This is a genomic window from Cupriavidus sp. 94F1, assembly GCF_057798875.1.
This window is the reverse complement of sequence record NZ_JBYOJT010000003.1, coordinates 454,340-509,826: the sequence shown is the minus strand read 5'-3', so window position 1 is coordinate 509,826 and position 55,487 is coordinate 454,340. Positions and strand designations below refer to the sequence as shown.

Annotated in this window: 55 protein-coding genes (2 of these 55 running past the window's edge); 44 read left to right on the top strand and 11 right to left on the bottom strand. The window is 64.6% G+C overall.

All coding sequences use genetic code 11. From position 1 onward, the window contains the following. Window positions 1-5,776 carry the 5' portion of an alpha-2-macroglobulin family protein gene (locus AC3FJ6_RS10075; protein ID WP_488771729.1) on the bottom strand. 200 nt of this gene lie to the left of the window's left edge, so only the first 5,776 of its 5,976 coding nucleotides appear in the window; it begins with the start codon at window positions 5,774-5,776; the stop codon falls past the left edge of the window. Window positions 5,777-5,868: 92 nt separating this feature from the next. Further along, on the bottom strand, window positions 5,869-6,348 hold the full coding sequence (locus AC3FJ6_RS10070) for an Lrp/AsnC family transcriptional regulator (protein WP_488771728.1): 480 nt from the start codon (window positions 6,346-6,348) through the stop codon (window positions 5,869-5,871). Between the two features lie 164 nt (window positions 6,349-6,512). Between AC3FJ6_RS10070 and phhA the strand changes: the two genes are divergently transcribed. From phhA to AC3FJ6_RS10050, 4 genes are all read left to right on the top strand, one after another. Then, window positions 6,513-7,442, top strand: a complete 930-nt coding sequence (gene phhA / locus AC3FJ6_RS10065; protein WP_488771727.1) for a phenylalanine 4-monooxygenase — start codon at window positions 6,513-6,515, stop codon at window positions 7,440-7,442. Between the two features lie 158 nt (window positions 7,443-7,600). Continuing rightward, window positions 7,601-7,912 carry a 4a-hydroxytetrahydrobiopterin dehydratase gene (locus tag AC3FJ6_RS10060; protein ID WP_283780726.1) on the top strand — a complete coding sequence of 104 codons (312 nt, stop codon included), beginning with the start codon at window positions 7,601-7,603 and terminating at the stop codon, window positions 7,910-7,912. Window positions 7,913-8,012: 100 nt separating this feature from the next. Next, window positions 8,013-8,717 (top strand): response regulator transcription factor, encoded by a 705-nt coding sequence (locus AC3FJ6_RS10055; protein WP_153946304.1) that lies wholly within the window; start codon window positions 8,013-8,015, stop codon window positions 8,715-8,717. Between the two features lie 59 nt (window positions 8,718-8,776). Beyond that, complete coding sequence (locus tag AC3FJ6_RS10050; protein WP_488771726.1) at window positions 8,777-10,525, top strand: sensor histidine kinase; 1,749 nt, start codon at window positions 8,777-8,779, stop codon at window positions 10,523-10,525. 15 nt (window positions 10,526-10,540) lie between these two features. On the opposite strand, the gene AC3FJ6_RS10045 is transcribed toward AC3FJ6_RS10050, so the two are convergent. After that, window positions 10,541-11,059 (bottom strand): SET domain-containing protein, encoded by a 519-nt coding sequence (locus tag AC3FJ6_RS10045; RefSeq protein WP_488771725.1) that lies wholly within the window; start codon window positions 11,057-11,059, stop codon window positions 10,541-10,543. Between the two features lie 962 nt (window positions 11,060-12,021). Here AC3FJ6_RS10045 and AC3FJ6_RS10040 point away from each other — a divergent pair. The 3 genes from AC3FJ6_RS10040 (at window position 12,022) to AC3FJ6_RS10030 (ending at window position 14,434) form a co-directional block, all read left to right on the top strand. Continuing rightward, window positions 12,022-12,300: an HU family DNA-binding protein gene (locus AC3FJ6_RS10040; protein ID WP_066737795.1), complete on the top strand. Its 279-nt coding sequence runs from the start codon at window positions 12,022-12,024 to the stop codon at window positions 12,298-12,300. Window positions 12,301-12,629: 329 nt separating this feature from the next. Next, the gene (locus AC3FJ6_RS10035; protein ID WP_488771723.1) at window positions 12,630-13,526 is read left to right on the top strand and encodes a DUF2272 domain-containing protein; all 897 of its coding nucleotides are present in this window, start codon (window positions 12,630-12,632) and stop codon (window positions 13,524-13,526) included. A 128-nt stretch (window positions 13,527-13,654) separates the two neighbouring features. Next, window positions 13,655-14,434 (top strand): aquaporin, encoded by a 780-nt coding sequence (locus AC3FJ6_RS10030; protein ID WP_488771722.1) that lies wholly within the window; start codon window positions 13,655-13,657, stop codon window positions 14,432-14,434. Here the strand turns inward: AC3FJ6_RS10030 and AC3FJ6_RS10025 are convergent. After that, window positions 14,418-16,187: a carbohydrate porin gene (locus AC3FJ6_RS10025; protein WP_488771721.1), complete on the bottom strand. Its 1,770-nt coding sequence runs from the start codon at window positions 16,185-16,187 to the stop codon at window positions 14,418-14,420. The two genes, AC3FJ6_RS10030 and AC3FJ6_RS10025, sit on opposite strands and share 17 nt — an antisense overlap. 346 nt (window positions 16,188-16,533) lie before the next feature. Here AC3FJ6_RS10025 and AC3FJ6_RS10020 point away from each other — a divergent pair, with 346 nt between their 5' ends. The 4 genes from AC3FJ6_RS10020 to AC3FJ6_RS10005 all read left to right on the top strand — a co-directional run bounded on the left by AC3FJ6_RS10020 (window position 16,534) and on the right by AC3FJ6_RS10005 (window position 21,344). Further along, window positions 16,534-17,673: a TRAP transporter substrate-binding protein gene (locus AC3FJ6_RS10020; protein WP_153946298.1), complete on the top strand. Its 1,140-nt coding sequence runs from the start codon at window positions 16,534-16,536 to the stop codon at window positions 17,671-17,673. Between the two features lie 137 nt (window positions 17,674-17,810). Beyond that, the gene (gene rarD / locus AC3FJ6_RS10015; RefSeq protein WP_488771720.1) at window positions 17,811-18,716 is read left to right on the top strand and encodes an EamA family transporter RarD; all 906 of its coding nucleotides are present in this window, start codon (window positions 17,811-17,813) and stop codon (window positions 18,714-18,716) included. Between the two features lie 116 nt (window positions 18,717-18,832). Further along, window positions 18,833-20,005 carry a DNA polymerase IV gene (gene dinB, locus AC3FJ6_RS10010; protein ID WP_488771719.1) on the top strand — a complete coding sequence of 391 codons (1,173 nt, stop codon included), beginning with the start codon at window positions 18,833-18,835 and terminating at the stop codon, window positions 20,003-20,005. Window positions 20,006-20,150: 145 nt separating this feature from the next. Then, window positions 20,151-21,344: an MFS transporter gene (locus tag AC3FJ6_RS10005; RefSeq protein ID WP_488771718.1), complete on the top strand. Its 1,194-nt coding sequence runs from the start codon at window positions 20,151-20,153 to the stop codon at window positions 21,342-21,344. Window positions 21,345-21,361: 17 nt separating this feature from the next. Here AC3FJ6_RS10005 and AC3FJ6_RS10000 read toward each other — a convergent pair whose 3' ends face one another. After that, complete coding sequence (locus AC3FJ6_RS10000; protein WP_488771717.1) at window positions 21,362-22,054, bottom strand: aspartate/glutamate racemase family protein; 693 nt, start codon at window positions 22,052-22,054, stop codon at window positions 21,362-21,364. 168 nt (window positions 22,055-22,222) lie between these two features. Here AC3FJ6_RS10000 and AC3FJ6_RS09995 point away from each other — a divergent pair, with 168 nt between their 5' ends. Continuing rightward, a complete protein-coding gene (locus AC3FJ6_RS09995; RefSeq protein WP_488771715.1) occupies window positions 22,223-24,049 on the top strand; it encodes a diguanylate cyclase in 1,827 nt (608 codons plus the stop codon). Window positions 24,050-24,082: 33 nt separating this feature from the next. On the opposite strand, the gene AC3FJ6_RS09990 is transcribed toward AC3FJ6_RS09995, so the two are convergent. After that, window positions 24,083-24,577, bottom strand: coding sequence for a hypothetical protein (locus tag AC3FJ6_RS09990; protein WP_153946292.1), 495 nt, complete (start codon window positions 24,575-24,577; stop codon window positions 24,083-24,085). A gap of 473 nt (window positions 24,578-25,050) precedes the next feature. Between AC3FJ6_RS09990 and AC3FJ6_RS09985 the strand changes: the two genes are divergently transcribed. The 6 genes from AC3FJ6_RS09985 to AC3FJ6_RS09960 all read left to right on the top strand — a co-directional run bounded on the left by AC3FJ6_RS09985 (window position 25,051) and on the right by AC3FJ6_RS09960 (window position 31,353). Further along, window positions 25,051-26,019 (top strand): Bug family tripartite tricarboxylate transporter substrate binding protein, encoded by a 969-nt coding sequence (locus AC3FJ6_RS09985; RefSeq protein WP_488771714.1) that lies wholly within the window; start codon window positions 25,051-25,053, stop codon window positions 26,017-26,019. 353 nt (window positions 26,020-26,372) lie between these two features. Further along, window positions 26,373-26,846, top strand: a complete 474-nt coding sequence (locus tag AC3FJ6_RS09980; protein WP_153946290.1) for a tripartite tricarboxylate transporter TctB family protein — start codon at window positions 26,373-26,375, stop codon at window positions 26,844-26,846. 24 nt (window positions 26,847-26,870) lie between these two features. Continuing rightward, on the top strand, window positions 26,871-28,385 hold the full coding sequence (locus tag AC3FJ6_RS09975; RefSeq protein ID WP_400395150.1) for a tripartite tricarboxylate transporter permease: 1,515 nt from the start codon (window positions 26,871-26,873) through the stop codon (window positions 28,383-28,385). Window positions 28,386-28,481: 96 nt separating this feature from the next. After that, window positions 28,482-28,895, top strand: coding sequence for a PaaI family thioesterase (locus tag AC3FJ6_RS09970; protein ID WP_488771713.1), 414 nt, complete (start codon window positions 28,482-28,484; stop codon window positions 28,893-28,895). An 8-nt stretch (window positions 28,896-28,903) separates the two neighbouring features. After that, on the top strand, window positions 28,904-29,800 hold the full coding sequence (locus AC3FJ6_RS09965) for a patatin-like phospholipase family protein (RefSeq protein WP_488771712.1): 897 nt from the start codon (window positions 28,904-28,906) through the stop codon (window positions 29,798-29,800). A gap of 71 nt (window positions 29,801-29,871) precedes the next feature. Beyond that, on the top strand, window positions 29,872-31,353 hold the full coding sequence (locus tag AC3FJ6_RS09960; RefSeq protein WP_488771710.1) for a dihydrolipoyl dehydrogenase family protein: 1,482 nt from the start codon (window positions 29,872-29,874) through the stop codon (window positions 31,351-31,353). Here AC3FJ6_RS09960 and AC3FJ6_RS09955 read toward each other — a convergent pair whose 3' ends face one another. Beyond that, complete coding sequence (locus AC3FJ6_RS09955; RefSeq protein ID WP_488771708.1) at window positions 31,354-31,776, bottom strand: YkvA family protein; 423 nt, start codon at window positions 31,774-31,776, stop codon at window positions 31,354-31,356. Between the two features lie 18 nt (window positions 31,777-31,794). Continuing rightward, window positions 31,795-32,121, bottom strand: a complete 327-nt coding sequence (locus AC3FJ6_RS09950) for a helix-turn-helix domain-containing protein (RefSeq protein ID WP_488771707.1) — start codon at window positions 32,119-32,121, stop codon at window positions 31,795-31,797. 722 nt (window positions 32,122-32,843) lie between these two features. On the opposite strand from AC3FJ6_RS09950, the gene AC3FJ6_RS09945 reads away from it, so the two are divergent. Further along, window positions 32,844-33,134: a hypothetical protein gene (locus AC3FJ6_RS09945; RefSeq protein WP_488771705.1), complete on the top strand. Its 291-nt coding sequence runs from the start codon at window positions 32,844-32,846 to the stop codon at window positions 33,132-33,134. Between the two features lie 563 nt (window positions 33,135-33,697). Here AC3FJ6_RS09945 and AC3FJ6_RS09940 read toward each other — a convergent pair. Then, window positions 33,698-34,042: a hypothetical protein gene (locus tag AC3FJ6_RS09940; protein ID WP_488771703.1), complete on the bottom strand. Its 345-nt coding sequence runs from the start codon at window positions 34,040-34,042 to the stop codon at window positions 33,698-33,700. A 124-nt stretch (window positions 34,043-34,166) separates the two neighbouring features. On the opposite strand from AC3FJ6_RS09940, the gene AC3FJ6_RS09935 reads away from it, so the two are divergent. From AC3FJ6_RS09935 to AC3FJ6_RS09925, 3 genes are all read left to right on the top strand, one after another. Beyond that, entirely contained in the window at window positions 34,167-34,451 is a 285-nt protein-coding gene (locus AC3FJ6_RS09935) for a hypothetical protein (RefSeq protein WP_488771702.1), read from the top strand. 1,188 nt (window positions 34,452-35,639) lie between these two features. After that, window positions 35,640-36,719: a nucleoid-associated protein gene (locus AC3FJ6_RS09930; RefSeq protein ID WP_488771701.1), complete on the top strand. Its 1,080-nt coding sequence runs from the start codon at window positions 35,640-35,642 to the stop codon at window positions 36,717-36,719. Then, window positions 36,716-37,711, top strand: coding sequence for a GTP pyrophosphokinase (locus AC3FJ6_RS09925; RefSeq protein ID WP_488771700.1), 996 nt, complete (start codon window positions 36,716-36,718; stop codon window positions 37,709-37,711). The genes AC3FJ6_RS09930 and AC3FJ6_RS09925 overlap by 4 nt, the downstream gene beginning before the upstream one ends. On the opposite strand, the gene AC3FJ6_RS09920 is transcribed toward AC3FJ6_RS09925, so the two are convergent. Together AC3FJ6_RS09920 and AC3FJ6_RS09915 are read right to left on the bottom strand one after the other, a co-directional pair. Continuing rightward, the gene (locus tag AC3FJ6_RS09920; protein WP_488771699.1) at window positions 37,708-38,766 is read right to left on the bottom strand and encodes a phage portal protein; all 1,059 of its coding nucleotides are present in this window, start codon (window positions 38,764-38,766) and stop codon (window positions 37,708-37,710) included. The genes AC3FJ6_RS09925 and AC3FJ6_RS09920 overlap by 4 nt on opposite strands. Further along, window positions 38,763-40,544 (bottom strand): terminase ATPase subunit family protein, encoded by a 1,782-nt coding sequence (locus AC3FJ6_RS09915; protein ID WP_488771697.1) that lies wholly within the window; start codon window positions 40,542-40,544, stop codon window positions 38,763-38,765. Before AC3FJ6_RS09915 ends, AC3FJ6_RS09920 begins: the two co-directional genes overlap by 4 nt. 150 nt (window positions 40,545-40,694) lie before the next feature. Between AC3FJ6_RS09915 and AC3FJ6_RS09910 the strand changes: the two genes are divergently transcribed. From AC3FJ6_RS09910 to AC3FJ6_RS09805, 22 genes are all read left to right on the top strand, one after another. Beyond that, entirely contained in the window at window positions 40,695-41,564 is an 870-nt protein-coding gene (locus AC3FJ6_RS09910; RefSeq protein WP_488771864.1) for a GPO family capsid scaffolding protein, read from the top strand. Between the two features lie 48 nt (window positions 41,565-41,612). Next, a complete protein-coding gene (locus tag AC3FJ6_RS09905) occupies window positions 41,613-42,638 on the top strand; it encodes a phage major capsid protein, P2 family (RefSeq protein ID WP_488771696.1) in 1,026 nt (341 codons plus the stop codon). Beyond that, complete coding sequence (locus AC3FJ6_RS09900; RefSeq protein ID WP_488771695.1) at window positions 42,635-43,357, top strand: phage terminase small subunit; 723 nt, start codon at window positions 42,635-42,637, stop codon at window positions 43,355-43,357. Before AC3FJ6_RS09905 ends, AC3FJ6_RS09900 begins: the two co-directional genes overlap by 4 nt. A 111-nt stretch (window positions 43,358-43,468) precedes the next feature. Continuing rightward, complete coding sequence (locus AC3FJ6_RS09895) at window positions 43,469-43,936, top strand: head completion/stabilization protein (protein ID WP_488771694.1); 468 nt, start codon at window positions 43,469-43,471, stop codon at window positions 43,934-43,936. Beyond that, window positions 43,936-44,139 carry a tail protein X gene (locus AC3FJ6_RS09890; RefSeq protein ID WP_092600656.1) on the top strand — a complete coding sequence of 68 codons (204 nt, stop codon included), beginning with the start codon at window positions 43,936-43,938 and terminating at the stop codon, window positions 44,137-44,139. Before AC3FJ6_RS09895 ends, AC3FJ6_RS09890 begins: the two co-directional genes overlap by 1 nt. 16 nt (window positions 44,140-44,155) lie before the next feature. Next, window positions 44,156-44,545: a putative holin gene (locus AC3FJ6_RS09885; RefSeq protein WP_488771693.1), complete on the top strand. Its 390-nt coding sequence runs from the start codon at window positions 44,156-44,158 to the stop codon at window positions 44,543-44,545. Next, window positions 44,542-44,889: a phage holin family protein gene (locus AC3FJ6_RS09880; protein ID WP_488771692.1), complete on the top strand. Its 348-nt coding sequence runs from the start codon at window positions 44,542-44,544 to the stop codon at window positions 44,887-44,889. Before AC3FJ6_RS09885 ends, AC3FJ6_RS09880 begins: the two co-directional genes overlap by 4 nt. Continuing rightward, a complete protein-coding gene (locus AC3FJ6_RS09875) occupies window positions 44,867-45,673 on the top strand; it encodes an N-acetylmuramidase domain-containing protein (RefSeq protein ID WP_488771691.1) in 807 nt (268 codons plus the stop codon). The genes AC3FJ6_RS09880 and AC3FJ6_RS09875 overlap by 23 nt, the downstream gene beginning before the upstream one ends. Further along, entirely contained in the window at window positions 45,670-46,176 is a 507-nt protein-coding gene (locus tag AC3FJ6_RS09870) for a hypothetical protein (RefSeq protein WP_488771690.1), read from the top strand. Before AC3FJ6_RS09875 ends, AC3FJ6_RS09870 begins: the two co-directional genes overlap by 4 nt. After that, window positions 46,173-46,613, top strand: coding sequence for a phage tail protein (locus tag AC3FJ6_RS09865; RefSeq protein WP_488771689.1), 441 nt, complete (start codon window positions 46,173-46,175; stop codon window positions 46,611-46,613). Before AC3FJ6_RS09870 ends, AC3FJ6_RS09865 begins: the two co-directional genes overlap by 4 nt. Continuing rightward, entirely contained in the window at window positions 46,610-47,056 is a 447-nt protein-coding gene (locus tag AC3FJ6_RS09860; RefSeq protein ID WP_488771688.1) for a phage virion morphogenesis protein, read from the top strand. Before AC3FJ6_RS09865 ends, AC3FJ6_RS09860 begins: the two co-directional genes overlap by 4 nt. 61 nt (window positions 47,057-47,117) lie before the next feature. Beyond that, window positions 47,118-47,750, top strand: a complete 633-nt coding sequence (locus AC3FJ6_RS09855; RefSeq protein WP_488771687.1) for a hypothetical protein — start codon at window positions 47,118-47,120, stop codon at window positions 47,748-47,750. A gap of 175 nt (window positions 47,751-47,925) precedes the next feature. Continuing rightward, window positions 47,926-48,543 (top strand): phage baseplate assembly protein V, encoded by a 618-nt coding sequence (locus tag AC3FJ6_RS09850; protein ID WP_488771686.1) that lies wholly within the window; start codon window positions 47,926-47,928, stop codon window positions 48,541-48,543. Then, window positions 48,540-48,902 (top strand): GPW/gp25 family protein, encoded by a 363-nt coding sequence (locus tag AC3FJ6_RS09845; protein WP_488771685.1) that lies wholly within the window; start codon window positions 48,540-48,542, stop codon window positions 48,900-48,902. The genes AC3FJ6_RS09850 and AC3FJ6_RS09845 overlap by 4 nt, the downstream gene beginning before the upstream one ends. Further along, the gene (locus AC3FJ6_RS09840) at window positions 48,899-49,813 is read left to right on the top strand and encodes a baseplate J/gp47 family protein (protein WP_488771684.1); all 915 of its coding nucleotides are present in this window, start codon (window positions 48,899-48,901) and stop codon (window positions 49,811-49,813) included. The genes AC3FJ6_RS09845 and AC3FJ6_RS09840 overlap by 4 nt, the downstream gene beginning before the upstream one ends. Next, the gene (locus tag AC3FJ6_RS09835; protein WP_488771683.1) at window positions 49,794-50,420 is read left to right on the top strand and encodes a phage tail protein I; all 627 of its coding nucleotides are present in this window, start codon (window positions 49,794-49,796) and stop codon (window positions 50,418-50,420) included. Before AC3FJ6_RS09840 ends, AC3FJ6_RS09835 begins: the two co-directional genes overlap by 20 nt. Before the next feature lie 3 nt (window positions 50,421-50,423). Then, window positions 50,424-52,217, top strand: a complete 1,794-nt coding sequence (locus AC3FJ6_RS09830; protein ID WP_488771682.1) for a phage tail protein — start codon at window positions 50,424-50,426, stop codon at window positions 52,215-52,217. A 20-nt stretch (window positions 52,218-52,237) separates the two neighbouring features. Then, on the top strand, window positions 52,238-52,834 hold the full coding sequence (locus AC3FJ6_RS09825; protein WP_488771681.1) for a hypothetical protein: 597 nt from the start codon (window positions 52,238-52,240) through the stop codon (window positions 52,832-52,834). A 2-nt stretch (window positions 52,835-52,836) separates the two neighbouring features. Continuing rightward, window positions 52,837-53,298 carry a YiiX/YebB-like N1pC/P60 family cysteine hydrolase gene (locus AC3FJ6_RS09820; RefSeq protein ID WP_488771680.1) on the top strand — a complete coding sequence of 154 codons (462 nt, stop codon included), beginning with the start codon at window positions 52,837-52,839 and terminating at the stop codon, window positions 53,296-53,298. A gap of 107 nt (window positions 53,299-53,405) precedes the next feature. Then, window positions 53,406-54,578 carry a phage tail sheath protein gene (locus tag AC3FJ6_RS09815; protein ID WP_488771679.1) on the top strand — a complete coding sequence of 391 codons (1,173 nt, stop codon included), beginning with the start codon at window positions 53,406-53,408 and terminating at the stop codon, window positions 54,576-54,578. Window positions 54,579-54,613: 35 nt separating this feature from the next. Beyond that, window positions 54,614-55,123, top strand: coding sequence for a phage major tail tube protein (locus AC3FJ6_RS09810; protein WP_488771678.1), 510 nt, complete (start codon window positions 54,614-54,616; stop codon window positions 55,121-55,123). A 69-nt stretch (window positions 55,124-55,192) separates the two neighbouring features. Next, window positions 55,193-55,487 carry the 5' portion of a phage tail assembly protein gene (locus AC3FJ6_RS09805; RefSeq protein WP_488771677.1) on the top strand. It continues 35 nt past the right edge of the window, so 295 of the gene's 330 nt are visible here — the first part of the coding sequence; the start codon lies at window positions 55,193-55,195; its stop codon lies off the right edge, out of view.

Here is a 55,487-nt window from a genome sequence, read left to right as displayed (position 1 = left end):
CAGACCATGCCGACTTCTGGTCACGCGTGGCGATCACCGAATCGCGACCCAGGCCGCTGCCCAGGATCGTCGCCCCGGTGGGCACCGGATCGCTGACCACTACCCACGTCATGTCGGCCTGCGCATCGATATCGAGCTTGACGCGATAGGTGTCGCCACGCGACCACTTGCCCGCCACGGCCTGCTCCACCGGCGTGACGCTGCGGCGGATGCGATAGCCCGCCGCCACCGGCTCGCGCAGCGGCACGGCGGCCAGCGCCCGCACCGTGGCCCACGGACGGCCCGTGCCCTGCTGCTCCACCTGCAGCGCAGCGGGTGCGCTGGCGGCGGCCGCCGGCCACGGCAGGTCGATCATGCCGCTGGCCACGCCGTCCTGATGCGCGGCCCTGGACCAGTCGAACGTGCGCGACACCTCGCCAAGCGTGGCACGCGCACTGCCCGCCACAGCCGTCTTCTCATAGGCCTGCGCATAGCGGCGGATCGCCATCACGCCCCAGGCGTTCGAAGTGGTCGTCGACCACGCCCCACGCGTCTGGCGGCCCAGCAGGCCGGTCACCAGCTGCGGCACGTCTTCCTTCCAGGCCGGCAGCTGCGACGCCAGCGCCAGCAGCTTCGCCGCGTTGACGTCGCCGCCGGCCATCAGCCACCACCAGTTGTCGGCGCGCTCGGTCGAGAACACCAGGCGCGTGCCCTGCACCGTCAGGCGGCTGCGCAACAGTTGCGTGGCATCGGCCATGCGCTTGTCGCGCTCGGGGATGTCCTGCACGCGCGACAGGATGCCCAGCCAGTCGATCAGCGCCGACGTCGGCCACTGGTCTGGCAGGATCTGGATCGATCCCAGCATGCGGCCCTGCGCCTTGCCACTGCGCGACAGCGCCTCGATGGCCGCCAGCTTGCGCACGTCCAGATCCATCGTCGCCGACGACGGGGCCCAGCGCGGCGGCGCGATGCGCCCTTCGACAAACGCTGTCAGGCCACGCTCCATCTGGTCGCGCTGTGCGTCGGGAATGCGCATCGGCAGCCCTGCGCGCGACGCCTCGTCGGCAATCGCCAGCAGGTAGGCCGTCAGCACTTCGCTGCCCGACTGGCTGTCGCTGCGCAGCGGGAAGTACGACGCCAGCCCGTTCGTGTCGAGGTACGACGGCAGCTGCGCCATCAGCGCATCCCAGGCCGCCGCATCACCCAGCCCGAGCGATTTCGACGACCGCTGCTCCAGGCAGCTGAACGGATAATTGCGGAACCATTCCCGCACGCCAGGCATGCCGCCGGCCAGCGAGGACTGCAGCGTCACCTGCATGCCGCCGCGCAGCTTGCCGGACGGATCGGCCAGCGCACCGGCCGGCGCCTGCACCGGCACCGACATGTTCGGCGTCAACTGCGCCAGCATCGCCTGCTGCACGGTCACCGGCACGGCCGGCACGATCTGCTGCGATACCTTGAGCTTGTCGCTGGCGCCGCCCGTGCCCTTCTCGGCGGCGGCCACCTCCCACAGGATCGTGCCGCTGCGGCTGTACGCCAGCAGCGCGGGCGCGGTGATGTCCCAGCCGATCTCGCGGGCCTCGCCGGCGGGAATCTGCACGGTCTGCGCCGGCAGCGTCTGCGCGTCCACCAGCGTGGCGCGTGCCGTGGCTTCCACGGTCATCGCGCGCTGCGTGGTGTTGCGCAGCGTGAACATCGCGCGGTACTTGTCGTCCTCGCGTACCAGCAGCGGCAGGCCCGAGATCATCTGCAGGTCCTGCGTCGCGGCGATGCTGGCGCTGCCGCTGCCGAAGCGGTTCACGCCCAGATCGGCCACGGCGACGATGCGGAAGCTGGTCAGCGAATCGTTAAGCGGCACGTCCAGCGTGGCCTTGCCTTCGCCGTCCAGCTGCACGCGCGGATTCCACAGCAGCAGCGTGTCGAACAGCTCGCGCGTGGGGCTCTTGCCGCCGCCGCCGCCCGCCGGCACCGCCTTGCGGCCATAGTGGCGGCGGCCAATGATTTCCATCTGGGCCGTCGAGGTTTCCACGCCATAGCTGCGCGGCTGCACCATGGCGTCGAGCAGGTTCCAGCTCGTGTTCGGCATCAGTTCCAGCAGCGCCTGGTCCACGGCGGCCAGCGCCACTTCGCCATTGGCCGCGGGCTTGCCGTCGGGCAGCTTGACCTGCACGGTCACGCGCGCCTTGCCCCGCACCGGGTAGCTCGCCTTGTCCGGGGTCACGCTCACGTCGAGCCGGTACGCCTCGTTGCCGACGCGGATCTGCGCCAGCCCCAGCCGGAACGCCGGCTTCGACAGATCGACCAGCGGCGACGGCGCCACGTATTCGCGCCCTTCGCTGCGGAATGCGTGCCACCAGTCCAGCGGCTGGCGCCAGCCCCACTGGAAGAACGAGTACCACGGCACTTCGCGCAGGCGGCCACGCAGGCTCAGCACCGACACGTAGACGTTCGGTCCCCATTCCGGCTTGACCTTGAGCTTGATCGTCGGGTCGCTGCCGTTGAGCTCCACCACCTGCGTATCGAGGATGCCCTCGCGTTCCACGGCCACCAGCGCCGTGGCGCGGCGGAACGGCATGCGTACCTGGAACACGGCGGTGTCGCCGGGCGCGTACGCCTTCTTTTCGGGCAGCACGTCCATGCGGTCATGGTTCTCGCCACCGAACCAGAGTTCGCCCTGGCGCGTGACCCACACCGTCGTGGCGGCTTGCGCCGTGCGGCCGTCGGCATCGCGCGCATTGGCGATCAGCTCCACTTCACCGGCCTGCGTCAGTGCCACCTCGCAGCGTGCGCGGCCCTGGGCGTCGGTGCGCACATCGCACACCACGCCAAGGTCCTTGGTCTCGCTGCGGTTGTCGTAGCGGTAGAAGCCGCCCACCACGCGCTTGCGCGCCGACGTGGTGATGCGGGCGCGTGCCTTGATCTGCACCGGCGATTCGGCCACCGGCTTGCCCTGGGTATCGAGCACCACGGTGTGTACGGCCAGCTTCTGGCTGACCGATACCCAGTTGGCCGCACGAATGCCCACCACCACGGCCGACGGCCACAGCGGCACCGTCTGGCGCAGCGTCTGGATCTCGCCGTTCGGGTCGGCAAAACCGGCTTCCAGCACCAGATCGCGTGGGGCATCGACCTTCGGCAGGTTCTTCACCGTCAGCTTGCCGTTGCCATCCTTGTCCAGCGTCAGCGGCAGCTTGTCGGCCACGAGTTTTTCGGATTCGTCGTGCGATCCTTCGCTGTCCTGGTCGTCTTCCTCGTCGCCACTGCCGCTCTGGCGCTGCGCGCGCGGCGGGTTGAACGCGTAGTCGTCATAGTCCGCGAAGTTCACCGCCTTGTTGCGCATCAGCGCGGACAGGCGCACCGGCAGGCCGGCCGCACCGCCCCCGTTGAGGTAGTGGATCTCCACGCCCACCGGCACCTCGGCGGGCGCCACCAGCGCATTGCCCTTGGCCTTGGCGTCCCGGGTCACCGACAACGTGCCCGACAGCACCGGCAAGCGGAAGGCCTCGACGCGGAAACTGCCGCTATCGAGCGTGCGATCGTTGTCGTAGACCAGCGCCACGTCGTAGACACCGAGCTTGGCCGACGACGGCACCTGGAACGCGTTCTCGGCACTGCGCCCGCCCGTGGCGGTGGTGCGCCAGGCGAGCGGCATCTCGTACTTCTGGCCGCTGCCTTCATGGGTGATCAGCAGCTTCGCCGGCATGGCCTGCGGCAACGCAAAGCCCTGCGCGGTCTCGTTTCGGATCAGGTGCTTCATCGACACCGTCTCGCCGGCGCGCAGCAGCGTGCGGTCGAACACGGTATGGGCACGCACGGTCTGCTTCGGGCTCAGATCGGTGGGCACGTTGAAGCGCCACGTCTCGATGCCGCGATTCCAGTCCGACATGACGAAGGCCATGTCGGCCTTGCCGCGCGCCTGGGCATGGTCGGCCGCGATGCGGGCCGACACGAAATAGCCGTCCATGCCGTTGGCGCAGTCCTTGTAGCGACGGTCGGCCAGCTTGGGGAAGCGCGCCACGCCGGTGGCGTCGGTGGTGCCCTGCCCCAGCAGCTCGCCGTCGCAACTGCGGACGGCCACCCTGGCGGTGGCCACGGGCTTGCCGTCATCGAGCGTGGTCACCCACGCCAGGCCGCTCATGTCGCCGTCGCCCTCGCCACGTGCCAGCTTGAAATGCACGCCAAGGTTGGTGACCAGTGCCGCCGTACGCACGTACATCGGCGCCTTCTTGCCGAGCAGCGCCTCGCCCAGCATCGGCGACGCGATCTCCACCACGTGGAAACCGGGTTCGGGCAACGGAATGCCGACCACCTCGAACGGGCGCGGCGTGGTGTCGGTGGACTTCGGAATGGCCAGCGTCCTGGCGCCAGCGACGCCTTCGAGCAGCGACACCGAGCGTGTCTCGATCGACGGGGCGTTGCGCGGGCTCTGGACGGAATACGGTGCCTGACCGGCGCGGATGGCGGCGATCTGCTCGCGGGTCCAGCTGTTCTCGTGCATACGCTTGACCATGCCGAACCAGCGCAGGATGGCGCCGTCGTCATCGACCTTGAGCCGCGCCACGGTGCCGGCCTCGGCCCGCACGGCCAGCGTGGGCAGATCGGCCTCGACATTGCGCAGCGTCACGGGCAGCAGCGCCGGATAGTCGTTTGCCGATTTTCCGCGCGGCAGATCGGCAAAGCGTTCAACCACGCCAAACGGCGCGGCGGCGAACTTGGCCAGCGGCGGCAGCGCCGCGGTGGTGAGCTTGATCGGGAACAGGTCGGCGTTGCTGAGTGCCCGGCCGCTTTCGTCCTTGAGATCCTTCGGCGCCTCGATCGTCAGGCTGGCCTTTTCCGGGAACGGACCCTTGAACGTGATGGTGGATACCGGCGCATCGGGCGCCTCGTCCGGATCAAAGGACGGCGTCTTCGGACCGGACGGCGTCTTCATCACGATGCCTTCGGCCGCCTTGCGCGAAATCGGCGCGGTGAATGTGACGGTCATCGGCCGCAGCGGCGTGCAGGGGGCTTCGGCACGCTCGCGCTCGCAGGTAAAGCCCGCAGCAAAGGGGTCGCGCACCTGGAAGTCGAAGCGGCGGGCCGCCGTGGTGGCCAGGCCCGACGGGGTGGCAATGCCCGCATCGAGCACCAGTTGCATGCGTGCGCCGGCAGGCAGGCGCTGCTGGCAGGCCAGCAGATGCACGGCATCGCCGTCGCGCTTGACCACTTCCTTCCAGTGCAGCGCCTCGATGACGCTGTCGCGTTCCTTGCCGGCCAGCAGCCGCACGGGAATCCGTTCGCCCAGCCCCTCGGCCTGGCACCAGGCATGGGACCGGATCGACCCGGCCGTGGCCGCGCCGTTGAAGCGCAGCGCAAAGACCTGGTCTTCCTCGACCTGGCCGCCGGACGGGCGCGCGGCGATCACGATCGGACCGCCCGTTTCGAACCGGTATTCGGATTTGCCGGCGAACGCCTTGCCGGCCACGCTCTTGAGGGCCGGGGTGATCTGTACGGTGCAGCGCACGCCGGGCGGCAGGTCACGCTCGAAGTCGTAGACCCAGTTCGTGGCGTTGACCCAGCGCCCGCTGCCACCGACGCCGCCCACGCACGACACCGATGCCGGCGCGGCAGCCTTGAGGTCGCCCATCGGCACCATCGGTTCGTCGAACCGGATGGCCACCTGGCGCACCTGGGGGTTCACCCCTTCGGGTGAGAAACGCGTGATCTGCGCGGCCGATGCGGCCGGCGCCCATGTCAACGCACTGAATACAAGACCTGCTGCGGTGGCCGTGGCCGCCGTGGCGATCCTCCCGATCATGCTGCCTTCTCCCGAATTGGCTCCGCGCGAGCGTGACATGCGCGGGTGGCAAGCGCAAGCCTCTGCACATTTCGGAAGAAAGGCCTTGTGGTTTAACGCAAATGTGACAGTGGCAGCGGACCTTCGCGCTTGAGCGCGGTCAGGACGATGTTCGACCGCACGCTCTCCACGCCCGGCACGCGCATCAGCCGCTTCATCGTGAAATCGGCCAGCGTGGGCAGGTCGGCCACCACCACGCGAATCAGGTAATCGGCCTCGCCGGCGACCGAATAGCACTCCTGCACCTCTTCGAGCAGCAGGATTTCCTCGGCGAAGCGCTCGACCATGGTGTCGCCATGATGCGCCAGCTTCACGCTGATAAAGACCATCACGCCCAGCCCCAGCGCCTGTGGCGACAGGTTCACCCGGTAGCCGGTGATCACGCCTTCGGCTTCCAGTCGGGCCAGGCGGCGGCCCACCTGGCTGGCCGACAGGTGTACCCGTTCGGCCAGTTGCTGATGGGTGGAGCGGCCGTCAGCCTGCAGGGCGGCCAGCAGGGCCAGGTCATAGGGGTCCAGGTTGGCTTGGTTCATGTCCGCAGATATCCCGCATCGATCTTTGGGTATATGCGGATTATATGCACCGTGACGGCGGATAACGTGGATTTTGCGGCCATCTTGCGGAGTCCGGTCGCTAGACTATGCATAAATTCCGCATCCGATCGGAACACAGACCACAAGTTTTGGAGACGCAACGCATGACCCCCTCGGCCGCCACCCTGGACACCGGCAACTTTGCCGGCACGATGACCGCCAAGCTCAAGGAACAGTTCGATGCCGGCCTGCTGTCCGGCCAGGAACTGCGCCCCGACTTCACCATCGCCCAGCCGGTGCATCGCTATACCGACACCGACCACGCGATATGGCGCAAGCTGTACGACCGCCAGGCGTCGATGCTGCAAGGCCGGGTCTGCGACGAATTCCTGCAGGGCCTGGCCACGCTGGGCATGGCGCGCGACCGCGTGCCCGAGTTCGACCAGCTCAACGACATGCTGATGCGCGCCACGGGCTGGCAGGTGGTGGCCGTGCCGGGCCTGGTGCCGGACGAGGTGTTCTTCGAACATCTGGCGAATCGGCGATTCCCCGCGAGCTGGTGGATGCGCAAGCCGGAACAGCTCGACTATCTGCAGGAGCCCGACTGCTTCCACGACGTGTTCGGCCACGTGCCGCTGCTGATCAATCCGATCTTCGCCGACTACATGGAGGCGTACGGCAAGGGCGGTCTCAAGGCGGCGCGGCTGGGTGCGCTGGACATGCTGGCGCGCCTGTACTGGTACACGGTGGAGTTTGGCCTGATCCGCACGCCGCAGGGCCTGCGCATCTTCGGCGCGGGCATCCTGTCCAGCCAGGGCGAGTCGGTCTACAGCCTCGATTCGGCCAGCCCGAACCGCATTGGCTTCGACCTGCACCGGATCATGCGCACCCGCTACCGCATCGACACGTTCCAGAAAACGTACTTTGTGATCGACAGCTTCGAGCAGCTGTTCGATGCCACGCGCCCGGACTTCACCGACATCTACCCGGCGCTGCGCGCGCTGCCGACGCTGGGCGCCGGCGACATCGTCGAGGGTGACCAGGTCATCAACGTTGGCACCCGCGAGGGCTGGGCCAGCAGCGACGATATCTGACCCGCCCCCCGGGCGAAGGCCGCTGCCCGCCCAGCGGCCCCGCCCGTTATCCCACTTTGTGAAACAATGCCGAATGCCCTGGCCCCCGGTCATCCGGTGTGCGCCGGGGCGGGCCGGCTTTTGTCGTGTTCCCCGTGCAGCCACAGACAACCCTTCAGATCGAGCCCATCATGACCCCTCTTTCGCAAGACGCCCGCCAGCCGCTGCTGGCAACCCTGCCCGGCTGGACCCCGGTCCAGGACCGCGATGCCATCCGGAAATCGTTCAAGTTCGCCGATTTCAACGCGGCATTCGGCTTCATGACGCGCGTGGCGCTGCAGGCCGACAAGGTGGACCATCATCCCGAGTGGTTCAACGTGTACAACCGCGTGGACATCACGCTGTCCACCCACGACGCCAACGGCCTGACCCAGCGCGATATCGACCTGGCCCGCTTCATCGAACAGGCCGCCGCCGGCCTGGCACGCTGAACGCGGCGCCGGCCCGGCTGTAGGGCAACTGAAAGGCAGGCCGCGGGCCTGCCCTGTACAATCGGCGACATTGTTTCCATCCAATGTCACCTGTACCGCCATGCGTATCCTGCTGATCGAGGACGACCGTCAAATCGCCAGCGGCGTGGAAGCCGGGTTGGCCCGCGCCGGCCATCAGGTACGCGTGGTGCATGACGGCGTCTACGCCACCGACCACCTGCTCAAGGAGCAGCACGACCTCGTCATCCTGGATCTGGGCCTGCCCGGCATCGACGGCATGACGCTGCTGGCGCGCTACCGCGCCCGCAACCGCACGACCCCCGTCCTGATCCTGACCGCGCGCGACGAGCTCGAAGACAAGCTTTCGGGCCTGAACGCGGGCGCCGACGACTACCTGGTCAAGCCCTTCGCCCTGCCCGAACTGGAAGCCCGTGTGCGCGTGCTGCTGCGCCGCAGCCAGCACGGCGAAGCCGCGCCGGAACGCGACGTGCGCCTGGGCCGGCTGCGGCTATCGGGCAACGACCGCCGCATGTTCGTCGATGGCCGCCCGCTGGAACTGTCGCCGCGCGAGTTTGCCGTGCTGGAACTGCTGCTGCAGCGCCAGGGCCGTGTGGTCAGCAAGGCGCAGCTGCAGGACCACCTGGCCACCTTCGCGCACCCGGCCGGCGAAGGCGGCGACACGGTGGGCGACACGGCGATCGAGGTCTACGTGCATCGCGTGCGCAAGAAGCTCGAGGATGCCGACGTCGAGATCGTGACGGTGCGCGGCTTCGGTTATCTGCTACAAATCCGCGCGGGCCACTGAGCCCGACCGGCACGCGCCGCCCGGGTGGCGGCCGCCTTCAACGGAAGTCCTGACCCGCCATGTGGCCGCGTTCGCACTCTTCTTCTGCCCCGCCTGGCGATGCGAGCGCCACGGGCAAGCGCACACGCGGCGGACGCAGCCGTGCCGGCGCGGCGGCCCGCGGCACATCGAACCCGAGCCTGCGCATCCACCTGCTGCGCGCGCTGGCCACGCCGCTGTTCGCGCTGGTGCTGACCAGCGGATCGCTGTCGTACTGGCTGGCGGCGCACTACACCACGCAGGTCTTCGATCGCGCACTCTATGGCGTGGCCAACAACATCGCCCAGCAGATCCGCATTGCGGGCCCGCGGCTGGAGCAGGACATCCCGATCATCGCCCAGACGCTGGTCGAGGCCGAGGGCACCGACCGCATCTACTGGCGCATTCATGGTCCGGACGGGCTGATCGGCGGCATGGACACCTGGCTGGGCTACGGCACGGGCCAGACGTCGCTGCACGATGCCCGCCTGTTCTACGCGTGGTTCAGCGGCCGCCAGGTGCGCGCGGTGCGCCTGCCAGTGAGCCTGCCCAGCCCGGCCGCCGACGAACTGGCAACGACGCCGTCCGAGGCGCAGATCCCGCGCGGCCCGATCGTGGTCGAGGTGGCCGAACTGCTGGACCGGCGCGAAACGGCCGCCAACGAGATCCTGCTGTCGGTGTCGGTGCCGCTGATCCTGCTGCTGCTGGTGGGCAGCCTGATCCTGTCGCACGTGCTCAAGGAAGAACTGGTGCCGCTGCAGATCCTGACCGACAAGCTGAACCGCCAGACCGCGCGGTCACTGGCGGCGCTGGACGAGACCCAGGTGCCGGCCGAGGTGGAGCCGCTGATCCGCGCCCTGAACGCGCTGCTGTCGCGCCTGCGCGATGCCCTCGATGCCCAGCGCAAGTTCATCGCCGACGCCGCGCACCAGTTGCGCACGCCGCTCACGGCGGTGAAGCTGCATGCCGACCGCGCCGTGGAAGCCGATTCGCTCGATGTGGCGCGTCATGCGCTGCGCGAGGTGCAGACCGCCGCCGACCGCGCGGTGCGCCTGTCGAACCAGCTACTGTCGTTGGCGCGCGCAGAGCCCGGCCTGTCGCTGGAGCGGCTGGGCCCGGTCGAACACTTCGACCTGGCGGAACTGGCGTTCGAGATCGGCGCGGAATGGGTGCCGCAGGCACTGGCGCGGCGTGTGGACCTGGGCTTCGAGGTACTGCCCGGCCCCACGTTCACCGGCGGCGCCCCGGCCGTGGTGCGCGGCAACCGGCTGCTGATGCGCGAGGCGCTGTCCAACCTGATCGATAACGCGGTGAAGTATGTGCCGGCCGGTGGACGCATTACGGTGCGCGCCGGCGGCGAGGCCATGGGCCACCGTGGCATGGCCGTGGTGATGGTGGAAGACAATGGCCCCGGCATTCCGCCGGCCCGCCGCGAGGAGGTGTTCAAACGCTTCTTCCGCGGCGATCGCACCCCTGGCACGCCCGCCCTGCAGGCTTCGCCCGGCGGGGCCGGCCTGGGTCTGGCCATCGTTCACGAGATCATCACGCTGCACCAGGGCACGATCCGGATCGAGGATGTGCCGGCGTCCGCCGGGTCCGCCGGGTCCGCCGCTTCCGCCCAGGTCACGGCGGCCATGGCCGGCGGGCCGGACGATGGCGCCGGCGCGGTTTCGCCGCATGCCCCGGCATCCTCGGAAGCGTCCGCATCGTCGAATGCGCCGGCGCGCCGCGCGTCGATGCGCTTCGTGATCCGGATCCCGTGCGAGGCACCCGGCACCACGCCGGCCTGAACCGGGCCGGGCGGCTTATTTGCCCGACTTCTCCTTGGGCGCCAGCATCGTGCCGCGGCACTTCGGGCTGCCGCAACGGCATTCGTATTCCTTCTTCAGCTTCTTCGTATAGCGTGCATCTATGACCAGGCCGTAGTCATAGAACAGCTCTTCGCCCTCGGCGATATCGCGCAGGGCGTGGATAAAGACGCGTCCCTTCTTCTCGCGCGCTTCGCAGTTCGGCTCGCAGGCGTGGTTGATCCAGCGCGCGCGGTTGCCGCCGAACTTGGCATCGATGACGTTGCCGTCCTCCAGGCTGAAATAGAACGTGTGGTTCGGGTCCGCCGGATCGTGCGGGTGGCGCTTCAGGGCTTCCTTCCAGGAAATGTGCTCGCCCTTGTACTCGATCACGCGCTCGCCTGCCGCAATGGCGCCAATTGCGTAGACACCCTTGCCATGCACGCCCGACCGGCGCACCTCGATACGATCGCTGGCGGTCTTCTTCTTGCCCGCCTGCCCCTTCTGTTCCCTGGCGTCGTTGGCCTTGTCCGACATGTCTGATGTTCCTGCGGTGGTGGGCCGGTCCAGTCCGGCGAACCGGATGATACCCGTGCGGCTGTGTCAGGTATACGCATCGGCGCCCGGACCTGGCCCGGCACGTTTACCGGGCCCGGCGACGTATACCGGCCGGGGCCAATGTGGATAACCGGGGCCATTTTTGTGGATAAGCGCATGGGTTTGGTGTGGGCTGCCTGGGGCTGGCATGGGGAACGTATACGAACAACCTGAGAGGTATACGTCCCTCATCCCATCCCGAAGGATGAGTCATCCACGCGCGCCAACATGTCATCCCTGTGCTTTCGGTATACGTAAACGGTTGATCTGATTGGCGTATACCGGGTTATCCACAGAAAGGCAGGGGGTTTACCTATCACTACTATCTGTATACATGAAAGAAAGATGTAAACCATACGCAGGAGGACCGCCGCCGGGGCGTATACCGCGAATGTCCGGAGCCACGCAGGGGCTCAGCTTGCGATCGGCACGTTTTCACGCAAGATGAAAAATTGGGCAGGCCCCAACGGGCATGAAGGCAGGCGGTATACGTCGCCGCCTGAGGCCTGACCGCCACAATGGGCGCTCGACAGCCTTGCGGCGCCGTATACGGGCCTCTCAGGGCGTATACGTGCTCCGCCCGCCCCCGAGGCTGTCCCGACCTCCAGAACGCGTTCTGGAGCGTCCTGGGGCGTATACGTGGCCCCAGGGCCGTATACCGCCCCTCGCCGCCCCTGGCGAACCCGGGCGTATACCGGCGCGCCAGGCGCGTGCTTCTTCCGTAAAAAACCCGCCAACGTTGACCTGACGCGGCCTGCACGCCAAGGGCCGGTAACAAACTGTTCCCGGTGCGGCGTGTCCGACACGGTATGATGTGGCCCGCGGCGTCTTTGCCGGCGCGGCTTCCAGCGAAGTCGCCGGCCCGGACGTCAGTGTTTTTTCAACTCGATACGGAGTGAAGCATGACGAAAACTGAACTGATCGACGCGATCGCAGCAGGCGTGGACGGTCTGACCAAGGCCAAGGCCGAGCAAGCCCTGAACGTGACCCTGAACGCCATCATGGATGCCGTGGCCAAGGGCGAGACCCTCAGCCTGATCGGCTTCGGTACCTTCAGCAAGGGCGAACGTGGCGAGCGCATGGCCCGCAACCCGCGCACCGGCGAAGAAATCAAGGTGGAAGCTGCGAAGACCGTGAAGTTCAAGGCAGGTCAGAAGTTCAAGGACGCCGTCAACCAGTAATGCCGACGGGCAAGCTTGTCGCCCGGTTCGCATGACCCCGCCGTGCCGCCGCCATAGCCCGAAAGCGGCGCAGGTGCGCAGCGCGCGGGGACGTTATCCACACCATTTTTCCCCCAGCTCCGCGTGGAGAATCGCACAGTTGGCCAGGCCCCTTCACAGGCCCGCAGCGACCACGCGAAAATGTCATCCACGCTTGGCTAATCAAGGCCTTGCGCGAGATCAGGAATCACGAGCCTGACATGTCGTTCCGCTTGCCGCAGCGCACATTTCCACAGCCTTATTCACAGCAGTTTCCACACAAACTTCCACAGCATTCTCCACAGGCACGCATGCGTACCTGGCAGGGTGTGATGGCGGCGGTGGCGCTGGCCGTCCTGTGCGGTTGCAGTACCTCGCCGACACGTACGGCCCGCCCGCAGGCCGTGCCCTTGCCCGACTACGGGCGCGTGGCCACGCCGCCCGGCGCCACGGCGCGTGAGCGGATCGTCGATATTGCCCTGCAGGAATGGCGCAAGTGGGGCAGCCAGGTAGTGCGGATCGGTCGTGACGATGCGGCGTGCGTCACCCAGAGTCCGCTGCCCGCCCCGGCGGCCGCGCTGCCTGCCAATGGCGCCGGGGGCCAAGGTACGGCGATGCAGCCGTCGGCCGACATCGATATGGAAGAGGATGGCGATAGCCAATGCCTGCGGTTTCCCGACGGCACCGGCATGGAGGCCACGCCGCAGGGATGCCGGATGGCCCAGCGTTACTGGGGCATCGTCGGCGAGGCGCCGGACTGCCGCCAGGTCACGCAGGGCACGTGGGCGTGGTCGGCCGTGTTTATTTCCTGGGTGATGCGCAAGGCCGGGCTCGATAACGACCAGTTCCTGACGGGCCAGTCCCATTCGATGTACGTGGTGGACGCGCGCGATGGCATCCTGCCGCGCCCGGCGTTCCATGTGGAGCGGGTGCCCGCCGTGCCGCGCCCTGGCGACATGATCTGCGCGGGCCGCGGGCGTGACAAATATCTTTCGGATCCGTCCGAAATCGGCTTCGGCACCACGCCCATGCATTGCGACATCGTGGTCGAGGTGGATCGTGCCGCCAATGTGGTCAAGGCAATCGGCGGCAACGTCCAGCAGTCGGTGTCGATGGATGTGATCGACCTGAACGACGCGGGCCAGCTCGACGGCTTCACGAATTCGCACATGCCGTGGCTGCTGATCCTGCGTAACGACCTGCAGTAATTCCAGTCAACACTGCCGCCGCCAGGCCGATTCGGTACCGGCGGTAGTTTCTCAACATCGCCCTGTTGCATTGACGGGCCGTCCCCCGCCGCGAAACACTGCGCGATCGTATTTCGACGATCTTTCGCATGTCCGCCGCAGCGCCTCCTCCTTCTTCCACTTCTTCGCCCGCCCCCTATTCCCCTCCCGATCTCGCGCGTCGCCTGGTGGCTGAAGCACTGGGTACGGCCCTGCTGGTCACCATCGTCGTAGGGTCGGGTATCCGCGCGGAACGGCTGGCCGCCGGCGATACCGCGCTGGCCCTGCTCTGCAACGCGCTGGCCACCGGGGCCGGCCTGGTGGCGCTGCTGGTGTCGCTGGGGCCGGTGTCCGGCGGGCACTTCAACCCGGCGGTCAGTCTGTCGAACCTGATCCAGGGACGGCTTTCGCCGCGCGAAGCCGCTGGCTATGTGGTGGTTCAGCTGATGGGTGCCGTACTGGGTGTGATGGCCGCGCATGCGATGTTCGGCCTGCCCGCGCTGTCGTTGTCGACGCAGGCGCGCACCGGGGCACCGATGTGGTGGAGCGAATGCCTGGCGTCGTTCGGGCTGATCGGGCTGGCCATCGCCACCGGGCGGTCGCGGCCAGGCCTGGTGCCGTTTGTCGTGGCGGGCTACATCACCGCCGGCTACTGGTTCACGTCCTCGACGTCGTTCGCAAACCCGGCCCTGACACTGGCCTGCGCGCTGACCAATACGTTCACGGGTATTCGCATGATCGATATTCCCGCGTTCATTCTTGCTCAGATATTTGGTGCGATGAATGCAACGCTACTGTTCCACTGGCTGTGTCCGCCGGTGACGACGGGGCCGCGCGACCTGTCCAGGCGCCGTTGGAAAGGCCATCCGGGGCTTACCAGCGCCGATTGAGCTGCACGCCGAAGATCGAGCCGCTGGTCTGCGAAGCCCAGGCGTCGGCCGGGGCCGCGAAGGTGATGCCGTCCACGTCGCTGGCACGGCTGTACGTATAGAACGCGCGCAGGTTGGCATTGCCGGTGGCCTTGCCCAGCGTCATCGTGGGCGCCACCGTGAACGCGGTGCGCTGGCCACCCACGCCAAACCCCGACGAGATCTGGTCGTGCGCCACCTCGAAGCTCAGCTTGAACTGGTCGTTGGCCACAAAGGCCGGCCGCACGCGGGTGGCGGCCCACTGCAACGTGCCGATGCCCGACCGATCCAGCTGCAGGCTCGATTCCACCGAGCCGGCCAGCCCCGAGCGGCCTTTCCACTCCATCGATTCCGACACCCGTACCCGCGACAGCGCGTTGCCCATGCCCGAATAGCCGGTCATGGCCGTGCGCGACCCCTGCCCGTACTGGAAGCCCAGCCGGTTGGTGCCATACAGCACGCCCTTCTGCTCGTGCATGGCCGATGCCCACCATGCGCTGCCGGTGTCTTCGATTTGCGAGAGCGGCTCTACCCGCGTAAAGCCGACCCGTACCGAACCCTTGTCATTGGTGTCGATCGGGGTCGAGAGCACCGAGTGATAGCTGGGAAGCTTGGCGCCATTTAGGTCGTTACGCGCGGTGTATTGATAACTCACGCCGAATTCGCCCAGTTTGGCGTTGTCGATGCCAAAACGCATCGATGGCGAGTTCGGCGGCAACAGTCCCGACGACATCAGGAACGGATTGCTGTCGCGACGCCCTGCCCAGACACTGGCGCCGTCGAGCACGGTCAGCCCCGACAGGCCGCTGACCGAGGTATAGAAGTTCGGCACCAGCGCGTACGGATCGACAGCGGCCGCATTGCCGTTGACCGATGTGGCATTGGTGCCCTTGGCCTGGGCGACCAGCTGCACCTGTGCACCGCCGCCGATATCCGCTACCGATTCGCGGATCTTGACCTCGCCTGAACTGGTGCAGGCCAGCCCCTGGCCAAACCCTGCCGATGGTGTGCCGCCACCCGGACACGCGCGCTGCGTGCCGGAGCGGTCTTCCACCGCCGCGCGCCCGCTGTAGCCCAGGCGCCAGACCGAATCCCCGGCTGGGTCGTCGGCTGGAAGTTGCGAACGCAGCACTGGTGGCGCGTCGGACGGGGTTTCCGACGCGATATCGGCGTTTTCCGAATGCCGAGCTGGTGTCGCTGGTGTTGGCGTCCCGTCCTGCGGCAGTGCCGGAAATTCGCCGAGCCGGTGCGGGAACAGCACCACCGGCGGCGGTGGCGGGGGCGGCGGAGCCAGTGAGTCGGGCGGACCCACGAAGTCCGGATTCTCGTCGGCGGGCACCTGGGCAACCGTGGCGGTGCCCTCGGCGACCGCAGGCGTTTCGCCACCCTGGGCCGCCAGTGCCGTATTGGCAGGTGCGGCAGCCCGGTCCTTTGCCGCATCGGCACCCTCGGCAGCATTGGCCGACTGGATCAGGTCCGCCAGTGGATCGGCGGACGCAGCGGCGGGTACGGTCGCCGGTACGCTGGCAGGTGCGGCGGCAGGTGCTGCGGCAGGCACGGCGCCGGCTGCCACGGCGGAGGTCACCAGCTGGGTCGTGCTCTCCGCGATCATCGGCGGTGGCGCTACCGAAGTGCCTGTTTGCGCGCACGCGCTGAGCCCCCAGGCGGCCAGGACGACAAAAGTCAGGCGGCGACGGGCAAATGGGCGGGCGGGAGGCAGTACGGATTGCAACATGGACACAACAGGGCCGGCGTGGAAGAACTCCGGAGGGAGGGCTCAGTTTTTAACAGGCGAACTTTTGGACCGCAAGCCGGGTTACAAAATCCCGCGATCGCGTCACAAAGCGTTGGAAATGCGTCCGGATTCCCACATTGCGGAAAGCGAAATGCACCGCATCGAAGCATGCCCGGGCGCCATGGCAAAACCGTTGCGGAAGTGCCGAATTCCTAGCGAAAACCCCCATCCCTGAGGGCATCCGTGCTGAAAACGCCACCGCTATAATCGTCCGACCTGTCTTCCGGGCAACGCATAACGGGTGCAAGGCAGTCACGCCTATATATCTATAAAAGAGGAGATGTCCATGGAACGTCGTTCCTTCCTGTTGAAGGCTTCGGCCGTAGCTGCCACGGGTGCACTTGCCGCCTGCGGCAAGGAAGAAAAGCCCGCGGCCCCGGCCGCATCGGCCAGCGCGCCGGGCGCGCCCGCTGTGGTCGGCAGCAACCCGGCGGTGGAATGGCGCCTGGCGTCCAGCTTCCCGAAATCGCTCGACACCATCTATGGCGGGGCCGAACTGCTGAGCCAGCGCGTGAAGGAACTGACCGACGGCAAGTTCAACATCAAGGTGTTCGCCGCCGGTGAAATCGTGCCGGGCCTGCAGGTGCTGGACGCCGTGCAGAACCAGACCGTGCAGATCGGCCACACGGCCGGCTACTACTACTTCGGCAAGAATCCGACGCTGTGCTTCGACACGACCATCCCGTTCGGCCTGACCGCGCGCCAGCAGAACGCCTGGATGATGCAGGGCAACGGCATGAAGCTGATGCGCGAGTTCTTCAAGGAATACAACGTCGTCAACTTCATGGGCGGCAATACCTGCGCCCAGATGGGCGGCTGGTTCCGCAAGGAAATCAAGACCGTGGCCGACCTGCAGGGCTTGAAGTACCGCGTGGCCGGCTTTGCCGGCGTGGTGCTGGCCCGCCTGGGTGTGGTGCCCCAGCAGATTGCCGGCGGTGACATCTACCCGGCGCTGGAAAAGGGCACGATCGACGCGGCCGAATGGGTGGGCCCGTACGACGACGAAAAGCTCGGCTTCTACAAGGTGGCGCCGTACTACTACTACCCGGGCTGGTGGGAAGGCAGCGCGCAGCTGTCGTTCTACGCATCGCAACCCGAGTACGACAAGCTGCCGGCGCTCTACAAGCGCGCGCTGGAAACGGCCACTATCGAGGCGCACACCAACATGATGGCCAAGTACGACACCGTGAACCCGCAGGCGCTGGCCCGCCTGCTGGAAAGCGGCGTGAAGCTGCGTCCGTTCTCGAAGGAGATCATGGAAGCCTGCTTCAAGGCCACGCAGGAAGCGTACGCCGACGAAAGCGCCAAGAACCCGTCGTTCAAGAAGATCTACGACGATTGGCGCGTGTTCCGCAACAACGAGGCCGCCTGGTTCAACGTGGCCGAGCAGGCGTTCGCGCAGTTCAGCTACGCGCGCAAGCTGTAAGCGAACCGATGATTTGGCCATTCGGCCATTTCGCTCACGACAAGCCCGGCTCCGGCCGGGTTTTTTCATGGCGCCACGCGCCTGCCCACACCCCGGTAGAATCCGCCCCACAACCGGACTCTACCGGGAACATTCCCATGCAACTCGGCATCTTCTACGCCCTGCTGGCGTACATCATCTGGGGCCTGCTGCCCCTCTACATCAAGTCCCTGCACGGCGTGGCGCCGCTGGAAATCCTGCTGCACCGCATGGTGTGGTCGCTGGTATTCCTGGGGGCAATACTGTTGTGGCGCCGTCATTTCGGCTGGCTGCGCGACGTGGCGGCCAATCCGCGCCTGATCCTGAACTTCGCGGCCAGCGCGGGGCTGCTGTGCTGCAACTGGTTCCTCTATATCTGGGCGGTGTCGGCCGATCGCGTGGTCGATGCCAGCCTGGGCTATTTCATCAATCCGCTATTCAGTGTGCTGCTGGGGGTGCTGCTGCTGCACGAGCGGCTGCGGCCGGCCCAGTGGCTGTCGATCGCCATCGCGGCGGCCGGTGTGCTCTGGCTCACCTGGTCGGCCGGACAACTGCCGTGGATTGCGCTGGGCCTGGCCGCGTCGTTTGGCGGCTATGGGCTGCTGCGCAAGACCGGCGCGCTCGGTGCGCTCGAGGGCCTGTCGCTGGAAACGCTGATCCTGTTCCCGCTGGCCGCTGCGGCGCTGGGCTTCCTGCTCCTGACCGGGCACGACACCACGCGCAGCGCAGGCACGGGTACGCAGATCCTGCTGCTGCTGGCCGGTCCGCTCACGGCGGTGCCGCTGCTATTCTTTGCCGCCGGCGCGCGCCGTATCCCGCTGTCGCTGCTCGGCCTGCTGCAATACGCCGGGCCCACCATCCAGCTGGTACTTGGCATCTGGCTCTACCACGAGCCGTTTCCGGCACAGAAGCAGATCGGCTATGCCCTGATCTGGATCTCGCTGGCAATCTACGCGGCCGAGGGTTTGCTGGTCACGCGTCTGAATGCGAAGCGGTCCATCAGCACGAAAAATGAACCCGCTTAAAAAACCGCCGCTTCTATCCGTGATGTGAATATTCGTGGCAATCGCGCGCTATTCCGGAAACAACGTCGCCACACTATACTGTACGGATATACAGTATCGATCGCCTCTCCACGCTCATGCCCCCGAACGCTCCCCGGCGTATTGCCCATCTCGACATGGACGCGTTCTACGCTTCGGTGGAACTGCTGCGCTATCCGGACCTGCGTGGCCAGGCGGTCGTGATCGGCGGCGGCCGCAATGCGGTGCCCGAGGTACTACCCGACGGATCGCGCCGCCACGCCCGGCTGCGTGACTATGTGGGGCGGGGCGTGGTCACCACGTCCACCTACGAGGCCCGCGCCCTGGGCGTGTTCTCGGCCATGGGCATGATGAAGGCCGCCAAGCTGGCGCCCGACGCGATCCTGCTGCCGACGGACTTCGACGCCTACCGCCGCTACTCCGGACTCTTCAAGGCGGCCGTCCGAACATTCACCGGACAAATAGAAGATCGCGGGATCGACGAGATATATATCGATCTGAGTGATATAGAGGGCGAGCCGCACGAGGTAGCCGCCCGCATCAAGGCTGCGGTCCATGAAGCGACGGGCCTGACGTGTTCGATCTGCGTGGCCCCCAACAAGCTCCTGGCCAAGATCGGGTCCGAACTGGACAAGCCGGACGGACTGACCATCCTGACCCCGGCCGATATTCCCACGCGCATCTGGCCACTGCCGGCGCGCAAGGTCAACGGCATCGGCCCCAAGGCCGCGGAGAAGCTGCAGGCCATCGGCATCGACACCGTGGGAGACCTGGCCGAGGCCGATCTGGCGCTACTGCAGGCGCACTTCGGCCGCAATTACGCGGGCTGGCTGGTGGAAGTGGCCCATGGCCGCGACGACCGTCAGGTGGTGGTCAGTTCCGAACCCAAGTCGATGAGCCGCGAAACCACGTTCGAGCGCGACCTGCACCCGCGTACCGATCGCCCCGTGCTGTCGGAGCAGTTCACCCGGCTGTGCATGCGCGTGGCCGACGACCTGCGCCGCAAGGGGTACGTGGGCCGGACGGTGGGCATCAAGCTGCGCTTTGACGATTTCCACACCGTGACCCGCGACCTGACCATGACCGCCCATACCGCCGATGGCGCGATGATCCGGCGCGGTGCCACCGAGTGCCTGAAGCGGATACCGCTGGAGCGGCGCATCCGGCTGCTGGGCGTGCGCGTCAGCGCCCTGCTCCCGGCGGCCGAGCAAGGGGACGATCCCGCGCCGGTGCAGGAGGAATTCCGCTTCGACGACGAGGCGGAAGGCTGAACGGCCTTCCTCCAGGCGAATCGGGCCGATCCCAGGCCAAAAAACCCCCACGTCATACGGCCCTATCTATCTCCCGGTAGAATCGGCGGCTTCGACGGGCGCCCATCGAGAGCGCCACGCCCCACCTTCCGCCCACGCGCGCCCCATGACAACCGCCGCTCCCGCCCAACGTACCGCCGCCCCGGCCGCCTGGATCACGCCCCTGCTGGCCGTGGCCTGCGGCATGATCGTCGCCAACCTGTACTACGCACAGCCGCTGGTCGGGCCGATTGCACGCGCGTTGCAGCTGTCGCCGGAAATTGCCGGCCTGATCGTCACGCTGATCCAGACCGGCTACTGCGTGGGCCTGCTGCTGCTGGTGCCGCTGGGCGATATCGTCGAAAACCGCAAGCTCGTGCTCACGCTGGTGGGCGGGTGCGCGGCGGCCCTGCTGGCGGCGGCGCTGGCCACGCATGCCAGCGTGTTCCTGGTGGCGGGCTGCGCGATTGGACTGTGCTCGGTGGCGGTGCAGGTGCTGGTGCCGTTCGCGGCGCACCTGGCCTCCGAGCATGCGCGCGGCCGTGCGGTCGGCAATGTCACCAGCGGACTGCTGATGGGCATCATGCTGGCGCGTCCGGTGTCGAGCCTGGTGTCAGACCTGTTCGGCTGGCACGCGATCTTCGCGGCGTCGGCCGTGGCGATGGTGCTGCTCGGCATCGTGCTGGCGCGCAAGCTGCCGCAGCGCCGGCCGGCGCCGGGCGTCAACTACATCCAGATGCTTGGCTCGATGAGCCATCTGCTGCGCACCCAGCCGATCCTGCGCCGCCGGGCCGCGTACCAGGCCGCCATGTTCGGTGTCTTCAGCCTGTTCTGGACCACCACGCCGCTGTACCTGGCCGGGCCCGCGTTCCATCTGTCGCAGACCGGTATCGCGATCTTCGCGCTGGTCGGTGTGGCCGGTGCCATTGCCGCGCCGATGGCGGGCCGCTACGCCGACCGTGGCCACAGCCGGCAGATGACGGCGCTGGCGCTGGCGCTGGGCGCGGCTTCGTTCCTGCTGAGCCGGGTGGGGGCGGAGGGTTCGCTGCTGTCGTTGCTGTCGCTGACGGTGGCTGCCGTGCTGCTCGACTTCGCGGTGTCGACCAATCTGGTGATCGGCCAGCGCGCGATCTTCTCGCTGTCCGACGAACACCGCAGCCGCCTCAACGGCCTGTACATGGCCATCTTTTTCGTGGGCGGCGCCATCGGATCGTCAGTGGGCGCGTGGGCCTATGCGCGTGCGGGCTGGCCCCTGGCCAGCTGGATCGGCTTCGCCCTGCCCGCCATCGCGCTGCTGTACTTCCGCACGGAACGTCGTTGATCGGCCAATTCGGAGGGCTACGCCGCCACTGCGCGCTGCAGTGCCGCGCGCGCCAGCAGGCGGGTTGAATCGAGCGTCGGCAACGACGAATTGCCGTCGTCGATGATCAGCGGAATCTCGGTGCAGCCCAGCACCACGGCGTCGCAACCGTTGTGCCGCAGGTCATCGATCACGCGCCGGAACGTCGCTACCCCTTCAGGCGTGGCGATGCCGGGCACCAGCTGGTTCATGATCACGTGGTCGATCAATGCGCGGTCTTCCACGGGCGGGCGCACCGCTTCCAGCCCGCGTGCGGCCAGCGCGGCCGGATACACCTCGCTGTCCACCAGCCACCGCGTGCCGGTGATGCCAAGCCGATGGAAGCCGCGTGCCACGGCGGCGTCGGCCACCACCTCGGCGATATGAAGCCACGGCAGCGGCGACGTGGGCCGCACCAGGTCCAGCGCCGTATGGATGGTGTTGTCGGGGCAGATCACGAAATCGGCGCCGGCCGCGGCCAGCTTGTACGCCGAGCGCAGCATCAGGTTCGCCACGCCCTGCAGATCGCCGCGCTCCAGGCAGGCCACATAGGTGGCGAGCGATGGCGTATGCATCGTAATTTCCGGATGTGCGTGCGCGCCGAGGAATCCGGCCCCTTCCATGCAGATCGTGCGATAGCACAGTGCCGCGCCTTCGGCGGAACAGGCCGCGATACCGATGTGCCGTGGCATGAGAAATCCCCCTTGATGGTTGTCAGGCTTTCATGATGGCATGCGCCGCGCGGCTGCACTACACTGAGCCGGCGCGCCACGCCCTGGCGCGCCCGCCGTCGATGTTGCAGCTAAAAGTCGCCGTTTTACTACCCGTCCCGTGGACGGGCCTTGCCGGGGAGACGATCGATGTCATGGCGCAAACTGCTGCCGAGGCCGCGCTGGCTGCCGCGCGCGGCGCTCATGCACCCGCAGCGCGTGGTTATCGTCGGCTTCAGCCTGGCGATGCTGCTGATGCTGATCGTCGGCGCGCGTGACCTGTACCTGCTGCGCGACCGTGTCCTGTCATCGCGCCACCACGACCTGACATTGCGCGCGCTGGGTGGCGAAGCGGTCTTCGCCGCCGAACGCTCCAGGCTGGTTTTCGTGCGCGACTATGCGCAGCAACTGATCACCCTCTACGACAACGGCGCGGCCCCGGCAGAGCCCGCAGTGGAGCGGGCCTTCGCGCAGCGCAACGAGCGTATCTGGCAGATGGAGGTGCCGCTTGGCGATTCTCCGGTGATCGGCACGGCGCCCGCGGTGCTCGACGAACTCGAAGGCTTCGAACGCCGCGACGCCGACCTGCGGGCCGACCTGTACGCGGCGCGCCAGCTCAGCCATGTGCTGGGCCTGAGCCTGCGGCTGCGCGACGACGACAATGCCGGCGGTACCGTGAGCTATATCTCCAGCAACGGGCTCTACGTCACCTACCCGCCGCTGGCGCCGGACAAGGCGCCGGCACTCTTCAGGCGGTTCAGCGATATCTCGTATTACCGCGACATGCTGCCCGAGCGCGATGCGTCGCGCGACATTCGCTGGACGCGGGTCTACACGCAATTCGAAAGCACGCAGTTGCGCACGACATTGAGCATTCCGGTCTATGTGGAAAACCGTTTTCGCGGGGTGGTGGCCATCGACGTGGAACTGGCACGTCTGCGCGACCTGATCGGCGTGCCGGAAGACGCCGGCACCACGCGATACCTGATGGACTATCGCGGCGGCATCATCGCGTCGAGCCAGCACAATGTGCGCATCGACATGCACTGGCCCGACGATGTGGACCGGGCCTGGCGCGGTGTTCCCGTGCAGGACCTGTTCCACGCAGGCGCCGGCATGCGGCACGCGGATGGCCAATATCTGATCTACCAGCCGGTGGGCCAGCGCGGTACGTGGCTGCTGGTGGAATCCTTCAGCGATGCCGACGTATGGCGCGCGGTCCTGCAACGCACCAGCACACCGCTGTTGGCGATCTGGCTGGCCCTGCCACTGTTGATGTTTGTCACATTGCGCGTGGTGACGCTGCTGTTCCGCCACTATGTGGCAGCCGGCGAGACACTGCAGCGGCTGGCCGAGACCGACCCGCTTACCGGGCTGGCCAACCGGCGGCACTTCGGCGAGGCGTTCGGCAGGGAATCGGCACGACGACGGCGCGAGCGCGAGGCTGCCGGCGCGGACGACAGCCTGGCCGGCGGCGGCCCGGCTCGTGTCGAGGCATCACCGCCCGCACCGCTGTCGATGCTGATGCTCGACATCGACTTCTTCAAACGCGTGAACGACCGCTGGGGCCATGCCAGCGGCGATCACGTGCTGGTGGCGCTGGCTGACGTGCTGCGCCGGAACCTGCGCGAGATAGACCTGCCGGCGCGGCTTGGCGGAGAGGAATTCGCGGTGCTGCTGCCGCAGACCACGCTGGCCGAAGCCGAGGCAACCGCGCAACGGCTGCGCGCCGCCGTGCAGGCCACACCAGTGAAACCGGCACCCGATGCGCCGTCGCCCAGCGAAGGCGACGGACGCATTCATTTCACTGTATCGATTGGCGTCGCAGAAGCCGTGAGCGACGGTTGCCCGACACTCGATGCCATGCTGGCGACGGCCGACCGCCGTCTATATGCCGCCAAGCAAGCGGGCCGTAACCGGGTGTGCGCGGCTGATGCGCCGGTCGGCAATACTGTGGCGCCATCTGTTCAGGGATAAGACAGTTCATGGACGTCTCCGCCGCGGTTTTGCCTAGCGCAACAGGAATGCGATGTCGTCGGCCGTGATGACCGACACCGGAATACCCTTGCGACGCTGAAACAGGATGTGTTGCTGCACGCGGCTGCGCTGCTCGGCAAACGTGGCCGGATCGATCGGCGTGCCCGCGCGCGCGTAGTGTTGCACCAGCAGCTTGTAGGCGCGATGCCGGATCTGCAGCGTCTCGTTGTCGGCGCGCAGGCGCTGCCATTCGGCAGGGCTCAGGTCCAGCGTGTGGTTGAGTTCGTCGACGGTGCGCGCATGCAGGTCGCGATACATGTCGCGCTCGGCTTCGGCGCGATGCAGTTCGTCGCGCAGCGCCATGATCTTGTGTTGCAGCTTGAGCGTCTGCCCCACGGCCGCCTGCATGCCCTTGGCCGCCTCCAGCGCCTGGTTGGCGGCCGCAACGGTGCTTTTCCACAGGCCGCGGTCGGCGCCTGCGTCGCGTTCCGGCGACCAGACGTCCGACGCCTTGATCGTTGTATCCATGATTGACCCCTGAGACTTCTTGTTTGTCACTTCACCCGAAAACCGAAAAGACCGGATATCCCGAATCGGCCAGCGCCTCGTTGTGCGATGGTCCATCTCAACCTTGTTGCATTGTTTGTGGCCGCCGTGCCGCCATGCAACGTCAGCACGACGCTGTCGGTGCGGCAGGCAACTGAGATAAATCGTAGTGAGATGTCCGACCTGAGCCAAGTCAAAGATGTGCAGATCTGATCTGGCAGATACAACGATGCCAAAAAACGACAGGCGCCCGGTCCGGCCGGGACGGGAGAGAGGCAGACAAAGCAGACAACACCACGTAAACCCCGAGCATCAAGCAGACGTTTTGACAGGGTTTTGACAGTTTCACGCTTCTAGAATTCGGGCCATGGCTACTGCTGTCTCTTTGTGGATGGTGGTCAATAGCCAAAAACCTAAAAGCACAACCCAAATTCCAATAAGACAGGAGACACGCGATGCCTCGCACGCTTGCCCGCTTTACCCATGTCTTCGTCGCTTCGGCTGCGCTGGCTGCTGCCGTGGTGGCCGCACCAGCTTATGCCGTCGACAACCTCAAGGTGATGATCGGCGCCAACCCCGGCGGCGGCTTCGACCAGACCGGCCGCTCGCTGGGCGCGGCGATGGTGGCGGCTGGCGCGGCCAAATCGGCGTCGTATGACAACAAGGGCGGCGCGGGCGGCACCATCGGCCTGACGCAGTTCGTGAACACCGACAAGGGCAACCCGAACGCGCTGATCGTGACGGGCGCCGTGATGGTCGGTGCCATCGAGACCAACCACCCGCCGGTGACGCTCAAGAACGCCACGCCGATCGCACGCCTGTTCGCCGACACGATGGTGATCACGGTGCCGGCCAGCTCGCCGATCAAGTCGATGAAAGACCTGACCACGCAGCTCAAGGCCAATCCGGGCAGCGTCAGCTGGGGCGGCGGTTCGAAGGGGTCGATCGACCACATCCTGGCCGGCCTGATTGCCAAGGACATCGGCGTGGATCCGAAGAAGATCAACTACGTGCCGTTCCAGGGCGGTGGCGAGGCCTCGGCGTCGATCCTCGGTGGCCACGTGACCGTGGGTATCGCGGGCGTGTCGGAATTCCTGCCGTTCATCAAGACCGGCAAGATGCGCGCGCTGGCCGTGACGTCGAAGGACCGCACCGCCGACATCCCGACCCTGAAGGAACAGGGCGTGAACGTCGAGATCTACAACTGGCGCGGCGTGTACGGCGCGCCCGGCATCACCGCCGACCAGCGCAAGGCCCTGATCGATGCCGTGGTGAAGGGCACCGAGAACCAGGTCTGGAAGGACGCGCTGCAGAAGAACGACTGGACGCCGTTCCTGCTGACCGGCGACGAGTTCGGCAAGTTCGTGGAAGCGGAATCCGCCCGTCTGGGCGCCACGCTGCGTGAACTGGGCGTAGCGAAGTAAGCCCTGCCCAAAGGGACCGGGCGCACGCCACGCCGTATTGGCACGGCCGCCTCGGTTCCGCATGTCGGCGACCGGCCGGCCACCGCCGCCGGCGCCGCCAGTGAAGTAGTAGAAGTACGAAAAAGTAATACGAGACAGCAGTACGAGACAGCAGTACAGGATTTCGTTACCCGCGTCGCGGAAGTTTGCTTCACCCTGTCGTTCCCGCCCGGCCGCCGATCCGATATCGGCACGCACGGAGGACGGCACGGGGCCCCGGTGCCGCCATCCGCTGCGCAACACCGAAAAACAGACCCATCACGTCACCGGGCCCCGTGACCGCGCGGGCGGCAGGACCATCCGAGAGCCCCACCATGAAACCATCCCATGTATCCATCGGCGTCGCCGTCCTGGCGTTGTCCGTGTTCTTCTTCGCCGGCATACCGGGCATTTCGGGCGACGAGGGCTATGCCGGCCTGTCGCCGCGCTTCGTGCCCACGCTGGTGGCCATCGGCCTGGCCGTCTGCGGCGCGCTGCTGCTGTGGCAGGGCGTGCGCGGCGGCTTCCGGAACATGCCCGAGGAAGATGCCGAGCTGCCCGCGGCGCCGCACAACTTCAAGGGCTTCCTGTGGGTGGCCGCCGGCCTGGTGGCCAACATGGCGCTGATCGGCACGCTGGGCTTCGTGTTTTCGTCCACGCTGATGATGGTGTGCGTGGCGCGCGGCTATGGCAGCCGCCGCATCGTGCGCGACGCGCTGATCGGCCTGATGCTGACGCTGCCGATGTGGGCGCTGTTTGATTTCCTGCTCGGCATCAACCTGCCGCTGCTGCCCGTCGCGGGCTTCTGATCCACGCCTACGGGAGACACTGACATGGATACCCTGAACCAGCTGATGCACGGCTTTGCCGTCGCCATCACGCCAATCAACCTGATGTGGGCCCTGGTGGGCTGCTTCCTGGGCACCGCCATTGGCGTGCTGCCCGGCATTGGTCCGGCCCTGACCGTGGCCATGCTGTTGCCGCTGACAGCCAAGGTGGAGCCCACGGCCGCGCTGATCATGTTCGCCGGCATCTACTATGGCGCGATGTACGGCGGATCGACCACGTCGATCCTGATGAACACGCCGGGTGAATCGTCGACGATGGTCACCGCGATGGAGGGCAACCTGATGGCCAAGAATGGCCGCGCGGGCCCCGCGCTGGCCACCGCCGCCATCGGCTCGTTCGTGGCCGGTACGATCGCCACCGTGCTGCTGTCGATGTTCGCGCCGGTGGCGGCCGACGTGGCGCTGCAGTTCGGCCCGGGCGAGTACTTCATGATCATGCTGCTGGCTTTCACCACGGTGTCGGCCGTGCTGGGTTCGTCGCTGCTGCGCGGCATGACCAGCCTGTTTCTGGGCCTGGGCATCGGCCTGATCGGCATGGATTCGCTGTCTGGCCAGACGCGCTATTCGATGAACGTCCAGGAACTGTACGACGGCGTGGACATCGTCGTGGTGGCCGTGGGCCTGTTCGCGGTGGGCGAGGCGCTGTTCAATGCGTTCTTTCCGCAGCCGGAGGGCTCGTTCAACAAGCTCAGTTCGGTGCACATGAGCAAGTCGGACTGGAAGCGGTCGATCCCGGCGTGGCTTCGCGGCACGTTCATCGGCTTCCCGTTTGGCCTGATCCCGGCCGGCGGTGCCGAGATCCCGACGTTCCTGTCGTACGCCACCGAGAAGAAGCTGTCGAACCACAAGGCGGAATTCGGCAAGGTGGGTGCCATCGAAGGCGTGGCCGGCCCCGAGGCGGCCAACAACGCCGCCGTGACGGCGACGCTGGCCCCGCTGCTGACGCTGGGTATCCCGACCTCGAACACCACGGCCATCCTGCTGGCGGCGTTCCAGAACTACAACCTGCAGCCGGGTCCGATGCTGTTCCAGACCTCGGGCGACCTGGTCTGGGGCCTGCTGGCGTCGCTGTACATCGGCAACGTGATGCTGCTGGTGCTGAACCTGCCGGCGATCGGCCTGTGGGTGCGCATGCTGCGCGTCCCGACGCCGCTGCTGTACGGCGGCATCCTGATCTTTGCCGGTCTGGGTGCGTACGGCATCCGCCAGTCGTGGTTCGACCTGCTGCTGCTGTTCGTGATCGGCCTGCTGGGCATGGCCATGCGACGCTTCGACTTCCCGACCGCGCCGGTGATCGTCGGCCTGATCCTGGGGCCGATGGCCGAGAAGCAGCTGCGCAATGCGCTGTCGATCGGCCAGGGCGACTGGACCCTGTTCGTCAAGCAGCCGATCTCGGCCACGATCCTGGCCATGACGGTGGCCGTGGTGGTAGTGCCGCGCGTGCTGCGCTGGCACGCCAACCGTTCGACGGCGCGCGCCGAGGCGGACAACGCGGCCTGACGTCCGCGCGGGCGTTCCTGGCAGGAATCGGCAGGGGGCTTCGGCCCCCTGTATCATTGGCGCAAACAACATGCCGCGCGCCGAGGAGACCGGGACGTGCCTGCCACTTTCACCATCGCGGATATCGATGCCACGCTCGAACGCGTGCTGGCGCCCTGGGTGCGCCAGCTGGGCCTGTGCGCCGAGGCAGCGGACGCCACCGGCGTGACCCTGCGCCTGCCCTTCCAGGAAGCGTTTCGCCATGCCGGCGGCGTGGTCTGCGGACAGGTGCTGATGTCGGCCGCCGATACCGCGATGATCGTCGCCATCTCTGCCGCACTGGGCGAATTCCGGCCAATGACCACCGTCACGCTGACCACTAACTTCATGCGTCCCGTGATCGACGGCGATGTGCTGGTGCGTGCCAACGTGCTGCGCCTGGGCAAGACCGTGGTCTTCGGCGAAATCGCACTGACCGGCCAGGACGGCAGGCTCGCGGTACAGGCCACCACCACCTACGCGCTGCTTTGAATTCCAGGATGTCCGACCTCACCACCCCCCAACCCTTTGACCAGATCGTCTTTGCCGGCGGCGGCAACCGCTGCTGGTGGCAGGCTGGATGGTGGGATACCGTGGCGCCCGAACTGCACCTGCGGCCGCGCGTCATCGCCGGTATCTCGGCGGGCGCGGCCACGGCATGCATGGTCTATGCGCACGATTCGCATCAGACCATGGCCTACTACCGCGAGGTGCTGGCCAACAATTCGCGCAACGCATACTGGGGCAACCTGCTGCGCCGCGAGCGCGTGTTTCCGCACTACGGCATCTATCGCAACGCCCTGCTCTCGCTGTTTGGCGATAACCGCCTGCACCGGCTGCAACAGGCGCCCGAGATTCGCATTGGCGTAGCCCATATCCCGCGCTGGACCGGGCCGCGCCTGGCCGTGGCCGCAGGGCTGCTGGCGTACAACATCGACAAGCACCTGCTGAAGACGCTGCATCCGCGCCTGGGCCGCAAGCTTGGCTTCCATCCCGAATTCGTGCTGGCGCAGGACTGCGGCTCACCCGAGGATCTGGCCGATCTGCTACTGCAATCGGCCTCCACGCCGCCTTTTACGCCGGTGCTGCGCCGCAATGGCCATGCGGTGCTGGACGGCGGGCTGGTGGACAACGTGCCGGTCGATGCGCTCGATGCCACGCCGGGCAATGTCCTGGTGCTGGTGACGCGGCTGTATCCGCGGCCGCGCCGCTTTCTCATCGACACGGGCGGCCAGCGCCGCCTGTATCTGCAACCTTCGCAACGCGTGCCGATTTCGAGCTGGGACTACACCAGGCCCGAAGCCATGACGCATGCGTATGACCTGGGCCGGCGCGACGCGGAATCGTTCCTGCGCGACTGGCCCGTCATCCAGCAGGATCTGTTGCCGGCGTCATAGCCAAAGCGCCACGTGGCGCCGGTCAATTGTTTGGCATGCGGCGATGGTGCCGCGCAGGCAAGGAGGATTGAATGACAAAGCGTCAGGCATCAACCGAAACCGCAACCCAGGCAAGGACCGTGAAGGCGCGTCGGCGCGCCAGCGAGGCCAGCGCCGAACCCGTTGTCGAACGGGTGCCGCGCAAGCGCGATGCCCGCCCCAAGACACGCGAAGTCGACTTCGTGGTGATCGGTGCGGGCTCGGGCGGCGTGGCTGCCGCGCGGCGCGCCGCATCGCACGGCGCGCGCGTGATCCTGGTGGAGCGCGATGCCGTCGGCGGCACCTGTGTCAATCGCGGTTGCGTGCCCAAGAAAATGCTGTCGTACGGCGCGGGATGGGCATCGATCCTGTCCACGTGCCTGTCGCACACGGGCGGCAAGGAAGACTGGCGCGATGCCATCGTGCGCGTGAATGCCGAGGTGGCACGGCTCAACGCGTCGTACAAGCAGCGGCTCAACGAGGCCGGCGTGGAGATCTGGCACGGCGAGGCAGGTTTCAACGCGCGCGGCGATGTCGTCGTCGGCAATGAAGTCATCCGCGCCCGCAAGACGCTGATTGCAACGGGCGCCAGCCCGATCGATCTGCCGGTGCCGGGTGGCGAACTGGTCAGTTCGTCGGACGACCTGTTCACGTGGCAGACCGTGCCCGCTTCGATTGTCGTGATCGGCGGCGGCTATATCGCCGTGGAGATGGCATCGATCCTGTCTCGCTACGGCGTGAAGGTGGACCTGCTGGTGCGTGAGGACCGGCTGCTGCCAAAGTTCGACCACGATATTGCCGCTGCCCTGGCAGAAGCCCTGATCGCCAAGGGCATACGCATACATTTCCGCACAGATGTCACAATGGTGTCGCAGTCGAACGGTGCATTCGACGTCTGCTACACGCAGGAAGACAATCGGGGTCGCACGCAGACCGTGCGCACCCAGGCGGTGCTGGCCGCGATTGGCCGAAAGCCGAATGTGGATGGACTGGGTCTCGATGACCTGGGTGTGAAGCGCGATGCCAAGGGCGGCATCGAGGTGGACCGGCAGTTCCGCACCAGCGTGCGGTCGATCCACGCCATCGGCGATTGCATGGCCGACAACGTGCACCTGACGCCGGTGGCGATTGCGCAAGGCCGTTGGCTGGCGGATCGGCTATTCGGCCGGCGCGGTGACATGACGGACTTCGAATTCCTGCCCACGGCCGTATTCTGCGAGCCGGCAATTGGCGCCGTGGGGCTGACCGAGGCCCAGGCATTGGAGGAAGCCGGCGGCAAGGCCGACCGCATCCGCACCGAGATCAAGCGTTTCGTCTCGCTGGAAAGCCGCTTCGGCGGCGTGCCGCAGCAATCGGTCTTCAAGCTCGTATTCAACGCGCGTAGCGGCCGGGTGCTGGGCGTCCACCTGATGGATGGCGCCGCACCGGAAATCGTCCAGACGATGGCGTTGGCGCTGCGGCTTGGCGCGAAGGCCTCGCACCTGCAGACCACCATGCCGCTGCATCCCACCGTGGCCGAAGAGTTGTTTGGCTAATTAGCGAAGGGTGGTAGGCCCGAGCCAGCGCCAGATGCCATAGGCCACCACCGCCCACACGCTCACCACCAGGACAATGCCCCAGCGACTGCGCGGCTTCGCGCCGCTGGCGGCCATCCACGCACTCGCCTGTTCCCGCGACGAAGCCAGCACGGCGGCCGGCATCAGCCTGACCGCCAGCCAGATCAGTGCAGGCAAGAGCAGCACGTCATCGACATAGCCGAGCACGGGGATGAAGTCCGGCACCAGGTCGATCGGACTCAACGCATAGGCCACGACGAACGCGCCCAGCGCCTTCACATACCAGGGCGTATCGGGATGCCGGCACGCGAACCAGAGCGCAACGCCATCGCGCTTGATGGCGCGCGCCCAGGTGCGCAGGCGTTGGGTCAGGGGGAGCGAGGCGCTTTGCTCAGGAGGCATCGTGATCGACCGGACGGTTCAGATATCGAGCAGTTCCTGCCGAATACCGAGGGCCGCGGCAACTTTCTCGCGTGACGCCTTGCGCAGCGTCGCGCGGCCTTCCTGCTGCGCGTACGCGGACTGGGAAATGCCCAGCCGCTCGGCCATGACGGCCTGCGTCAAGCCCAGGTGCTCTCGCCACGCGCGTACCGGCGTAGCACCCCCGACCACCCGTTTGACCACTGCATGCGGCACCAGCCCGCGTGCATCGCGATACGTGTCGAGGTACTCCGTATAGGGAATGACGACGAATGCAGGGGTCCCGTCACTCCCATTGATCAGCTGGATGTTAATAGGTGCGTTCATCGCGTTTTCTCACTTCCTGAGTTGTTTGACCGCCCTTGTGCTCCAGTGGATCGCATTCATTTGGCCCCGTCAGTATAAGCTAATTATAAGTATCCGAACTGAGCCCGACCAGCAGCGATCAGTTCGGAAAATGACTGGGGAAAGTGAACATCGAGACCTGATCAGGCACCAATGATGCGGGTCAACCCATAAGGTTTCGACACAAAAGTTCACATCGCCGGGCAGGCTGCCGAGGTGGTGGATGCCGATGGTTGGGGGAGGGGGCGGCGAAGCCGTAGACGCTGGCCAGTGCGGTGGCGCACGGGAGCCTGGGGAGGCGGGATGAGGGATGGGTGTCCGTCGAAAGTCGGCACCACAAAAACAAAAACGGACGCCTGAGCGTCCGTTTTCTTGAATCTGGTGGCCTGGGACGGAATCGAACCGCCGACACAAGGATTTTCAAAACGTGCCGCCGATTCGGAACCCACGCCACGTAAGGCTTTGCGGGTAGTGGGGAAGCGCAAAGCAGCGTAAATGCCGTCACAACCCGACACAAATCCGACACAGCCGATTACATCCACGGCACAGCGTCTTCTGCATTGACCACTCGAGTCAGTGCCAGACAAGTCTGAAGCTTCTCTCCCCTTATCGGGCGATGCGTATTTGGCGCAGCCGGCAGATGATCCATGGACGCGAGCATATCGCTTCAGGTCAACTGACAGCTCCCATGGCGGGAGAACCCAATGAACTACATCGACCCGATTACGTGCGTGTGTGGGGTGAAAGTCCAGATCGACGAATACCGAATGGACCTGGGCGACGATGAGCCTCTTGACGTGGCGTTTTGCCCAATCTGCAGTCGCACACTACTGGTGATGGAACAACCGGGGATGCTGGTAACAGAGGTTGTCCTACCAGGCGACAGAACGAAGTGCGGAGATGGCGATCGCCATCTCGGCCTGCCACCGGGCTACGACGACGAAGAGTGGCCATTTCCCACAGTCGTCGAGCTTCTCAAACTACAGAGGCGTTAGGCTAAGCGAGGACTGCCTTCGGAGTTTTGGTGACGCTCCAGAACACTTTATAAATCAAACACAAAGACTTCCAGAACGTGCCACCGATTCGAATACTGCGCGAAATATGGCTTTGGGGCTCGTCGCAAGCGCAAAAAACTGCTTGTAACCCACCGCACCGCCGCAAGCACGGCTCATGCCTTGGACATTTGCTACAGACAACCTAATGGCGTTTGCGGTACCGGATGTCCGTATTTACCCCATTTCGAACAGCTTGGACACTCCGCATATTGCCTATCCTCCGCCTGTAGATTGGCCGAGAGTCGGAGATGCAGTACATACAAGACCTCTATATCAGTGCGCGTATCAGCGCCCGGATGGCACGCCTGGACACGCAGTTGGCGACCAGTAGGATCCGGATCCGCCAGCAGGTCCATCTTGTTCGGGAGATAAGAAGCGACGGGGGAGACCTCGTATTGGCACTGGCGGTGCTCCAGTACTTGAGACGCAGCTATTCGGATCTGTCGCGAATCAGGCGCCAGCTTCCTGATATATCCATGCATCTTTTCTAGCGGTCATCCAAATCAGCGCCACGAAGCCAGCAGCATGCCCAGCAGTAAGTCGATGGCAATGCGGCCACGTTGTACGCCGGCATGCTGGGCGCAGTCCCGCGAATTGTATGGTGTGCCGGAAAAGAGGGGGCCGCAGACGCAAGTGCCGTGCTGCACCTCTTCAACGGAGACCTCATAGCTCCAGCGCGCACCGAGTTTCGTGACCTTTGAGTTTTCGCGATGGACTTGCACACGCATTTCCAGCCCGCGATAGCTACGTACGGTCGTGTCCGCTAAATCGTTCAAAAGACACCCCCCGTAATGTCGGCCGGTGCGGCGGCTTGCCGGAGTCGCAAGAATTCGCGAGAACACTTTCATGCTGGACGGAGGCGCCGTCCAGCGATGTCAGTCATCGTCCTAACTTGCCCTGCTCGCCTCAGAAATATGTCCCCCCTGCCACGGACAATGGGCGTAGAGTGGGTAGATTCTTTTGGAGCGCGGCATGGACACTTATCCGGCAGCAAACAGCAAAGGCTTCGACATTTACCCACTGGTTTACAAATACGACCCGCCGCGCGAATGGCATGAAAGACGTCCGGACCGTAGCTACAGCGCATCCGTCGTGATCTGCCGGGAGGGTGTCGCACCGGCAGGCGATAGCGGCCGCGTGTTCCAGGTACCGGACGCACAGTGGCCCGATCTAGGCGCAGCCAAGCGCGCAGCAGTGCAGCACGGGACGGACATCATCGACGGACTGGTCTACGGCGAATCCGTGGTTGGCATCTGACGAGAGTATGGCGCTGCCCTGTGCAGAAACAGAACCGACTCTGACCCGCTCAGGCGATTCACGCGCCGGCGTGCCGGTGGCAAGTCCTGCTCTGCCAACCACTTTGGAATTCATCTACTTTCTTTTGCGCCAAGGCCGAATCGGGCCGTGGCGCTTTTTTTTTCTCAATGCGCGGGAGCTCGGCTTGGCGTAGTGGCCTACGGGGTATAGGTTCTGGACGACCTCTTCACTGATTCAGTGCACCGTTCGGGAGTGAGTAGCCGCGCTATATCCCATCGAACGAGCAGGTCGCCCGCCTTCCCGTCAGCTGCTCCGCCGGCGCCTGGCCTCACGTCTCAGCGCCCACGGGCGCGCGCAGCTCGGCGGCCTACAGCGGTGCGGGATAGCGCGAATCGTCCCGCTGGCCAGCAAGGTAATCAGCCATCGCCGGTCCCTGTGAGGGCGTGGTGTGTGTGCTTCCGGTTGCTCATGCGCGTTTTTGCTGACCACTGTATATATGTACAGTATAAATCAGGGGTTCGGCTCAAGTCGGTGGGGGGGCCGGAAAAAGGTAACTTTGGTAACCTGTGAACGAGAGTCTACCGGAAAGCCTTGTCAGATAAGGATTGGAGGGTTTCAGTGAAAAGGTAACATTGGGGTAACTTTAGGGTAACCACATTACCTTTAGTCTTGGTAACACCTATGGTTCGTCATGCCTAATAAAATCAACGACTTACGAACAGGTTACCTTTTGTGTTACCTCAGATTACCTTTTGTAGGTAACCTGCTACGCCCTTATAAATCAATGAGTTAGCGTTGATTTTCGGGGCAAGTTACCGAGGTTACCTTTTTCCTGACCCGTCCCGCCTCCATAGCTTTCGCCGACGCTGTGAGAGGCCTGGTCAGCAGAGGCGGTCACCTGTGGGAAACACCCTGTGCAGGCACTGCGCGAGCTGCGTAAATCTGCGTAAGTGCATGCACGGCGTAGATCGCCCACGGCCCCAGTGTTGACGCGGCCGGCGACGGGTTGCGTCGGTGCGTAAAAACCACTCGATGAAGCGCCCGGGTGAGGCGGGGTCTCAACCGCGCGCCGAGGGTCACTCAGGGCCATGGCGGACAAAATGAACCTGGGCCCCCTCGGCGGTCTGGGTTTCCGTCTGGCTCTTGTATGCAACAATGCCCGGTTGGTCACCAAATCGAACGATTGAGATGGCTCTGAACCTGAATGCTCTCCAAATTGACCGCCTAACCTTTCATCACATTCCGCGCAGAGGGCCTGACCGCACCGTGGTCGAGCCTCCTCGTCCGGCAGGCCTCGAAAGGCTGCCTGCCGATGCACTTGACGCGTTTAGAGACCGAATCAGCTCCTCCCTCGGAAGCAAGTCTCATGGATTGAAAGTAGACTTCCTACCGACCGGCCAAGGTCCTGGAAGTTTTTTCCAGCGCGCGGCAGCCCTTATGCACGCGAGCGACGACGAGTTCCTAGATCATTCGCAGGCCGTGGCTCTCAAATTGGCGAACGCCCAAGCCGGACATGACCTTGCGGCAAGCAAGTTGGTCGTCATGTCTGGTACATCTGGCGTGAACGAGCTTCCGTTCTGTGCTGTCGTGAAGGCCGAACTGCATGACGGATTTGGAGACAAGGAGCCGGGCAAGGACGAGGCCGTTTCCTACATCAAGAATTTGTTCTTGACCCCGACACAGCGCCTGTACAAGATTGGTTTCGTACAGCAGATGGAACGCTTTCCCCGACCTGCCGACGGTGTCTATTCGGTGGATCGATATGCTGTCCACCTCTTCGACCATCTGATGACTGCGACTGAGTCACGCAACGCAGCCTTCTACTTTTACGGAAGGTTCCTCGAGACGGACATCGCATCGTCGGACCGGCGGCTGACAGCCGATTTCTATGATCGGACCAAGGACTTCATTGAATCCCTAGCGATTCCGCGAAGCGATAAAATTGACCTTACCGAATCGCTTCGCTCCGAACTGCGCAGTAACGACCTGACGGTGAATGTGAGGGAATTCGCTGAAAAGCACCTACCGGCGGGCGTCGTCGACGAGTATTGTTCCTTTGTGGAGAAGAAGGGGCTGCCGACTCACTCCTTCACCAAAAACACCGAATACATCAAGAGCAAGTTGAAAAAGCGACAGCGCTTGGTCCTATCCAGCGACGTGATCATTACTGTGCCCGCCGATCAAATGAAGAGTTTGGTCAAGATCGAACCGTCGGGTGAGGATGAAACAATCCTTCGGATCCAGGGCGCTGTCGTTAAAAACGAATGACACCTGACGCGTTCGCCACGTGGTACGACCATAACGCCCCGGCCTATAAGGCATGGGGCGAGTATGTTCGCACGTCGGTTATTCGCGATCTTGAGAATCATCTCCAACCGACTCGATTCAGTGGATTCCTGAAAATTGTCCCTCCAGCCAGGCTCAAGGAAAAAGAGTCCGCTGTCGCAAAAGTCGGCCGAAAAGGATACGAGAGGCCGGACGAGCAAATGACCGACATCGTCGGCATTCGCTTCGTTGTCCTCGTGTCTACTGATATCGATGAGGTTGTAAACGTTCTCCGAGCTAACCCCAACTGGGTGGCCAGCGAAGACCGCCACCCAGTAGAAGAAGCGCGCCAGGACCCCTCGCGTTTCGATTACGCGAGCGCGCATTACGTTGTGCGCCCTGCGGAAGATTTGGTGCTGGGCCAGGTTACAGTGCCGACAACATGCGCATGCGAAGTCCAGATACGCACTTTGCTCCAACATGCGTGGGCGGAAATGATGCACGACAACGTCTACAAGACGAGTGCGCACATTCCGCTGTCTGCGAAGCGTCTTATGTCTCGAGCATCGGCCTTAGCGGAAACAACCGACGATGTCTTTCGACAGCTATTGCAAACGCTTCAGCAAGTGAGCCGCGACCGCGAAGCTGCGATTGACATCTTGCGTCAGCGTCTTGGCGCGGTCATTGCTCCCATACAACCAATCGTCGATAGCGAATTGGACCGCGTCGTATGGGATACCTTCCGCCACTTGAGCAGTGAAATAAGCGCAGAGCAAATTGCTGCACAGGTGGAGAGCGTCCGCTTCTACAAGGCGCAAATCCAACGGCGCGCAGCCGATGCCCCGCATGGCCTGTTTGCGCACCCTGTATGCCTGCTTTTGTATTGGCTCGTCCAGAACTTTGCGACCGAGCTTGATCGGAATTGGCCTGTCCCTGCATACCGCGACGAACTCGATAAGATTTTCGCCGATTGCGGCGTTGCAGCGCGACGTTAATCGGTCGCTCCGAGGCTGTACTGTTCAAATCGGACAACCTCTTGACCGAGCCAGCTGTTTATCTCGGCTAGGCGGTCCTGCAAAGGTTTTACTTCGTTCCGGGCAAAAACCATCGCCGCCTTCTCGGCGTCCCCGAATCCCCCAGTGTTGTTCGGAATGATGCCCATGAGCTGGGGCGGCACGCGATGGGCAGCAAGCTGGTCATCCCGCGTGACGTTCTTGATGTTCCAGAACTCGTCCTTGGCCGCGACTTCCGACACCGGGATCAGCTGGATGCCTTCCTTCTTGCCGTTGGGCGCATACATGAACAGGTTGCGGAAATTTCCTGGCCCTTTGCTGTTCTTCAGCGCCTCGCGCAGGTTGTCGACGTCCTCCTGTTTCTGCGCGGCATCGGTCATGTACAGGATGAAACCGGCATGGCTGCCGTTCTTGTAGTAGCGCCTGCGGAACAACGTGGCCGATTCATTCAGCCAGGTCGCGTTCAGGGCCGACAGGTACTCGGGCAGCCCATACACCTCCTGATTGATATCCGGCTCCATCAGGTGGAACACGCTGCCCCGTTTGAACTCGTGCTTGTCCTGCCAGTTCTGCACGAAGAAATACCGCTCAAGGTCCGTGCCGCGCCGCATGTACTTCGCCAGTGCCGGCTCCAATGCCATCGGTTTGCCTAGCGCATTGTCGCGGCGCTCCAGATAGCCGTTGCCGAACACAAGGAAGTCCTGCACCCAGCGCGCAAACGCAGTGCGCGACAGCAGCTTGTGGGGGATGAATGTCGACACGAGGATGTTGCGCTTCACGTAGATGGGCGAGCTGTTATGCACGGCCGCGCGAAACGTCCGCGCCAGCCCGTCCCACGGCATCGGTGGCTCGAACCATTCGCCGACGCGCTGGCATTCGATGTAGTCGAGCAGCTCGCGTCGGTCGAGTACGGCAACGGGATCGCCGAAGCTGAATGCCTCCATTGCCGCCGAGGCCGGTGCGGTCGCGGGCGGCGCGCTGGGCAGCGCCGTGTGCACGTTCACATTCGGCGCGCGGCCTCGTTTCTTACGGGTCATGACAGCTCCATGATGCTGGTATTGGTGGTGGTGACGCCTTCGAGTGGTTCGTGTGCGATGGCGTGCATGCATGCCCACGCGAGGTCCGCGTGGCTTGTCTCTTCGGATCGGCCGGCCTGGTACGTGACACGGCCGCCTGCTGCGGTGGTGGTCTTGCGGATCGACATGAACGACGCGGCGAAGTCTGTCCAGCCTGCGTCAAACTCCAGCCGCCCCTTGCTGATCACGTCGTGTGCCTTCAGCACGAGTCCGGTCTTTACGTCTACGGAGTAGGTGAAGCCCTCCGCATCGGGTCGGAACTTCGTCACGAGCTGGTAGACGGCATCGCCGATGCCGGTGCGGTCAATGCCGATGTACGCCACGTTGTAGCGCTCGGTCACGCGCTTGATGGCGTTGGCCTGCTCTTCGTAGTCGATGCCGCGGAACTGGTGCTTTTCCAGCACGCGGAACTTGCCGCCTGGTACAAGCGGTGGCGCCACGACCACGAGCGCAGCACTGTCACCACCGCCGCCGTTCGGGTCGTAACCCACCCACACTTCACGGTTGCCGAACGGACGCGGCGACCAATGCCGGAAGTCTTCCCACACCTCCCAGCTATCGACCATGCCGCGCATGAGCATCGAGAGCGGGAAGACGGACGCCGTGTCATCGATGAAGCCGCACATCAGCAGATTCTCGAAGTCAGCGTCGCTGTACTCCAGCCGCAGCTGGTCGAGGTCGAACAGATTGCAACCGCCAGCAATGGCGTCTTCGACCGTGACGATCTGTTTCCACTGGCCGTCCGCGCATCGCTGGCCGCGCTGCAGGTTCGCGTGGCTCACGTCCACGCGGATGTGGTCTTCCTTCTTCCTGCCGCGATTAAACAGCGCCCCAGACCAGAACGGGTATGCCTCGTGGGCAAGGCTCGAAGGCGTCGAAAAATACGTCTGCCGCCACTTCGAGTGGATGGCCATCCCGGAGGCCACCTTGCGCAGCTCCTGGAATCGCTGGATCCAGAAGTACTCGTCTAGATACAGGTTGCCGTGATAGCTCTGGGCCGTGCGTGCATTGGTGCCGAGGAAATAGAGCGTGGCCCCATTCGGCAACACCATCGGGTCGCCCTTCAGTTCCACGCCCGCTGCGTCCTTCGCAAACTGGATGATGTACTGCTTGAAGACGTGGGCCTGTGCCTTGCTGGCTGACAGGAAAATCTGATTGCGCCCCGTGGTCAGCGCGTCAATGAAGGCTTCCCGCGCGAAGTACCACGTGGCCCCGATCTGCCGGCTCTTGAGGATGTTGCGGATACGCTCGGTGAGACCCGCTTCGTACCAGGCACGCTGGTAGTCGAACATCGAATCCTTGAACGCGTCGACAAGCTGTTCCTGTTCCTCTTCGCTGATCGCGTTGCGTTCCGGTGCGCGGCGCGGCCCCTTGTTGCGGTTGGCCACCTTCGGGTTCAGATCCGCTTCGTTGCCGCCGTCCTCGTAGCGGCGCACGCGTGCCAGGCGCTCGATCTGCCGTCCAAGGAGGTCAATCTCCTTGAAGTCCCTCCCCTCCTTGTTCTCTTTCCCGATCAGTTGCGCCATGCGCGTTTCGAGATTCGAGCCCACACGCGTCACAGCGTCCGCGCGGTCCCACTGCTCACGCTGCTTCCAGCTGTGAATCGTGGACGGCTTCTTGCCGAGCATCTCGGCGATACGCGCCACGCGATAGCCCTGCCAGTAGAGCGCGCGCGCAATGCGGCGTGGCTCCATCTCGGGGTCCAGCGAAAGCGATGTGATGGGTGGAAGCGTAGTCATGCCGCCACGCTACCGTCCGCGCGCGCGCGTGCCACGTCGCGCGTGTTGTCACCGCCGTGCGCACAACACGATTGCGTTGCCCGCGCGCGGCGGCCCGCCGAACATGGCAGCACGAACACACCACACCGAACCACCACCGAAGAGGAACCCATGGCCGGCAAGAACACGAAGTTTTTCCGCATTGCCACCGAAGGCGCAACCAGCGACGGGCGCGTGATCGACCGTCAGATGATCGTGCAGATGGCAGCCAGCTACGACCCCGCGACGTACGGCGCACGCATCAACATGGAACACATTCGCGGCTACGACCCGACCGGCCTGTTCAAGGCATACGGCGACGTAATCGCGCTCAAGGCTGAAGAGCAGGACGGCAAGATGCGCCTCTTCGCGCAACTCGATCCTACGGCCGAGTTGGTGGCTTTCAACAAGGCGCGGCAGAAGGTGTTCTGTTCGATGGAAGTGAACCCGGATTTTGCCGACACCGGCGAGGCGTACCTGACCGGTCTGGCCGTGACCGACAACCCGGCAAGTCTGGGCTGCGAGATGCTGGCCTTCAGCGCTAAGGCCAAAGTCAACCCGCTGGCCGAGCGCAAACAGGATCCGCAGAACCTGTTCACCGAAGCCGTGGAAGTCACCCTCGACTTCAGCGAAGAAAAGCCTGATGGCAAGGGGAAAGGCAAGGACAAGGGCAAGGAATCGTCCAGCCTGACCGAATCGATCAAGCGCATGTTCTCCCGCCAGGACACGAGCGACGCCACCAACCAAGCGAAGCATGCCGACACGAACGAGGCCGTGACGGCACTGGCCGGCGAAGTGAAGACGCTTAGCGACAACTTCAGCAAGGTACTGAAGGCGGTCGAGACCGTGGCCGGGCAGGTGGACAAGCTGCAGGAGAACCAGACCACCGTGAGCGAGGAATTCTCCACGCTCAAGGGTGAGCTGGAGAAGACCGAGACGTTCACGAAGCGCCCGCCTGCCACGGGCGGCAGCGGCGACACCGCAATCAAGACCGACTGCTGAGCCGGCACCCGGACAGCCACTCAACAACCATTACCCGGAGCCAACTCTATGCGTAACGATACCCGCAAGCTGTACGCGGCATATGAAGAAGAGATCGCCAAACTGAACGGCGTGGAACGCGTTGACCGCAAGTTCAGTGTGCTACCCAGCGTCCAGCAGCGACTGGAAACGAAGGTGCAGGAGTCCAGCGAATTCCTCACGAAAATCAACGTCCACGGCGTGATCGAACAGGAGGGCGAGAAGGTCGGCCTCGGCGTGTCCGGTCCGGTGGCCGGCACCACTGACACCTCGGTCAAGGACCGTCAGACCAAAGACATCGCCACGCTGGATGATCGCAAGTATCGCTGCGAGAAGACCGACTCGGACACCCACATCACCTATCAACGTCTGGACGCCTGGGCGAAGTTCCCGGACTTCCAGACGCGCATTCGTGACGCCATCCTGCGCCGCCAGGCGCTGGACCGCATCATGATCGGCTTCAACGGCATTGCACGCGCTGCGACATCGGATCTCGCCGCCAATCCGATGCTGCAGGACGTCAACAAGGGCTGGCTCCAGCACCTGCGTGAAGAAGCGGCGGAGCGCGTGATGAAGGACGGCAAGGCCGCCGGCAAGATTGTGGTGGGCGGTGCCGACACCGACGCGGCACGCGACTATGCGAGCCTGGACGCACTGGTATTCGATCTTTGCAACAACCTGATCGCGCCGTGGTATGCCGAAGACCCGGACCTTGTGGTGATCTGTGGCCGCAAGCTGCTGGCAGACAAGTATTTCCCGCTGCTGAACCGCGACCGCGATCCCACGCAGAAGCTGGCTACGGACATCATCATCAGCCAGAAGCGCATCGGCAATCTCCCCGCCGTCCGTGTGCCATATTTCCCGCCTGACGCGCTGCTGGTCACGCGCCTGGACAACCTGTCCATCTACTGGCAGGAAGGCGCCCGCCGTCGCACTATCGTGGACAACGCGAAACGCGATCGCATCGAGAACTACGAGTCGAGCAACGACGCCTACGTCATCGAGGATCTGGCAGCGGCGACTATGGCCGAGAACATCGAGGTAGCCGAAGCATGACAAGTCCGGCCCGCCGACACTACCTGCGCGTGACGGCCGGCATGGCGGCGGCCGCCGAAGCTGCCGCCAGTCCGCTGCGTCACGCCACCGGCCACGAGCTGATGTTGGCGCAGCTCGCGGAGCACAAGCGCGCCCTGAAACAGATCCAGTCCATCGAGCGCAAGGCCGACGCCAAGCGCAAGATGCTGCCCGAGTACTCCGATTGGGTACAGGGCACGCTGGACGCGGACACGGGCGTGCAGGACGAAGTGTTCATGACCATCATGGTCTGGCACATCGATGTCGGCGACTTTGCCGGCGCCCTGCCTCTCGCCCGCTATGCCATCCGCCACGGCCTGGTCATGCCCGACCAGTACCAGCGCACGACCGCGTGCCTGATCGCGGAGGAATACGCCGCGATGGCCATCAAGTCGGCAGAAGCCGGTCAGCCGGTCGATGCCGAGGCGCTGGCCGAGGTGACGCAGCTCGTGGAGGGCGAGGACATGCCCGACGAAGTGCGCGCCAAGCTCCACAAAGCGCTGGGCTACGTGGCGCTGGCGCAGGTCGAAGGGCTGCAGTCGGTGGCACAGCAGCAGTTGTGCCGGCGCTTCGCCCTTGACCAGTTGCAGCGTGCCCTGCAGCTCCACGACAAGGTCGGCGTGAAGAAGGACATCGAGCGCCTGGAGCGTGACATCAAGCATGCTGGCCCCGCCGAAGCTCAGGAGGAAGGCACGGGCTGACACCGAGCGTGACCCCGCGCATCAGGCGGCACGGGGTGTCCCTAGGACGCGCCGCAAGGCCAACCCCAACGGTCACCCCGTCCACCGCCTCCACTCACTGATCGCGTACCCATGTCCTCATTCTTCGCAGCCGAGCCGGCCGCCGCCGGCCAGAACCTGATCATCAACGATGGATTCTTCCCCGACATCGATGTCGACACGGCGACGGCCGCCATGCGGCAGGACGGCACGGTGACGGCTGAGCGGCTGCGGGCTGCCCTGGTCGAAGCGGCGCTGTCCGTGAACGCGGATCTTGGCGCGTGGCGTGCCGAGCAGCAGGCAGCCGGCTACGAGACGCTGGAATCGGTGCCTTCGGCACAGATCGACAGCAAGTCCGCGCACCTACACCGTTATTTGCGGGCGGTGTACTGCGAAGCACGGGCCGGCCTGATCGAGCGGTACCGGGATTACGACGCCACGGCGGCCGGCGACCGCAAGGCGGAGGCGCTGATGCAGGCGGTGGAGGATTTGCGCCGGGATGCGCGCTGGGCGACCAGCGACATCGTGGGCCGGCCGCGCAGCACGGTGGAGTTGATCTGATGCGGGTGATAGCCATGCAGGGCGACACCGTGGATGCGATCTGTCATCGCATCTACGGCCAGACCGCCGGCATCACCGAGGCGGTTCTCGAAGCAAACAGGGGCCTGGCCGATCTCGGCCCGGTTCTTCCCCACGGCACGGTCGTAGACCTGCCCGACCTACCCCAGCAGGCTGACGTGCAGCGCGTCCAGCTCTGGGACTGACCCCAAGGAATGAATCATGGCTGAACCCATCTCCGCCAGCTCGACGGCCGCCCTCGCGGTGACCGGCATCGGCGCGATCACGCTGGTGCCAGGCGTCGACGCGGCCACAGTGCTGGGCGCGTTCGCGGGCGCCGCAGTCTTCGCCCTGAATTCGGACGAGCTGACCACCGGCAAGAAGATTGCCTTCCTCATGCTGTCCATTGTGATGGGGTGGCTCGCCGCGCCGCTGGCCGCATCACTCATCGCCCGGATCCTGCCGGCCGACACCGAAGTCAGCCACGGCGTGGGTGCGCTGGTCGCATCGGCCGTGCTGGTGAAGCTGCTGTTGGCGCTGATCCGGCTCGCCGACAACAGCGACCGCCTGGTGGCGCTCATTCGGGGCAACAGCGACGGAGGTGCCAAGTGAAGACGCTCTACGTGTTTCAGGCGCTTCTGTGCGCGCTGATTGCCATCCGGCTGCTGTTCTTCCGCCGCAATGGCGCGGCCCATCGCCCGTGGGCCGCGCGACTGGCCTACGCCCTGATCGTTATGGCCGGCGCCGTCGCCATCGGCGTAACGTTCGAACGCTATGAATGGGCGCTACTGGCGCTCAACGGCATCACCGCCATCCTCTGCGTTGCCATCTACGCCGTACGCGGCAATGTGGTCGAGCTGTTCCGCATCACCGGGCTCGATCCGGATGGTGATGGGGAGTCCCTTCTACTGCGCCTGCTTCGGAGATCCAGCCATGACGCAACTGCGACGCGGTGATGTTGGCGCGGAGGTGCGAGAGCTGCAGCGGCTGCTGCGCGTGCGTGGAGCCCGCATTGAGCTGACCGGCGCGTTCGATGACGCGACTGCTGCGGCCGTTGTGGTGGCTCAAGCCCGCTATGGCCTGGTCGTGGATGGGGTGGTCGGCAACAAGACGATGTTGGCCCTGCAGCTCGATGGGCGCATCCCCGGCCACCTCGGCGCCGAGGATCTGCGACGGGCGGCGAGAACGCTGGACGTGAAGCTGGCCGCCGTCCGTGCGGTCAATGAAGTGGAGAGCCAAGGATCGGGATTCCTGCCTGACGGCCGGCCGGTGATCCTCTTCGAGCGCCACATCATGTACCGGCAACTGCGCGCCGCCGGCCACGACGCGGACCAACTCGCACGCCAGTATCCGAACATCGTCAACCCGGCACGCGGCGGATACATGGGCAAGGCCGCGGAGCATATGAGACTGGCGCAGGCCGCCGGGCTTGACCAGGCATGCGCGCTCGCCTCCGCGAGCTGGGGACTGTTCCAGATCATGGGCTACCACTGGGAGCGCCTTGGCTATGCCAACGTGCATGCCTTTGCCGATGCCATGCGCAGCGACGAATCCCAGCAACTCGACGCCTTCGTACAGTTCATTGCGACGGATCCCTCCCTCCACAAGGCGCTGAAGGGTCTGAAGTGGGCGGCATTCGCCTCTGGCTACAACGGCCCGGCGTACAAAGACAACCTCTACGACGTGAAACTGGCCCGCGCCTTTACGCGTTACGAGGCCGAGGAACAGGTGCCCGCATGAACCGTCCGCTCGCTATTGCGTTGGCTGCTGTCGTCACCCTGCTGGCGGCAGCTGGCGCCGGTGCGTGGTTCACGGACCGGTACAAGAAGTCGGTCCAGCGTGCCGCCGCTGCTGAAACGCTGGTGGCGTCGCTGCGCGCCCAGCTCGACAACACCGATGCAGGTGTGGTCGAGGTCACCAAGTATGTCGACCGCGTGCAGACCATCCGCGTGAAGGGCGACACCATCGTCAAGGAAATACCCCGTTATGTCACCGTCGAAGCTGATGCCGCTTGCACTGTGCCTGGTGGCTTTGTCCGCCTGCACGACACCGCCGCCGGTGGCGTGCTCGATCAGGATCCCAGAGGCGCTGATGCGGCCCCCTCAGGGGTTCCACTCTCTGCCGTCGCCGGCACCGTCGCCGACAACTACACCACCGGCCATATCAACGCCGCTCGACTGACAGCGCTGCAGGACACCCTGCGCGCGCAGGGCGTGACGATCATCGGGGAGCCAGCGCCATGAGAAAGCCCGTAGAGCTACGCGCTGCGATCACCGCTGCCGTGGCGGATCTGAAGCGCAACCCGGACAAGCTGCACCTGTTCGTGGAAGAAGGCCGCGTCGTGGCCACTGGCGCGAAGACCATCTCGTTCGAGTATCAGTACACGCTGACGCTGCTGGTGACGGACTTTGCGGAGAGCGCGGACGCCATCATGGTGCCGGTGATGGCCTGGCTGCGCGCGAACCAGCCGGAACTGTTCACGAACCCCGACCGGCGGCCGGATGGCTTCAAGTTCGAGACGGACATCCTGAGCCACGACTGCGTCGACCTGCTGATGCGTGTTCCGCTGACGGAGCGGGTTATTGTCAAGGTGGTGGAAGGTCGCTACGTCGTCACGCATGCCCCGGAGCCGGTGAACGAGTTTGATGACCCGTCCGGCTGGAAGCTGACTGCGCCATGAACAGCCTGGAAGACCTGGCCGCCTGGGCGGGCGCCCTGCTGCACAAGCTCGATGCCGGCGAACGACGCGCCCTGCTGCGCGCCGTCGCCGCTGAGATGCGGCGCCGCCAGACGGTACGGATCGCCGAACAGCGCAATCCCGATGGTTCGGCCTATGAGCCACGTAAGCCACGCCTGAGGCAACGCACCGGCCGTGTCCGCAGGGCGATGTTCATGCGCCTGCGGACCTCACGCTTCATGAAGGCCCAGTCCGATCCGAACAGCGCGGTGGTGACGTTCATTGCCAATGTCGAGCGGATTGCTGCGGTCCACCAGTTCGGCCTGCGCGACCGCGTCAACAAAGGCGGGCTCGACGTGCAGTATGCGAAGCGTGAGCTGCTCGGCATTTCGGAGAGTGATGCCGATAGGATCGCCGAGCTCGTGTTGGCACACACCGGGAAATAGCACCTCGCGAGCCGATAGAAGAGCGGCTACACTTGCCAACCGTACGTAAGGAGAACAATGCATGCAAGTTCCGAACCCTTCACGCCGCGGCATGATCCGCTGGGCCCTGTCGAGCTTCATCCTCGCACCGATTGTGGCAAAAGCGGACTGGATGGCTCTACCGCTCGAAAGACACTGCGAAGCGCTGTTCGCCGGCCATATACCGACTGGCGCTAGGCGGCTTGCTACGGCGCGGACAGGCACTGTCACGGCAGCAATATTTGAAGTTGATCTGCCAATGCAAGGAAGCGTTCCAAGAGTCGGGCGCTACTTGTGCATCGCGAACGAGCAATCGTCGGGCCGTTTCTCCGTGCAGGTTACAGACAACGCTCTGGCCGAAGCAAGCTCATTCCATCCCACGGACGTTTCTTTGGAGGTCACTGAGGGGGGTGAAGTCGAAGTCAGCGAACAACACACGCGGTCGCACACCAGCCACGTTTGGAAGGAGATTGAGGGCAAATGGTGCCTAGCTCGCAGGGAATTTGCAGGCAATGTGGCTAACGAATTGGTGACAGAGAGTTATGACTTGGAGAAAGAGGAATTCGTCGCCACAAGAAGCTTGATGGAATGCGACGACCCGTATTTTCGGAGTTGTTCAAAGACGACGACTCTCGTCGAGCTGGGCACTTTCAGTCGCGGACAGTCGATGTCCTAATAGCGAACAGTACATTTGCCCGGTGGGCATGCAGTTCAACTCGTCCTCCTCAACCTTCACGACCGCTGACGCATAGCTTCGCGGTATCACGTAGCAAACTTGCGGGGTGTTGTGGCAACTGGCGCCACAACACCCTTCCGGTGACCACCACGCGCGCGCACGGCATGCTGGTGGCATGGACACCGCTGAAATCCTCCGCCTGATCGAGAACCTGCTGCGCACCGGCACTGTTGCCGAGATCCAGCACGGGAAGCCGCCGCGCGTCCGGGTGACCTCGGGCGGTTTGGACACGGACTGGCTACCGTGGGCCGAACGCCGCGCGGGGGGTACACGTACATGGAGCCCGCCGACTATCGGTGAGCAGGTGCTGCTCTTTTGCCCCAGCGGCGAGCCGCGCAATGGCATCGTGCTTTGCGGCATCCCATCCGACAATATCGACACGCCAAGCCATAGCGCGGACGAGACGGTCACGCTGTATGCCGATGGCGCGACCACCACTTACAACCATGCCACCGGCACGCTGTCGCTGGCCGGCATTCAGAAGGTGATCCTTGAGGCCGCGACCAGTGTCCTGGTGAAGTGTCCGGATACCACGTTCGACGGCGACGTGACCGTGAAGGGCCTGCTCTCCTACCAGAACGGCATCGCTGGCCAAGGCGGCGCCAACCGCAACGTCATCACCGGCGACTTCAACCATCAGGACGGCAAGCTGTCGTCTAACGGCGTGGTGCTTCACGACCACGACCACGGCAAGGTGCAGCGTGGTGGTGACTGGACGGAGGGCACGCGATGACCGATCTCGGTCTCAACAGCACAACAGGTCGCGCCATCACGGACCTGGCGCATATCTGGCAGTCCATCCGCGACATTCTCACCACGCCAGAAGGCTCTCGCACCATGCGGCGCACCTACGGCTCCCAAGTGCCGATGCTGATCGACCAGCCGCTAAACGACGTCACCCAGCTACGCGTGATGTCCGCCGCTGTCGCAGCCATCGTGAAGTGGGAGCCCCGCGTGCAGGTCAACTCCGCATCGTTCGTGATCGACGGCGAAGGCGCCATGACGGTGGATTTGGATGCGGATCGCGTCGACGGTGCCCGTAGCACGCCGCTCGGTACGCTTTCCATCCCCCTGCGCGAGGCCAAGGCATGACCACGCCCATTGATCTTTCGCGCCTGCCGGTACCGGACGTGGTCGAGAATATTGACTACGAGACCATCGTTGCCGAACGCAAGGCTTACTACGTCAGCCTATTTCCCGCCGCTCAGCAGGCCGATGTGGCACAGACGCTGCAGCTCGAATCCGAGCCGGTCGTGAAGCTGATTCAGGAGAATGCCTACCGGGAGACGGTTCTGCGTCAGCGCGTCAATGACGCATCGCGTGCGCGCATGCTGGCCTATGCCAAGGGCAACGACCTCGAACACGTCGCCGCGAACTACAACGTGGAACGCCTGGTCGTGACGCCCGAAGACGACAGCACCGAGCCGCCCACGGCCGCCGTGATGGAAGAGGATGATTCGCTGACCGAGCGCACACAGCTTGCCTTCGAGGGGCTGTCCACCGCCGGGCCGCGCGAAGGCTACAAGTTCCATGCGCGGAGCGCGGATGGTCGCATTGCCGATGTCAGTGCGATCAGCCCGCAACCGTGCGAAGTCGTCGTCACGGTCCTCGGCATCGATGGCGACGGCAGTGTTGATCAGGACGTGATCGACAACGTGAAGGCGGCGCTCAGCGACGAAGACGTGAGGCCCTTGGCCGACCGGCTGACCGTTCAGTCAGCTCAGATCACACACTACGAAATTGACGCCACGGTGTACACGAAGACGAACGGCCCCGAGCGCGAGCTGGTGTTGGCCGAGGCCGCCAAACGTGTGGACACCTACCGAAAGGACAGCCGCCGGCTCGGCCGCGATATCGACCGATCGGCCATCAGCAGTGCGCTGTTCGCCGAGGGCGTCTCGCGTGTCGAGATCCGGCAGCCTGCGGTAGACGCAGTGCTTGACGAGACGCAAGCCGCCTACTGCACTGGCGTGAACATCGTGGATGGTGGCGCGCGTGTCTAGGCTCCTGCCCCCCAACGCGACGCTGGTCGAGCGGAATATCGCCGCGGCCGGCGCCGCTATCGAGCGCGTGCCGGTCCCAATCCGCGATCTAGGTGATGCGAGCACGTGCCCTGCCAGCGTGCTGCCCTTCCTCGCATGGGAAGGGTCCGTGGACCGATGGGATCCGAGCTGGCCCGAAGGAACGAAGCGGGCAGTGATCGATGCTTCGTTCTTCGTGCACCAGCGCAAGGGGACTGTCGGGGCGATCCGGCGCGCCATCGAGCCGCTGGGCTACCTGATCCGTGTCGTGCCCTGGTACGGCATGAATCCGGAAGGCCCACGCGGCACTTTCCATCTCGATGTCGGCGTACTGGATACCGGCATCACCGAAGAGATGTATGCGGAGCTGGAGCGCCTGATTGACGATGCCAAGCCCCTTTCTCGACACCTGACCGGCCTCGCCATCAGCGTCGAGACGCGCGGTTCGGTGCGCTACACCGGGGCGCCACTGCTCGGCGATGTCATCACTGTCTACCCGTATTCCCCGGAACCCGTCGAGGTCGTGGGCGCGTCGCTATATGCCGGCGCCGCGCACCTGGTCGACACCATCACCGTCAACCCTCTGTGAGCCATGCCGCAAACTTATTTTCTTATCCCCACCGCTGACGGCGAGGCCAAGCTCGCCAACGCACAGGCGCTCGGCGTCGCCCTGAAACTCACGGCCATGTCGGTCGGCGACGGCAATGGCGCCTTGCCTGTCCCGGATCGCGCGCGTAAGACGCTGATCAATGAGCGCCGTCGTGCGGCAATCAATTCCTTATCTCAAGATCCTCAGAACGCGAGCCAGTTCATCGCCGAACAGGTCATTCCAGAGACTGAGGGCGGGTGGTGGATCCGCGAAGCAGGCCTTCATGCCGAAGATGGCACGTTGGTCTATTACGCCAACATTCCAGAGACATATAAGCCGGTGCTGGCCGAAGGCTCCGCACGCACGCAGGTCGTGCGCCTGGTCTGCCTGAACACCAGCGGCGCTACGGTGGAGCTGAAGGTGGATCCTTCCATCGTGCTTGCAACCCGTGGCTACGTCGACACGCAAATTGCGGCAGAGCTGGATAAGCGCGACGCTAAGCAGTCCGTCCTGGCCGCCACCGTAGGCCCGCTCGTGGCTCTGTCCGGCTTACAGACCGTCGACAGCGTTCTTCTGACCGCCGGCGCTCGTGTGCTCGTGAAAGACCAGGCGCTCAGCAAGGACAACGGCATCTATTTGGCGGCGGCCGGCGCATGGACCCGCGCGACGGACTTCGACAGCGGCCTGGACGTTACGCCTGGCGCGACGGTCCCGGTAGAGCAAGGCACGATCAACGCCGACTCAATTTGGCAACTATCCACGGACGGCGCCATCATCATCGGCGCGACGCCGCTCGCGTTTAAGCGCGCTGGCGACGGATACTTCGCCCCACTCGCCTCGCCGGATTTCACCGGGATTCCCAAGGTAGATACCGCACCCGTCGGGACGTCTACTCGCCAGGCCGCGAGCACGCAGTTTGTCGCCAATGCGATCGCTGCTCTTGTGGCAGCCGCCCCCGCTCAGCTCGATACGCTCAACGAGCTAGCCGCCGCCCTGGGGAACGACGCGAACTACGCCGCAACGGTAACCGCCGCGCTGGCGCAGAAAGCTGCCCTCGCCGGCGCTGCCTTCACCGGCCCGGTAACGATGCCCTCTGCGCCGCAATTCGATAACGACACGAGCGCGGCGACAACGGAGTGGGTCGTAAAAAGCGGTATGCGCAGATCGGGCCTCACGGTATCGACCGCCAGCGCCACCGTCGACTTGTCGGCATTCGGCGGAACCATCCTCAACGGCATGGCAACGACCAACACGCAAACGCTGCCTGCACTGTCGACCGTTCCTGATGGGGCGACTGTCGAGTTTGTAAACACCGGGCAAGCCGGCATCCTGGTGCAAAAGGCAGCAGCGGATGGTACGACTTCCATCGCCGTGAATGGCGGCGCGCGCATCGCGAGCATTGCTGTCCTGCCTGGTGAATACCTGGAGATTCGGAAATGCGGCGGAGCTGCCGGCGGATATTGGGTCGCCACGGGCTCGGCGCAGCTCAAGTACGGCTCCAACTGCGCGTTTTCGGCGTCAACGAGCGGATATCAGAAGCTACACAGTGGTCTGATTTTCCAGTGGCTACGGGGAACCTTTCAGGCTAACGGCGTCGTACAACTCGACCTGGGCTGGCCGATTGCGTTCCCGACCACGCCTCTGAACGTCACGGTAGGCGGATGGGAAAACAGTTTCAATAACGAGTCGCCGGTTCAATGGAATAGCAACGCCACCACGGCAAATGTGGTGCGCGTTACGTGCTCCAACGCCGTCGCAGGCGCCACCGGCTTCACTGTGCTGGCCCTCGGCAACTGATCTTAGGAGCGACACACATCATGCAAAAGTTCGCACATGTCGACGGCGCCGGGAAGGTTCTCGGCTTCTACGTCGAAGGAATCCACAGCGAGATTCCCGCCCCCGCTATCGCAATTAGCGACGAAACCTACGCCGCGCTGTTGGACGGTCAATCTGTCGGAAAGACCATGGCAGTAACGGCAGACGGTCAGCCCCGGCTTATAGACCCGCCGGCGCAGTCGCTTGGACAGATCCGCACCGCGCTGTGCGCTCGCATCGACAGCGCGGCCGACGCCGCCCGCCTGGCCGTTGCGGGCGACCCACTGCGCGCAGCTGAGTACCAGATTGCCGAGGCCGAGGCAAAGGCATACCAGGCGGCCGGATACAACGGCGAATGCCCGCAAAGCGTCAAGAGCTGGGCGGAAGCCAAGGCGTGGCCTTCCAAGCAGGCGGCAGACAACATCATCGCAGAGGCCGTCGCCTGGAATGCCGCGCTCTATGCCATCCGCGACGCTCGCCTGAAAGCCAAGGAAGCCGTGCGCAACGCACTGACGGCGGAGGCTGCCACCGAGATTGCCAACGCCGCTATTGACGGCATCAAGTCCAAGGTCGCAAACCTGGGCAACGCCGCGAGCTGACCATGTCGAGCGTACGCCTGCTGTTCTCAACCACGCACTTGCCTCTATCGGTCGCCATCCGGGCCTTCACGTGGTCGCGCTGGTCTCATGTGGCCGTGATCGACGGCGACAGTGTGATCGAGGCTGTAGCGCTGCATGGTGTGCGCCGTGCGCCGCTGGCGGACACGTTGTCGCGATGCGCCGACTTTGCGATAGCGGATCTGCCGGCGCGAGATCCACAAGCCGTCATTGAGGCCGCGGCGTCCCAGCTCGGCAAGCCTTACGACTATTCCGCATTGGCCGGTCTCGCGCTGCGCCGGGACTGGCAGTCCGACGAAGCCTGGTTCTGTTCTGAACTTGTGGCGTGGGCATTTGACGCGGCTGGTCAGCCGCTCGTGCGCCCGGAGTTCCGCCGCCGTGTTTATCCTCAACACCTCTGGATGCTGCCGCCAGCGGCGTCAATTGCCCTGCCCCTGCACGCCTGATGTTGTGCGCCGCTGGCGTACAACGTCAATGGAGAGACAGCCTCGCGCGTGCGCAGCATCCTACCGGGACGATCCCACCATCGTCAGGACCACTCCCGGAGGACTGCATGCCATCTGACTACCACCACGGCGTACGTGTCGTTGAAATCAACGAAGGCACCCGCCCGATTCGTACCATCGAGACCGCCGTGCCCGGCATCGTCTGTACCGCTGACGATGCCGACGCGACGGTCTTCCCGCTCAACAAGCCGGTACTTCTGACCAGCCCCATGTCGTCGCTCGGTAAAGCTGGCGACACTGGCACGCTGGCCAAGACCCTCGACGCGATCACCGACCAGGCCAATCCCCTGACCGTGGTCGTGCGCGTTGCCAAGGGAGCAACCGATGCCGAGACCACAAGCAATCTGATCGGCGGAACCGACGCCAACGGGCGATTCACCGGAATGAAGGCGCTGCTGTCGGCCAAGAACAGCCTGGGAGTTACGCCGCGCATTCTCGGCATCCCCGGCATGGACAGCCTGCCCGTGGCCACGGAGCTGGCCAGCATCGCGCAGAAGTTGCGTGCCTTCGCCTATGTGTCTGCATTCGGCTGCGAGACCAAGGAAGAAGCGGTCGCCTATCGCGACAACTTTGGCCAGCGCGAGCTGATGACCATCTGGCCTGATTTCATCGGCTGGGACACGGTTGCCAACGCCGAGACCACGCTGTTCGCCACAGCGCGTGCGCTCGGCCTGCGTGCCAAGCTCGATAACGAAGTGGGCTGGCATAAGACGCTGTCGAACGTGGCAATCAATGGTGTAACCGGGCTCTCGAAGGACGTGTTCTGGGATCTGCAGGATCCGGCTACCGACGCGGGCTATCTGAACCAGAACGACGTCACCACGCTGATCAATTTCCAGGGCTTCCGATTCTGGGGTTCGCGCACCTGCAGCTCCGATCCGCTCTTCGCCTTCGAGAACTACACTCGCACCGCGCAAGTGCTGGCCGACACGATGGCCGAGGCCCATGCCTGGGCAATGGACCTGCCGATGACACCATCGCTGGTCCGCGATCTTGTGGAAGGCATCAACAGCAAGTTCCGCACGCTGACGCGCAATGGCTACCTGTTGGGTGGCGAGGCCTGGTACGACCCGGAATTCAACACTAAGGACACGCTGAAGGACGGCCAGCTTGGCATCGACTACGACTACACGCCCGTGCCGCCGCTGGAAAATCTCACGCTGCGCCAACGCATCACCGACCGCTACCTCATGCAATTCGCGCAGGCCGTCAACGCGTAAGCGTGCGAGCTGCCAACACCTGAAAGGGAACTGCCATGGCATTGCCACGCAAACTCAAAAACTTCAACGTCTTCCACAACGGCGAGAGCTTTGTGGGGGAGTGCGAAGAACTCACCACCCCGAAGCTGACGCGCAAGCTGGAAGAGTATCGGGCCGGCGGCATGAACGGCCCGGTCGATATCGACCTGGGCGCCGAGAAGATGGAGCTGGAGGCTACCTATGGAGGTCTCATGCGCTCGATCTTCAAGGAGTGGGGAATCACCTCTGTCTCGGGGGTCATGCTGCGCTTTGCCGGCGCATTCCAGCGCGATGACGAAAGCGAAACCGATTCTGTCGAGATCGTTATTCGTGGCCGTCACACCGAGCTGGACATGGGTAACGCAAAGGCCGGCGACAACACCCAGTTCAAGGTCAAGTCGTCGGTCAGCTACTACAAGCTGACCGTCAACGGCGAAGTGTGGTGCGAAATCGACCACGTGAACTTCATCGAGGTTGTCTTCGGTGTCGATCGACTGGCCGGCCAGCGCCGCGCCATGGGCCTGTAACGGGCCTCACGCGGGCCGGCCTTCGGGCTGGCCCGTTCCTGCATCCCTATCTACTAGATTCCTACCGCCATGACCCAAGCGACCTCCACCGATATCACCCTCGATAGCCCCATTAAGCGCGGCGAGCAGACCATTAAGTCCATCACGGTACGCAAGCCCGGCTCGGGCGAGCTGCGCGGCTGCAGCCTGGTCGACCTGATGCGTATGGACGTGACCGCACTGCACACCGTGCTGCCGCGCATCACCACCCCCACGCTCACCCAGCACGACGTGAGCAAGCTGGATCCGGCGGACCTGACCCAGCTGGGAACGGCGGTGACCGGTTTTTTGCTGCCGAAGTCGGCCAAGGAGGAAAACTTCCAGA

What these genes read in the sequence shown, in the direction of transcription:
- AC3FJ6_RS10070 (WP_488771728.1), bottom strand. Translation starts at nt 6,348, where the DNA reads ATGAACCAAGCCAACCTGGACCCCTATGACCTGGCCCTGCTGGCCGCC.
- phhA (WP_488771727.1), top strand. Translation starts at nt 6,513, where the DNA reads ATGACCCCCTCGGCCGCCACCCTGGACACCGGCAACTTTGCCGGCACG.
- AC3FJ6_RS10055 (WP_153946304.1), top strand. Translation starts at nt 8,013, where the DNA reads ATGCGTATCCTGCTGATCGAGGACGACCGTCAAATCGCCAGCGGCGTG.
- AC3FJ6_RS10050 (WP_488771726.1), top strand. Translation starts at nt 8,777, where the DNA reads ATGTGGCCGCGTTCGCACTCTTCTTCTGCCCCGCCTGGCGATGCGAGC.
- AC3FJ6_RS10045 (WP_488771725.1), bottom strand. Translation starts at nt 11,059, where the DNA reads ATGTCGGACAAGGCCAACGACGCCAGGGAACAGAAGGGGCAGGCGGGC.
- AC3FJ6_RS10040 (WP_066737795.1), top strand. Translation starts at nt 12,022, where the DNA reads ATGACGAAAACTGAACTGATCGACGCGATCGCAGCAGGCGTGGACGGT.
- AC3FJ6_RS10035 (WP_488771723.1), top strand. Translation starts at nt 12,630, where the DNA reads ATGCGTACCTGGCAGGGTGTGATGGCGGCGGTGGCGCTGGCCGTCCTG.
- AC3FJ6_RS10030 (WP_488771722.1), top strand. Translation starts at nt 13,655, where the DNA reads ATGTCCGCCGCAGCGCCTCCTCCTTCTTCCACTTCTTCGCCCGCCCCC.
- AC3FJ6_RS10025 (WP_488771721.1), bottom strand. Translation starts at nt 16,187, where the DNA reads ATGTTGCAATCCGTACTGCCTCCCGCCCGCCCATTTGCCCGTCGCCGC.
- AC3FJ6_RS10020 (WP_153946298.1), top strand. Translation starts at nt 16,534, where the DNA reads ATGGAACGTCGTTCCTTCCTGTTGAAGGCTTCGGCCGTAGCTGCCACG.
- rarD (WP_488771720.1), top strand. Translation starts at nt 17,811, where the DNA reads ATGCAACTCGGCATCTTCTACGCCCTGCTGGCGTACATCATCTGGGGC.
- dinB (WP_488771719.1), top strand. Translation starts at nt 18,833, where the DNA reads ATGCCCCCGAACGCTCCCCGGCGTATTGCCCATCTCGACATGGACGCG.
- AC3FJ6_RS10005 (WP_488771718.1), top strand. Translation starts at nt 20,151, where the DNA reads ATGACAACCGCCGCTCCCGCCCAACGTACCGCCGCCCCGGCCGCCTGG.
- AC3FJ6_RS10000 (WP_488771717.1), bottom strand. Translation starts at nt 22,054, where the DNA reads ATGCCACGGCACATCGGTATCGCGGCCTGTTCCGCCGAAGGCGCGGCA.
- AC3FJ6_RS09995 (WP_488771715.1), top strand. Translation starts at nt 22,223, where the DNA reads ATGTCATGGCGCAAACTGCTGCCGAGGCCGCGCTGGCTGCCGCGCGCG.
- AC3FJ6_RS09990 (WP_153946292.1), bottom strand. Translation starts at nt 24,577, where the DNA reads ATGGATACAACGATCAAGGCGTCGGACGTCTGGTCGCCGGAACGCGAC.
- AC3FJ6_RS09985 (WP_488771714.1), top strand. Translation starts at nt 25,051, where the DNA reads ATGCCTCGCACGCTTGCCCGCTTTACCCATGTCTTCGTCGCTTCGGCT.
- AC3FJ6_RS09980 (WP_153946290.1), top strand. Translation starts at nt 26,373, where the DNA reads ATGAAACCATCCCATGTATCCATCGGCGTCGCCGTCCTGGCGTTGTCC.
- AC3FJ6_RS09975 (WP_400395150.1), top strand. Translation starts at nt 26,871, where the DNA reads ATGGATACCCTGAACCAGCTGATGCACGGCTTTGCCGTCGCCATCACG.
- AC3FJ6_RS09965 (WP_488771712.1), top strand. Translation starts at nt 28,904, where the DNA reads ATGTCCGACCTCACCACCCCCCAACCCTTTGACCAGATCGTCTTTGCC.
- AC3FJ6_RS09960 (WP_488771710.1), top strand. Translation starts at nt 29,872, where the DNA reads ATGACAAAGCGTCAGGCATCAACCGAAACCGCAACCCAGGCAAGGACC.
- AC3FJ6_RS09955 (WP_488771708.1), bottom strand. Translation starts at nt 31,776, where the DNA reads ATGCCTCCTGAGCAAAGCGCCTCGCTCCCCCTGACCCAACGCCTGCGC.
- AC3FJ6_RS09950 (WP_488771707.1), bottom strand. Translation starts at nt 32,121, where the DNA reads ATGAACGCACCTATTAACATCCAGCTGATCAATGGGAGTGACGGGACC.
- AC3FJ6_RS09945 (WP_488771705.1), top strand. Translation starts at nt 32,844, where the DNA reads ATGAACTACATCGACCCGATTACGTGCGTGTGTGGGGTGAAAGTCCAG.
- AC3FJ6_RS09940 (WP_488771703.1), bottom strand. Translation starts at nt 34,042, where the DNA reads ATGAAAGTGTTCTCGCGAATTCTTGCGACTCCGGCAAGCCGCCGCACC.
- AC3FJ6_RS09935 (WP_488771702.1), top strand. Translation starts at nt 34,167, where the DNA reads ATGGACACTTATCCGGCAGCAAACAGCAAAGGCTTCGACATTTACCCA.
- AC3FJ6_RS09930 (WP_488771701.1), top strand. Translation starts at nt 35,640, where the DNA reads ATGGCTCTGAACCTGAATGCTCTCCAAATTGACCGCCTAACCTTTCAT.
- AC3FJ6_RS09925 (WP_488771700.1), top strand. Translation starts at nt 36,716, where the DNA reads ATGACACCTGACGCGTTCGCCACGTGGTACGACCATAACGCCCCGGCC.
- AC3FJ6_RS09920 (WP_488771699.1), bottom strand. Translation starts at nt 38,766, where the DNA reads ATGACCCGTAAGAAACGAGGCCGCGCGCCGAATGTGAACGTGCACACG.
- AC3FJ6_RS09915 (WP_488771697.1), bottom strand. Translation starts at nt 40,544, where the DNA reads ATGACTACGCTTCCACCCATCACATCGCTTTCGCTGGACCCCGAGATG.
- AC3FJ6_RS09910 (WP_488771864.1), top strand. Translation starts at nt 40,695, where the DNA reads ATGGCCGGCAAGAACACGAAGTTTTTCCGCATTGCCACCGAAGGCGCA.
- AC3FJ6_RS09905 (WP_488771696.1), top strand. Translation starts at nt 41,613, where the DNA reads ATGCGTAACGATACCCGCAAGCTGTACGCGGCATATGAAGAAGAGATC.
- AC3FJ6_RS09900 (WP_488771695.1), top strand. Translation starts at nt 42,635, where the DNA reads ATGACAAGTCCGGCCCGCCGACACTACCTGCGCGTGACGGCCGGCATG.
- AC3FJ6_RS09895 (WP_488771694.1), top strand. Translation starts at nt 43,469, where the DNA reads ATGTCCTCATTCTTCGCAGCCGAGCCGGCCGCCGCCGGCCAGAACCTG.
- AC3FJ6_RS09890 (WP_092600656.1), top strand. Translation starts at nt 43,936, where the DNA reads ATGCGGGTGATAGCCATGCAGGGCGACACCGTGGATGCGATCTGTCAT.
- AC3FJ6_RS09885 (WP_488771693.1), top strand. Translation starts at nt 44,156, where the DNA reads ATGGCTGAACCCATCTCCGCCAGCTCGACGGCCGCCCTCGCGGTGACC.
- AC3FJ6_RS09875 (WP_488771691.1), top strand. Translation starts at nt 44,867, where the DNA reads ATGACGCAACTGCGACGCGGTGATGTTGGCGCGGAGGTGCGAGAGCTG.
- AC3FJ6_RS09870 (WP_488771690.1), top strand. Translation starts at nt 45,670, where the DNA reads ATGAACCGTCCGCTCGCTATTGCGTTGGCTGCTGTCGTCACCCTGCTG.
- AC3FJ6_RS09865 (WP_488771689.1), top strand. Translation starts at nt 46,173, where the DNA reads ATGAGAAAGCCCGTAGAGCTACGCGCTGCGATCACCGCTGCCGTGGCG.
- AC3FJ6_RS09860 (WP_488771688.1), top strand. Translation starts at nt 46,610, where the DNA reads ATGAACAGCCTGGAAGACCTGGCCGCCTGGGCGGGCGCCCTGCTGCAC.
- AC3FJ6_RS09855 (WP_488771687.1), top strand. Translation starts at nt 47,118, where the DNA reads ATGCAAGTTCCGAACCCTTCACGCCGCGGCATGATCCGCTGGGCCCTG.
- AC3FJ6_RS09850 (WP_488771686.1), top strand. Translation starts at nt 47,926, where the DNA reads ATGGACACCGCTGAAATCCTCCGCCTGATCGAGAACCTGCTGCGCACC.
- AC3FJ6_RS09845 (WP_488771685.1), top strand. Translation starts at nt 48,540, where the DNA reads ATGACCGATCTCGGTCTCAACAGCACAACAGGTCGCGCCATCACGGAC.
- AC3FJ6_RS09840 (WP_488771684.1), top strand. Translation starts at nt 48,899, where the DNA reads ATGACCACGCCCATTGATCTTTCGCGCCTGCCGGTACCGGACGTGGTC.
- AC3FJ6_RS09835 (WP_488771683.1), top strand. Translation starts at nt 49,794, where the DNA reads ATGGTGGCGCGCGTGTCTAGGCTCCTGCCCCCCAACGCGACGCTGGTC.
- AC3FJ6_RS09830 (WP_488771682.1), top strand. Translation starts at nt 50,424, where the DNA reads ATGCCGCAAACTTATTTTCTTATCCCCACCGCTGACGGCGAGGCCAAG.
- AC3FJ6_RS09825 (WP_488771681.1), top strand. Translation starts at nt 52,238, where the DNA reads ATGCAAAAGTTCGCACATGTCGACGGCGCCGGGAAGGTTCTCGGCTTC.
- AC3FJ6_RS09820 (WP_488771680.1), top strand. Translation starts at nt 52,837, where the DNA reads ATGTCGAGCGTACGCCTGCTGTTCTCAACCACGCACTTGCCTCTATCG.
- AC3FJ6_RS09815 (WP_488771679.1), top strand. Translation starts at nt 53,406, where the DNA reads ATGCCATCTGACTACCACCACGGCGTACGTGTCGTTGAAATCAACGAA.
- AC3FJ6_RS09810 (WP_488771678.1), top strand. Translation starts at nt 54,614, where the DNA reads ATGGCATTGCCACGCAAACTCAAAAACTTCAACGTCTTCCACAACGGC.